Raw genomic sequence first — 57,671 nt, forward strand, 5'->3', positions numbered from 1 at the left:
AGCTGGGTACTTGGCCCACCGTTCCGGCATGCTGGCGCCACGCGACATGGCGGTACCGTCGACCCCCGTGGTTGGAAAAGGAGTCTTCGCATGAAGCTCGATCCCTTCTACCTGATCGTTGATAGCGCCGATTGGATTGAGCGTCTGGTGCCATTGGGCGTCAAACTGGTGCAATTGCGGATGAAGGATGCCGATGCCGTGGCCCTTCGTCAGCATATTCGCCGTTCAATGCGCGTCTGCGCCGATCACGGCTGCCAGTTGGTCGTCAACGATCACTGGCAGATTGCGATCGACGAGGGCAGTGACTTCGTTCATCTCGGCCAGGAAGATCTGGCAGACGCCGATCTCACAGCGATCCGCAAGGCAGGACTGAAACTCGGCCTCTCGACCCATGACGACGCAGAACTGGAAACAGCGCTTGCCGCCGACCCGGACTATGTGGCGCTCGGGCCGGTCTACCCGACGATCCTGAAGAAGATGCCGTGGGCGCCGCAAGGCCTGGACAGGCTGGCGCTGTGGAAGCAGAAGATCGGCGCATGCCCGCTTGTGGCCATCGGCGGGCTGCGACCAGACCGACTGGCAGGCGTGTTCGCGGCTGGCGCCGACAGCGCCGCCGTAGTCACCGACATCACGCTGAACGCCGATCCGGAGGCGAGGACCCGCGAATGGCTCGCGGCAACCCAGATGAAGCGTTACCCCCCGGCCGGGTCGGCAAGCGCGCGCACTGGTAATTTGGCTCTCTTTCCGCCATATAGGCAGAGAAAGACAAGGAAGGACGACGATGGCTGATCGGGTTGAATTCGCGAAGATGAACGGGCTTGGCAACAAGATCCTGGTCGTCGACATGCGCGGACGGACCGATCGCGTGACGCCCGAAGCCGCTGTGGCGCTTGCCTCCGATGCCGAGACCGCCTTCGACCAGATCATGGCAATTCACGACCCCAAGCGTGACGGCACCGACGCCTATATCGACATCCTGAATTGCGACGGCTCGAAGGCGCAGGCCTGCGGCAACGGCACACGGTGCGTGGTACAGGCGTTGGCGAGCGAAACCGGCCGCAAGACCTTCACCTTCCAGACCATCGCCGGCATCCTCAATGCGGTCGAACATGAGGACGGCACGATCTCCGTCGACATGGGCCGCCCGGTTTTTGAGTGGGACAGGATCCCGCTCTCGGAAGAGTTTCACGACACAAGCCGCATCGAGCTGCAGATCGGGCCAATCGATGCACCGATCCTGCATTCGCCCTCTGCCATGTCGATGGGCAATCCGCATGCCGTCTTCTGGGTGGACCGCGATCCGATGACCTTCGACCTGGAGCGCTTCGGACCCCTGCTCGAGAATCATCCGATCTTCCCCGAGAAGGCGAATATCACGCTTGCCCAGGTGACCTCGAAGGCCACCATGGTGACCCGCACCTGGGAACGCGGCGCCGGCCTGACGCTGGCCTGCGGCTCTGCCGCTTGTGCTGCTGGCGTATCGGGCGCCCGCACCGGCCGCACGGACCGCAAGGTCACGATCACTGTTGCCTCAAGCCCTAACCGCGGCGCGTTGACGATCGACTGGCGCGAGGGCGACGACAAGGTCGTCATGACCGGGCCTGCCGAATGGGAATGGTCGGGCACACTTGACCCGGTCACCGGAAGCTGGAACCGCGACCCAGGCAGCAATGCAGAGGCTGCCACCTCGTGAGCCCTGATCGACAGGGGGCAATCGAGGTCATCACCTTTGGCTGCCGGCTAAACACTTACGAGTCAGAGGTGATGAAGGCCGAGGCGGCAAAGGCCGGCCTAACCGACGCCATTCTCGTCAACACCTGCGCGGTAACGTCAGAAGCGGTGCGCCAGGCACGCCAGGCGATCCGCCGGGCACGCCGGGAGAACCCGGAAGCCCGCATCATCGTCACCGGCTGCGCCGCCCAGACCGAGGCGCAAAACTTCGCTGATATGCCCGAGGTCGATGCCGTCCTCGGCAACGAGGAAAAGCTGAAGGCCGAGCACTATCGCCGCCTGCCGGATTTCGGCGTCTCGGCCGAGGAAAAGGTCGCCGTCAACGACATCATGAGTGTGACCGAGACGGCGCCGCAGCTGGTGGCGCATATCGACGGTCATGTTCGCGGCTTTCTCCAGGTCCAGAATGGCTGCGACCATCGCTGCACCTTCTGCATCATCCCCTATGGTCGCGGAAATTCCCGTTCGGTGCCCATGGGCGCCGTCGTGGAGCAGGCCCGCAAGCTGGTTGAGAACGGCTACCGCGAGGTGGTGCTGACCGGGGTGGATGCGACGAGCTATGGCGCAGACCTCCCCGGCACGCCGACCCTCGGCCTTCTCGCCAAGACACTGCTGAAACAGGTGCCGGAGATCCTGCGTCTGCGCCTCTCCTCGATCGACAGCATCGAGGCGGACAGCCATCTCTTCGACCTGATTGCCGACGAGCCCCGCTTCATGCCGCATCTGCACCTCTCATTGCAGCATGGCGACGACATGATCCTGAAGCGCATGAAACGCCGGCATTCCCGCGCCGACGCCTTGGCCTTTGCCGAACAGGTTCGAAGCCTGAGGCCCGGCTTTGCTTTCGGCGCCGACATGATCGCAGGCTTTCCAACCGAGACCGCGGAAATGGCTGCCAATTCCGCGCGCCTAGCCGAGGATATCGGCATCGCACATCTGCACGTCTTTCCCTACAGCCCGCGACCTGGAACGCCTGCGGCACGCATGCCGCAACTCGATAGGGCGCTGGTGAAGACACGCGCAGCCGAGCTTCGCGAAACGGCAGAGCGACTGCGGGCACAGCATCTGGTGTCACGTGTCGGCACACGACAGAAGCTGCTGGTCGAGCGCAACGAAATGGCGCATACGGAAGACTTCACCCTCGTCGCGACGCCCGGCATGAAACCCGGGACTTTTGCCGAGGTTTTGATCGGTGGTCAGAATGGCCGCCATCTGACGATTGCATCAGCAGCGGACAGCGCTGCGGCCTGACAGACGGAACAGAGTGACCATGGCCCTCGGCTTCATCAAGAAAGTCTTCACCTTCGGCAAGGAGAAGCCAGCAGACCCCGCGTCAGACACGAGCGAGACGCGGCTGACCGATGCCGAGAAGGCCGTGATTGCAACGGAGACCGAGCCAACCGACAGGATCGAAGACTTGCCACTGGCCGCAGACCCTGTGCTGCCGGAAGAAATGGAGACCGCAGGCGGACCTGCGGGCGATCTGGAGACAGTTCCGCTGGACCTGCTCCGCGCTGAAGTCGAAGCCGAAAGCGAAAACGCTTCTGATGACCTGGATGCACTCCCGACCATCGAGGAGGCCGCAAGGGCGGACGCGGACGTGAAGCCCGCTCTTCTCGATGAAGCCCATGACGTCGACGAAGAAGAAACCGTAACACCAAGCCTGCCGAAGGGCTTTGCCGCCTATGCTCCAAGCGCCTCCGAACCGAAAGCGTCAGAACCGGAGGAGAAGCTCAGCTGGTTTCAACGTCTGAAGGCTGGCCTTTTCCGTACGTCATCGCAGCTGACTGGCCAGATCACCGCCCTTTTTACCAAGCGCAAGCTGGATGACGAGACGCTGGAAGAACTGGAAGATCTTCTGATCCAGGCCGATCTCGGCGTCGAAACGGCGCTGCGCATCACCGACACGCTGGCCTCCGAGCGATATGGCAAGGACGTGACCGGCGAAGACGTGACCAAGATCATGGCAGCCGAAATCGTCAAGGCGCTGACGCCGGTTGCCAAGCCTCTGGCGCTCGATCTCAATCACAAGCCGCATGTTATCCTCGTCGTCGGGGTCAACGGCACCGGCAAGACAACCACGATCGGCAAGCTGGCGGCAAAACTGTCCGGCTCCGGCCTGAAGGTTATGCTGGCAGCCGGCGACACGTTCCGCGCAGCGGCCATCGAGCAGCTGAAGATCTGGGCCGATCGCACAGGTTCCAGCTTCATCGGCACAAAACTTGGCGCAGACGCCGCCGGCTTGGCTTACGAGGCCTTCGAGAAAGCCAAGGCAGAGAAGGCCGACGTCCTGATCATCGACACGGCTGGCCGCCTGCAGAACAAGACCGAGCTGATGGCCGAACTGGAAAAGATCGTCCGCGTGCTCGGCAAGCTTGATCCGGAAGCGCCACACACGGTCTTGCAAACGCTCGACGCGACCACCGGCCAGAACGCGCTGCAGCAGGTTGAGATCTTCCGCAATGTGGCCGGCGTCAACGGCCTGATCATGACCAAGCTCGATGGCACGGCCCGTGGCGGCATTCTTGTCGCCATCGCCGCCAAGCACAAACTGCCCGTCTATTTCATCGGCGTCGGCGAAGGCATCGACGACCTCGAACCCTTCGAGGCAGAAGACTTCGCCAGCGCCATTGCCGGCATCGCGCGCTGAGCGCCGTAAACACCAGGAATCGACACCATGTCGGATACATCCACCGATACCCACGCCTCCAAGGCGGACAAGCAGCACCCATTTCTCAAGATCGCGCTTGAACTCGGGCCGCTCCTAGTATTTCTGTTTGCAAACCTGCGTGCTGAGTGGCTTGCGAGCACATTCCCAATATTGGCGGTCATCGGTGAACCGCTGTTGATTGCGGCCGCCGTGTTTATGATCGCAACGGTGATCTCGCTAGCTATTTCGAAGATTGTCTTCAAGCATCTGCCAGTGATGCCACTTGTGTCGGGAATATTTGTCCTCATTTTCGGCGGGTTGTCGATCTGGCTGCAGGACGGCACATTTTTCAAGATGAAGCCGACAATCGTCAACACCCTGTTCGGGTTGGTTCTGCTCGGCGGTCTTGTATTCAGGACATCATTGCTTGGTTACGTTTTCAATACCGCCTTTCAGCTCGATGCCGAAGGTTGGAGAAAGCTGACGATCCGTTGGGGCATCTTTTTCCTGTTTCTTGCGGTAGTCAACGAAGTGGTCTGGCGAAACTTTTCTGCCACCTTCTGGGCCTATTTCAAAGTCGTAGGTGTAATGCCCATCACCATCCTGTTCACGCTGGCGCAGATGCCGCTGATCATGAAACACTCGCTGGAAGACAAGGAAGAGAAATGACCGACACGATGAGCCGGGCGGGCGACACCTCCACGACGCGTTTCTGGCTGGTGGTGACGGCGGTCATCATCCTGGTTCAGGTCATTTCGCAGTATCTGATGGGCCGTATCTGGATCTGCGAATGCGGCTACGTGAAACTCTTTGAGGCCGGTGTGAACACGCCCGGAAACTCCCAGCACCTGTTCGACTGGTATACGCCGTCGCACATCATCCATGGCTTCCTGTTTTACGGGCTCGGCTGGCTGATCATGCGCCGTAAACCCGTCGCGGCCCGGCTTGCGCTTTCGGCGCTGATCGAAGCGGCCTGGGAGCTCCTTGAGAATTCACCCATCATCATCAACCGCTATCGCAGCGCCACCATGGCCGTCGGCTATACCGGCGACAGCATCCTCAATTCAGGGATGGACATGGTGTCGATGATCGCAGGCTTCCTATTTGCTGCACGCGCGCCGGTCTGGCTGACCGTCACCATCGCCCTCGTCTTCGAGGTGCTGACCGCATTCGTCATTCGCGACAACCTGACCTTGAACGTGTTGATGCTGGTCTGGCCGGTGGAAGCCGTCAAGATCTGGCAGGGTGGGCTCTGAGGCTCAGGAGCCAGACAGAGCCTTCTCGATTGCCGGCATGAGCTGCGTCTGAAACGTCTCCGGATCGAAGGGGCCGACCTTCTTGTAAAGGATCGTGCCATCAGCGCCGACGAGATAACTTTCGGGGATGCCATAGACGCCCCAGTCGATCGCCGCCTTGCCATTGGGATCGACGCCGATGGCCTTGTAGGGATTGCCGAGTTCGCCCAGGAACCGGAGAGCGTTGTCGTTGCGGTCCTTGTAGTTGATGCCGACCACCGTGACGCGCGGATCCTTCGAAAGCTCGAGCAGCATCGGGTGCTCCTGCCGGCAGGGCACGCACCAGGAGGCAAAGACATTGACCAGCGTCAGCTTGCCTTGGATGGCAGCTGTCGTCAGGGCTGGACGATCAGCCCCTTCAAGCGCCGGCAGGTTGAGCGCCGGCGCCTTGGTACCCAGAAGTGCCGACGGGATTTCATTGACGTCCCGGCCAGACTGGAGCTGGGTCAGGAAAACGGCGGCAAGACCGGCGAAAACCACCAGAGGCAAAGCCGCCACAAGATAGCGGCCACGGCTCTTCGGCAGGGTTTGTTGTTCATCTTCTGGAGCGCTCATGGAGAGGATGTCTCACCAGCTGCAATCGCGGAACGACGCCGGATGCCTTGCTCTTCCAGAGATTTCAATTCAGCCTGCCGGGCACGGCCATCGAGCCAGGTCCAGGCGATGAGCCCGAGGCAAATGCCGCCTGCGGCAAGATAGGATCCGATGACGTAAAAAGCGTGGCTCATGCGGCATGCTCCCGTCCGGCCTGGCGCGCGGCCAGACGACGTTGGGCAGCCACACGTCGCCGCCAGATCTCGTTCCGCATCGCCATCAGATGCAGCGTGAAGAACAGACAGGTAAAGGCAAGCGCCATGACCAGGAGCGGCCAGAGAAACGCGGGATCGATCGTCGGTCCGTCGAGCCGCATGACGCTGGCTGGCTGGTGCAGCGTATTCCACCAGTCGACGGAGAACTTGATGATTGGAATATTGACGAATCCGACCAGGATCAACACGGCGCTAAGCCGGGCTGCCCGAGATGCGTCGTCCATGGCGCGGTTGAGCGCAATCAGACCGAGATACATGATGAAGAGAATGAAGACCGAGGTCAGTCGCGCATCCCAGACCCACCACGTGCCCCACATTGGCTTGCCCCAGAGCGATCCGGTGATGAGCGCAATCAACGTAAAGGCAGCACCAAGCGGTGCGGCAGCCCGGTGACTGACATCCGCAAGCGGATGACGCCAGACCAGTGTACCGATCGCGGACAGCGCCATCACGGAATAACACATCATCGAGAGCCAGGCGGCCGGCACATGCACATACATGATCCGGACCGTATCGCCCTGCTGATAATCGACCTCGGAGCCGAAACTCATATAGAGGCCGGCGATGAAGAGGAGCAGCGTCAGCCCCGAAAGCCACGGCAGGATGGCTGCCGCAAGCGCGAGAAAACGCGTGGGATTGGCGAGATCGCCGATCTTGGAAATGGCAAAACTGCTGTTCGTCATGTCTTGCTTCTACCCCTATTCAAACCTGCTCGCAATTGATCCTGGTCAACGGCAGGTGCCTCAGTCTGCGGCATTGCGCAGCGCCAGCGCCGCGGACAGCGGCCCGATCACGGCGAATAACAATGTGAGCGCCACGAGAAACAGGAAGGGCGGCAGGAAGGGTGCCGGATCCTGGACCGCTGCATAGGAAGCGCCCACCCCGAAGATCAGCACCGGGACCGCCAGTGGCAACACAAGGATCGACACCAGGAGACCACCGCGCGGCAAGGCCACTGCCACGGCGGCACCCGCTGCACCGATAAAGGTAATGGCCGGCGACCCGACAAGCAGCGTCAGCATCACTGCACCGATCGCCTTTTCGTCCATGTTCATGAACAGGCCGAGAAGCGGCGACGCAACGACCAAGGGCAAGCCTGTGGCAAGCCAATGGGCAAGGCATTTCACCAGCACGGTCAACACCAGCGGCGTTTCCTGCATGAGAAGCACATCAAGCGCTCCGTCCTCGCGCTCGGCCTGAAACAGACGATCAAGGCCAAGCAGGGAGGAGAGCAGGGCGCCAATCCACACGATCGCCGGCCCGATGCGCGAGAGGAGATTGAGATCCGGGCCAACGGCGAAGGGCACGACCGCAACCACCGTCATGAAGAAGAGAACGCCGATCAGCGCCCCACCGCCAGAGCGCACCGAGAGTTTAAGGTCACGGAGAAGAAGGGCCATCATGCGGCGGCCTCTTCGTCGGCAACACTGAAGCCGGTGAGTTCAAGGCCCTGCGCACCCTCCAGCCCAAGCGGATGATGCGTCGCCGCAATCACGATGCCGCCGGCCGCCCGATGGCGCCGCACAAGATCTTCGAACATGGCGTCGGCGCGCCGGTCCAGCGCTGCCGTCGGCTCATCAAGAATCCAGACGGGTCGATGCGCCACCAGAAGGCGGGCCATCGCGAATCGCCGCTGCTGGCCAGCCGACAAATAGCCATAAGGCAGATGGGTGATGCCAGCGAGATCGACAGCCTCGGCAGCCGCTTCTACGCTCATGCCCCGTCCCTCGCCGACATCGCCAAGATAAGTCTTCCAGAAGGTCAGGTTTTCGAAAACGGTGAGTTCGCGCTTCATGCCGTTGCGATGGCCGAGGTAATGGCTGAACTCCCGCGCCGGCCGATCTTCGCCTTCGTCCGCTGCAAGACAAACGGCGCGCCCGCTTTCCGGTGCCAGGAGGCCTGCGACGACCCGCAGCAAGGTCGACTTTCCGGTGCCGTTGCGGCCCGTCAAAATCATCGCTTCGCCGGCAGCCAAGGCAAAGGATATATTAAGGAAAATCAGATCGTCACCGCGTCTGGCGGACAGATTTTCGCAGACCAGCCTGATCATGTGCGCTTTCCGGCAGGATGAGCCCTGCCTCATAAAAATTGTCGCGTTTCGCCCTTCGTCGGTCTGGCACCTTTCTTAGAAATTATCTATAAGACCTGCAACCACGCCAGCGGCCGGCGTGAAGTTCATCCTTGTGCCGAACTTGAGGATCGCAAAGCGCGTTTTTCACGGGCGGACAGCGGAAATGGTCGTACCCGCATCCTGATGTGCATGAAGTGCATAGGCGTCCGCACGATTGTGTTGGCTATCAGAATATGCGGGGTTTCTATCCGTGGCTAAATCTCTCGACAGCTTCAATTGCCGGTCGGTCCTGACCGTCGACGGCAAAGACTATGTCTACTACAGCATCCCGAAGGCCGAAGCGAATGGCCTCGCGGGTGTATCGAAACTCCCCTACTCGATGAAGGTCCTGCTGGAGAACCTGCTCCGCAACGAGGATGGCCGTTCGGTCACCAAGAAGGACATCCAGGCCGTCGCTGAATGGCTGGTCAATAAGGGTCTGACGGAAGCCGAAATCGCCTACCGCCCGGCCCGCGTGCTGATGCAGGACTTCACCGGCGTTCCCGCCGTCGTTGACCTTGCCGCCATGCGTGATGGCATCAAGAACCTCGGCGGCGATCCGGAAAAGATCAACCCGCTGGTTCCCGTCGACCTGGTCATCGACCACTCCGTCATCGTCGACGAGTTCGGCACGCCCCAGGCATTCGCCCGCAACGTCGAGCTGGAATACCAGCGTAACGGCGAGCGCTACCGCTTCCTCAAGTGGGGCCAGCAGGCGTTCAAGAACTTCCGCGTCGTCCCCCCGGGCACCGGCATCTGTCACCAGGTGAACTTCGAATATCTTGGCCAGACCGTCTGGACCAAGGACGAAGACGGCGAAACCATCGCCTATCCCGACACCTGCGTCGGCACGGACAGCCACACGACGATGATCAACGGCCTTGGCGTTCTCGGCTGGGGTGTTGGCGGCATCGAAGCCGAAGCGGCCATGCTCGGTCAGCCGGTTTCCATGCTTCTGCCTGAAGTCATCGGCTTCAAGCTGACGGGCACGTTGAAGGAAGGCGTCACCGCGACCGACCTCGTGCTGACCGTCGTACAGATGCTGCGCAAGAAGGGCGTTGTCTCGAAGTTCGTCGAATTCTTTGGTCCCGGCCTCGACACGCTGCCCGTCGCAGACCGTGCAACCATCGGCAATATGGGCCCGGAATACGGCGCGACCTGCGGCTTCTTCCCGGTCGATTCGGCCACTGTCGGCTATCTCGACATGTCCGGCCGCGCCAAGGACCGCATCGCACTGGTTGAAGCCTATTCCAAGGCTCAGGGCATGTGGCGCGACAATGACGGTTCGCAGCTCGTCTTCACCGACACGCTGGAACTGGACCTCAACGACGTCGTGCCCTCCATGGCCGGCCCGAAGCGTCCGGAAGGCCGCCTGGCACTCGAGACCATCGCACCGAACTTCGCGACCGCGCTCGAAGGTGACTACAAGAAGCCCGGCCAGCTGACCAACCGCTATCCGGTTGAAGGCACCGACTACGATCTTGGCCATGGAGACGTGGCAATCGCCGCGATCACCTCCTGCACCAACACCTCCAACCCGAGCGTTCTGATCGCAGCCGGTCTTCTGGCCCGCAACGCCGTTGCCAAGGGTCTGAAGTCCAAGCCGTGGGTCAAGACCTCTCTGGCGCCTGGATCGCAGGTTGTTGGCGAATATCTGGAAAAGTCCGGCCTGCAGAAGGAGCTCGACGCACTCGGCTTCAACCTCGTCGGTTTCGGCTGCACGACCTGCATCGGCAATTCCGGTCCGCTGCCGGCGCCGATCTCGAAGACGATCAACGACAAGGGCCTGATCACCGCGGGCGTCCTGTCGGGCAACCGCAACTTCGAAGGCCGTATCTCACCGGACGTTCAGGCAAACTACCTCGCCTCGCCGCCGCTCGTCGTTGCCTATGCGCTCGCTGGCACCGTCCAGAAGGATCTGACCACCGAGCCGCTCGGCGAAGACCAGAACGGCAACCCGGTCTTCCTTAAGGACATCTGGCCCACCTCTGCCGAAGTGCAGGAGTTCATCCAGAAATACGTCACCCGCGAACTCTTCGAATCGCGCTATGCCGACGTCTTCAAGGGCGATGAAAACTGGCAGGCCGTTCAGGTTCCGGAAGGCCAGACCTATGCCTGGGACGACAAGTCGACCTATGTCCAGAACCCGCCCTACTTCGTGGGCATGGGCAAGACCGGCTCGGGCCTGAAGAACATCCAGGGCGCCCGCGTTCTCGGTCTCTTCGGCGACAAGATCACCACCGACCACATTTCTCCGGCCGGTTCGATCAAGGCAGCTTCGCCTGCTGGCGCCTACCTGACGGAAAACGGCGTTGCCGTTGCTGACTTCAACCAGTACGGCACGCGCCGCGGCAACCACGAAGTCATGATGCGCGGCACCTTCGCCAACATCCGCATCCGCAACCACATGCTCGGACCGAACGGCAAGGAAGGTGGCTACACCATCCACTACCCGTCCAAGGAAGAGCTGTCGATCTACGACGCGGCCATGAAGTACAAGGAAGAGGGCACACCGCTCGTCATCTTCGCTGGTGTCGAATACGGCAACGGATCCTCGCGTGACTGGGCTGCCAAGGGCACCAACCTGCTTGGCGTCAAGGCCGTCATCGCCCAGTCGTTCGAGCGTATCCACCGCTCGAACCTCGTCGGCATGGGCGTTGTGCCCTTCACCTTCGAGGACGGCACCACCTGGGCTTCGCTGAACCTGAAGGGCGACGAGATCGTCACGATCGAAGGTCTGGAAGGCGAGATCAAGCCGCGCGAGAAGAAGATCGCCAAGATCACCTACTCGGACGGCACCGTGAAGGACGTACCGCTGCTTTGCCGCATCGATACGCTGGATGAGGTTACCTACATGAACAACGGCGGCATTCTGCAGACCGTTCTTCGCGACCTGGCCGCCTGATAGGGCCACGCATCAACGCAAGAGCCGCCGGATACGTCCGGCGGCTTTTGCATGTGCAGACGCAACATGAACGTGCGAGCGATGCCGGAAGTCTCACCCCATCGTGACTTTTCCGGATCAGATTATGCCGGTATCAGTTCGTCCAGAATGATAGGCTTGGACCAAATCAAGAAAAGGCGTGACAGAGTTTACATGGCAATCCTGAAGGTCAAGAACAGCCCCCTGGCTCAGGCTTTCCTGATGGGTGTCGCACTCTGTCTGCCTCTCCCAGCCGCAGCAGAGGAGTTCGTTACGCCCAAGGGCGTTGTTGAACTCTTCACCTCGCAAGGCTGCCGGTCTTGCCCGCCAGCCGATCGTGCATTCGAGACGATGGTGCGTCAGGGTGACGTGGTCGCCTTGTCCTACCATGTCGACTACTGGAATTACCTTGGCTGGGCCGACACGCTGGCGAAGTCGGAAAACACCAAGCGCCAATATGCCTATGCCAAGGCGTTCGGGCGCAGTGGGGTCTACACGCCCCAGGCCGTCGTTAACGGTATCGACCATCTCAAGGGAACGGATGCGGGCGAAATCAATAGCAGGATGGAGAAGCTGAGCGCTGGTGGTCGGGGTCTGGTGGTGCCGGTGAAAGCCAACCGGCAGAACGACCAGCTTTCCATCTCGATTGGCAAGGGAACGGGCAAGGCGGAAGTCGTGGTCGTCTACTTCCGCCAACGCCAGACAGTGGAGATGATGAAGGGCGAGAATGTCGGCCAGAAGCTCGACTACTGGCACAGCGTGACGGATCTGCAGACCGTGGGCATGTGGGACGGATCGCCTTTGGACATTACCTTGCCGGCGAAAGTCATGGGGTCTGACGACAGCGATGGCTGCGCAATTCTGCTTCAGTCCGTCGACGAAGAAGGCAACCCGGCCGCCATCATGGGCGCGGCCATGCTTGTCCCAAAATCTGCTGAACTCTAGGAAATCTGAGAGAGAACTTGGAGCGGTCCGGCCCGGAAGCATTGGGGGGCTGGGGGTAAGGGGTCAATGCGCCAGACCGGACCTTTTGGCGCATCGCGCCAACCAAGTTGGTTATAACTCATCGCGAATATCACCCCTGATTTGTCCAAATTGGGGCAAGCCGGAGCTTCCCACAATCACAGCGTGACGGGCGTCACCTCCTTCTCGCCTAAGCCATTGTCGTTTCACGTGAAAAAAAGAGCCGCGGACAGAAGCCCGCGGCCCTCGTTCCGACCGTGTTACGGTCTTACCAAGTCTTGGATAGCTTGAAGGTGATCGTCCGACCTTCGCCATAGCCGCAGACGAGGGTGCCCTGGCAACCAGCCACATATTGTTTGTCGAACAGATTATTGACGTTCAGAGAGAGGCCCCAATCGTTTTTCTCATAGCGCAGGGCAGCATCCGCAAGCACAACGTCAGGCACCGTCTTGGTGTTGGGCATGTCGGCCCAGCTTTCACCCTGGTAGCGAAGACCTGCGCCGAGGCTCAACCCTTCGAAATACCCAGTCGGCACCTCGTAGTCGACCCAGACCGATGCCTGCATATCCGGCGTGAGATAAGGCGTGCTGCCCAGCAGCGAACCATTCTCATCCGCCGTCACCTCAAGATCCTGGTAGGTAAAGGAGCCGAGCAGCTTCCAGCTTTCGGACAGGTCCACCTTGCCTTCGAGTTCGAAGCCTCTCGCTTCCACTTCACCCACCTGTGTTGAGATGCCGAGCGTCGTATTCGTCCAGTTTTGTTTGGTGATGTGGAACACGGATGCGGTGATCAGGCCGGAAAAGGAAGTCGGCTCATACTTGATCCCGGCTTCATACTGATACCCTTCTTCAGGAACGAGCGCTTCGCCAAGCGTTGTCCCGACCACCGGATTGAAGAACGTGCCCGCGCTGAGATAGGGGGTTACGCCATTGGCGAATTCGTAGGCCAGACCTACGCGCCCCGAAATGGCTGAGTCATTGGAATCATAGTCTCCGGCATATAGATGGTCTTCGAGTTGGGTATCGATAACATCGTAGCGCCCGTTCAGGGTCGCAATCCAGCCATCTCCGAAGCGGATCTGATCTTGGGCATACAGACCAACCTGCTGAAGGTTCAGTGTCTGGTTAAGATAGACGCCGTTGGTGGGCTGGGGAACTCCATAGACCGGATCCGTTGCATTGATCGGCGTGGCGACCGCAAAAGCCTGAACACTCTGCAACTCATAGTTTTTGTAATCCAGGCCAGCCATCATCTCGTGGTCAAGCGCACCGGTTTCAAACTCGCCACTTACCCTATTGTCGACGGCATAACTGTCGACAGAAGTTTCATGCTCGAAGCCGAAACGGTTGAGCAACCCTGTCGCCAGATCAACATATCCATAGCTATAGGGGCTGTTCTCATGCCGGTTCACATGACCGTAACGCGCATTCTGCGCAAAGGTCACCCCATTTTCGAATTCATGCTCGAATTCGTAACCGAGCATGGTCTGACGGATCTTGCTGAAGTCCGTTGACGGTTCACCATAGTCAGCGTCCGGATCAATCTTGCCGAAAGGCGCATCGACCACCGTGCCTACATAGGGGAAGAAGCCGTTGGTGCCAGTCTGCTGATCCAGACTGGAGTAGTAGCCATACACATTAAGCTTGGTCGCATCGTCAGGGCTCCAGGTCACCTCCGGAGCGACGACACCACGGAACTCGTCGCCCGCCGCCGTATCGCCGCCGTCAATCTTGCCGATGAGACGCGAGGATACGCCTTGTTGCTCAAAGACGTGGTTGACGTCAAAATTGAAGAAGGCGGTCCCGTGGTTGTTGATGCCCGTTTCGGTATAGATCCGGTTTTCATCGAGCGGACGCTTGCCAACGAGATTGACGATGCCGCCCGGGTTGGCGCCGCCATAGAGGACCGATGCTGGCCCCTTCAGAACCTCAACGCGCTCCAGAAAGAAGGGATCGACCTGAAAGCCGCCGAAGCCATAGCTCCAGAGGTTGAGGCCATCGAGGAACACGCCTGTCTGTGTCGCGTCAAATCCGCGGATATAGATCCAGTCGGTATCGCCATCTGCACCGAAGGGTTGGGCCATCACGCCCGGCGTATAACGCAGGATTTCGTCGACCTTGTTGGTTACGCCCCGATCCTCGATCTCCTCCCGGCCAACGACATTGACCGATTGCGGAATTTCGGTGATCGGCGTGCCCGTCTTTGAACCTGTCGTGCTTTCACCAGCCACATAGCCTTCGACCGGCCCTGTCGCATTGTTGCCGTGTCCCTCGACCACAATCGTCTGCAGTTCCGTACTCGTGTCTTGGCTTTGCCCGAGCGCGGGCGCCGATACGAGCGTCAGCGCGGCGCCTGCAAGCAAAATCCGCTTTAAAGATCGATGACGTGTGAATTCGTTCATGCGCAGTCCCCATACGGCCTTGAATGACCGTCTCTGATCCCGAGATAACGTGACTGGTTATCTCAAGTATTGAGAGACTGCTTGCCGAATCCTGCTGCGATTGGATTGTTCTTGGACAAATTTCATATTTGAGGCGCACCACCCGCATTGGCGGGGAGCGCGCCTCAATGCCGGAATGACTTCAAGCGAGGAGGGAATCGTATGCCGCTACGGATTTTACCGCGCGGTTGCCGATCGTCGCGGCATCGTCACCTGGCTTGTAGAGGCTTGAGCCCAGACCGAATGCACGTACGCCGACCTTCCAGTAGTCGGCAAAATTGGCATCCGAGACACCGCCGACGGCGCCGATCGGCAGGTTTGGCGGAAGAATGGCCTTGATCGCAGAAATGCCCGAAGGACCAAGTACGCTTGCAGGGAAGAACTTCAGCGCAGCTGCACCTGATTTGGCCGCCAGCAGCGCCTCTGTCGGCGTAAACACACCCGGCATGGTCACCATGCCGTGCGACACGGCGCGACGGATCACGTCGGGCTCGACATTCGGCGTTACAAGGAGGTTGCCGCCGGCGTCGTGAAGGCGGTCGACCTGAGACACATCCAGAACCGTACCGGCACCGATCAGGACATTGGCGGGCGCGAGCTTGCGGGCCTTCTCGATGGAAACGAACGGATCCGGCGAATTGAGCGGCACCTCGATCGCTTCGAAACCGGCCTCCACCAAGGCATCGACCGCCGCCTCGATTTCCTCCGGCTTGATGCCGCGCAGGATGGCGACGAGATTGCGGCGAAGAGCCGGCCAGGCGACGGATGCGGTCATACGTTCAGTCCTTGAATTCGTGGTCAAACAGGGAGATGGCTGAGGCCAGAAGACCGCGGCGCACAAGCAGACCGCCGTCGAGCATGATCGCCTCGCCGCCCGCCTTCTGGATGGCGCGGGCATAGAGACGGGTCAGCTTGCCGGTACCGATCAGATAGGCTTTGCCATGACGCAGAAGATCCTGGCGGATTGCGGCAATTTCGGCACCGATCAGCATGCCTGAAAGCCGAGCAGCAGGGTTGGTTTTCGTCCCTGATGTCAAAAGGCTTTCGGCACGGATGGAGAAGAGCGTCGATGTCAGGGCAAAGCCGGGTTCGAGCGCTTGTTCCACTGCGGCATCAAAAATCTCGACATCCGCTTCCGCATCGCCATCTTCCGGAACGGAGAGGCGAAGGATCGATTGCCGGCTTATAAGGTTGAAGAGCTCACCGGTCATCACGGTTGAAAAGCGGCGGACAAGCCCCCCTTCGACCAGAGCCCACTTCGAATGCGTACCGGGTAAACAAAAGAGGGCGTTATCGAGCCCCTGCTCCAGGGCACCTGCGAGCTGGGTTTCTTCGCCGCGCATCACGTCGAAGGCACCGCCTTCGCGCTGGCAGACACCCGGCAGAATGTAGACTGTGCGGCTGACCCCTTCGGGGCGAACTGCATGTTGAAAAAGCCCGACAAGCGGTGCCGCCGTTTCCACATAAGGCGCCTCCTTCCAACCCGTGCGGGCGCCGGCCATACCGGCGACCACGACAGGAAGGTCAGGTGAGGCGCCGAGGGCCGATAGATGGCCCTCAAGCACGGCAGGATAGGCAGCCTTGTCGAGGCTGCCCATGCCTTCGGCGGACTGCCGCTCACCAATGATCTCACCCTGGCTATCAACGAGCCAGATGCGCAGATTGCTTGTGCCCCAATCAACCAGAGCGGCGAACGGCTGTCCGGTCACTGCACTCTCCTTAGGCGAGATCAACCGGCAGCAGGGCCGCCGGAATATCCTGGAAGCAGACAGGCCGCAGGAAGCGACGGATCGACAGGGTACCAACGGAAGTCGCACCAAAATTGGTGGACGCCGGATAAGGACCACCGTGAACCATCGAATCGGCCACCTCAACCCCGGTCGGGAAGCTATTGGCCAGCACGCGGCCAGCCTTGCGCTCCAGGATCGGCATCAGGCGCTTGCCCATTGCTTCGTCGGCAGCGTCGACATGCAAGGAGACCGTCAGCTGACCCTGCAGGCTGCGGGCCATCGAGACCATTTCGTCTTCGCTGTCAGCGATGACGATGAGGCCGAGCGGTCCGAAAACTTCCTCGCCGAGCACGTGATTGTCGAGCCAGTCCTTCGCGGTGGTCTGGAAGAGATACGGCGTTGCATTGCGCAGGTCACAGGTCGAGGTCAGGACCGAACGGACACCTTCAGTGCCGGCAATCCGGGTCGCGCCATCGCGGTAAGCCTTGGCAATGCCGTCCGTCAGCATGGTCTGCGGACCAATGCCGGACAGTGCCTCGGTCGCCGTTTCGACGAACTTGTCGGCATCAGCACCCTTGAGGAGAACGACGATGCCTGGATTGGTGCAGAACTGGCCAGCGCCCATGGTAAGCGAACCGACCCAGCCCTTGGCGATGGCTTCGCCACGTGCTGCAACGGCTGCGGGCAGCATGAACATCGGGTTGACCGAACCGAGTTCGCCGAAGAACGGGATTGGCTCGGGACGCTGGGCGCACATGTCGAACAGAGCACGACCACCACCGAGCGATCCGGTAAAGCCAACAGCCTTGATCAGAGGATGCTGCACCAGCGCACCACCGACGTCTCGGCTACCGCCGTGAACGAGCGAGAATACGCCGGCGTGAATGCCGCAGCGCTTGATCGCGGCATCGATGGCGGAGGCGACAATTTCGCCGGTACCAGGATGGGCGTCATGCGCCTTGACAACAACCGGGCAGCCGGCAGCCAGCGCTGCTGCCGTATCGCCACCGGCCGTCGAGAAGGCGAGCGGGAAGTTCGAGGCACCAAAAACGGCAACCGGTCCAATCGGACGCTGAACCATCTTGAGGTCCGGACGCGGAAGCGGCTTGCGATCCGGCAGGGCTTCATCATGACGACGGTCGAGGTAATCACCCTTGCGGATGTGCGCAGCAAACAGACGCAACTGACCTACGGTGCGGCCACGCTCACCGATCAGGCGGGCTTCGGGCAGACCGGTTTCCTGGGAGCCGATCTCGGTGATGGCATCACCACGCGCGTCGATTTCCTCAGCGATCGCATCAAGGAAGGCGGCACGCTCTTCGCGTGTCGAATAGCCATAAGTCTCAAAAGCTTCTTCGGCGGCCTTTACGGCTTGATCAACCAGGGCTGGCGTGCCCTTCGAGAAGGTGTGCGAAGGGCCAGTGGCCGGCGACGAGGCAAAGGTTTCAGTGGTCGCAATCCAATTGCCGGCAATCAGGTGTTTTCCAGTCGGTGTATAAGCCATGGAGTGGGCCTCCTTAATTTCTTAATCTTCAAAGGGAGCGACAACCTTGTGCTCGCCGCAGAGGAACGAATCCGCCACGATGCGTAAAGGCTGATAGTCCGTGTCGCTCTGGCGAGCGTGGATGAGCTTGGCGAAGCGTTCGTAGATCGCCGCATATTCGCGATCCGGGCCGGATGCCTGCTCCTCACCCCCGATATAGAGTTCCGAACCGCCCTTTGAAAGGCGCAGCTCGCCGGCATTTGTCTGAACCGTGATGTCCCAGGTCTGCGGACCTTCCTGGCGCCAGTCGAACTCAGCCGTAACAGGCGCGCCTTCGACGGTGCGCATCACAAGCGATGCAGCGATCGGCTGCTTCTTGTTCTCGGGGAATTCGATGACGGATTTTTCGACCATGATATGGCCAGGAACAATCTCGGTCAGAATGGAGAGCGCATTGATGCCGGGGTCGAAGACGCCGAAGCCGCCCGGCTCCCAGATCCAGGCCTGACCGGGATGCCAGCGGCGCACGTCTTCCTTCCAGACGATCGAGATCGACTGGATGACCTTGTCGGAGAGCCATTGGCGCGCCGGCTCGACGCCGAGCGCAAAGCGCGAATGCCAGGTAGCAAACAAAGTGACGCCAGCGTCTTCCGCAAGTTTGGTCAAGGCTTCAGCTTCGCCGAGCGTTGTCGCCGGGGGCTTTTCCATCAGCACATGACGACCGGCGGCAATAGCCGCCTTTGCCATGTTGAAGCGCACTTCGGGCGGCGTGCAGAGCGACACGACCTTGATATCCGGGCGCGCGGCCAGGAATGCATCAAAATCCGTATGGTGCTCCGCACCCTCGACTTTGCCATGACGGCTGACGCTGACGGCAACGACAAAGTCGTTACCGCCTTCGATGGACGGGATGTGCTGGTCGCGGGCGATCTTGCCGATGCCGACGAGTGCGAGCGGAATACGATCTGCCATCGTTCGGATCCTCAGTGTGCGTCCTTGCCGACCGGCGAACCGCGGCAACCCTTCAGGAAGTCGAAGTCAGCACCGGTATCGGCACCCTCGACATGATCGTGGAAGAGCTTGGCATAACCGCTTGCTGGCGGCTCGACCGAAGGACGCCAGGCGGCGAGGCGGCGCTGCATCTCTTCTTCCGAAATATCGAGATGGATACGGCGTGAATCAACGTCGAGTTCGATAAAGTCACCGTTCTGGACGATGGCAAGCGGACCGCCACGGGCAGCTTCCGGCGAGGTGTGCAGAAGCACGGTGCCGTAAGCCGTACCCGACATGCGGGCGTCGGAAATGCGGACCATATCGGTGATGCCCTTGCGCAGCACCTTGGGCGGCAGGCCCATATTGCCGACTTCAGCCATACCGGGATAACCGCGCGGACCACAGTTTTTCAGAACCATGACGCAGGTCTCATCGATATCGAGCGCCTCGTCGTTGATCTTTGCCTTGTAGTCGTCGATGTCTTCGAAGACCACGGCGCGACCGCGATGCTTCATCAAATGGGCCGAGGCGGCCGACGGCTTCAGTACGCAGCCCTTCGGCGCGAGATTGCCGCGCAGAACGACGATACCGCCCTGCTGGGTCAGTGCCTTTTCAACCGGCAGGATGACGTCTTCGTTCCAGTTGCGAACGTCTTTGACCTCGTCCCAGATGCTTTCGCCCGAAACGGTCAGCGCGTCCTTATGCAACTTGCCGGCTTCACCAAGGCGCTTGATGACGACGGGGAGACCGCCGGCATAGAAGAACTCTTCCATCAGATACTTGCCCGATGGCATCAGGTTGACGATGGTCGGGATGTCACGACCGAGGCGATCCCAGTCATCGAGTGTCAGGTCGATCCCAACACGGCCGGCCATGGCGAGCAGGTGAACGACGGCATTGGTCGAGCCGCCGATGGCGCCATTGACGCGAATGGCGTTTTCAAAGGCTTCCTTGGTCATGATGTCGGAAGGCTTCAGGTCGTCCTTGACCATCTGCACGATGCGACGGCCCGAAAGCTGCGCCATCACCTTGCGGCGGCTGTCGACGGCCGGGATCGCGGCATTGCCGGAGAGCGCCATACCGAGGGCTTCAACCATGGAAGCCATTGTGGAGGCAGTGCCCATGGTGTTGCAAGTGCCGCTGGAGCGCGACATCGACGCTTCCGCTTCAACGAACTCTTCCTGCGTCATCTCACCGGCCTTTACGGCTTCGGAGAACTTCCACAGATGTGTGCCGGAACCGACGCGCTCACCGCGGAAATAACCGTTGAGCATCGGACCGCCGGTGACGACGATGGACGGCAGGTCGGTCGAGGCGGCAGCCATGACCAGGGACGGCGTGGTCTTGTCGCAACCGACGAGCAGAACGGCGCCATCGATGGGCTGACCGCGCATCGCTTCTTCCACGGCAAGGGCCGCGAGGTTGCGGTACATCATCGCGGTCGGGCGGAAAGTGTTCTCCGACGCCGAGAAGACCGGGATTTCAACGGGGAAACCGCCGGCTTCCCAAACGCCTGCCTTCACCTTTTCAGCAAGTTCGCGCAGGTGACCGTTGCAGGGCGTGAGGTCGGACCAGGTGTTCAGGATACCGATAACCGGACGACCATCGAACAGGTCGTGCGGGTGGCCCTGGTTCTTCATCCAGCCGCGGTGGTAGATGGTGTCGCGGGAGGTACCGCCATACCAGTGCTGCGATCTCAATTGGCGCGGCCATTCGGCCGGTTTGAACTTGCTCATGGCTAATCGTCCTGTCTCTGTTGGGATGGGCGGGTCGGAGACCGATCCGCTCAGAGCATCTTGACCGTTACGGGTTCTGCTGCGGCACGGGCGAGCCGGTTGCGCAGCGGGAGACCGAATTGCGGCGATTGGATCTCGAAGACATCGCCTTCCTGCGTGACGAATCCGTCCGCGACGGAGAGCGTCGCTGTGCCATACATGTGCACATGCAGGTCGCCTGGCTGGCAGAACAGCGCATACTTGAAATGGTGATATTCAAGATTGGCGATCGTGTGGGACATGTTCGCTTCGCCGGAGACAAAGGCCTTTTCCCAGGCCGTCTTGCCATCGCGGAGAATGCGCGAAACGCCTTCGACATGATCCGGAAGCGGACCAACCAGGATTTCCGGGCCGAAGGAGGCCGGACGCAGCTTCGAATGCGCCAGATAGAGATAGTTGATCTTTTCGGTCACGTGGTCGGAGAATTCATTGGCGACCGAGAAGCCGAGGCGGTGCGCCGTGCCGTCTTCACCGATGATGTAGTAGCCGGCCATCTCCGGCTCTTCACCGCCGTCAAGCGCGAAGGACGGCGAGACGAGGTCTTCGCCTGGCGCAATCGCGTTGAAGCCATTGCCCTTGTAGAACCATTCCGGCTGCACGCCGAATTCGCCCGGCTTCGGCTTGCCGCCTTCGATGCCCATCCGGAACATCTTCATGGAATCGCTCATACCGGCCGTATCGGCATGCATGCTGTCGCGTGCGGATGCTGATCCCGTATGGGTCAAGCCCGTACCGGTCAGATACATATGTGCCGGATCGGGATGGCGGATCGGGCAGTCGAGTTTGCCGGCATCGAAAAGTGCCAGGAGATCGACGCTTTCGCCCTGCCCCTGCTTTTCGATGATGGCGGCGACGGATGCCTTGGCAGCGATAGCTGCCTTGGCGAGATCGTAGGTGGAGTTAAACCCTGGGACAAGGCGCGCGGCCTCGCCCTGGCGGCAGATAATGCCGCCAGACTTCAATTGCGAGAGAAACATAAGCCTATCCTCAGACTGCTTTGTTCTTGTTGTAAACGTCGAAGAAGACAGCAGCCAGAAGCACAAGGCCCTTGATCAGCTGCTGATAGTCGATGCCGATACCCATGATCGACATGCCATTGTTCATGACGCCCATGATGAAGGCGCCAATGACTGCACCGGTGATCTTGCCAACGCCGCCGGAAGCCGAAGCACCGCCGATGAAGCAGGCCGCGATGACGTCGAGTTCGAAGCCAACACCCGCCTTCGGCGTGGCCGAGTTCAGACGTGCTGCGATGATCATGCCGGCAAGGGCGGCAAGAACACCCATATTAACGAAGGTCAGGAAGATTAGCTTTTCGGTGTTGATGCCGGAAAGCTTTGCGGCCTTCTCGTTGCCGCCGAGCGCATAGATGCGACGACCGATTGTCGTGCGGGTCGTAACGAAAGCATAAAGGGCGATCAGCACACCCATCACCACCAGAACGTTCGGCAGTCCGCGATAGGTGGCCAGCTGGTAGCCGAGGAAGATGGCGACGGCGCTGATGATACCCATCTGCAGGACGAAGAAGACGAAGGGCTCATTCTCCGTGCCATGCTCATCGTTCAGGCGGCGGTTTTTCATGCCCGAATAGATCGCGAGTGCGACCAATACGATGATGCCGATCAGAGCAACATAGTTCTTGATCAGGCTGGTCGCAGGATCGGTGAAGGACAAGAAATCCGGAATGAAACCAGTCGACAGCAGCGTGAATTCCTTCGGAAACGGACCGATCGGGCGCCCCTCAAGCACGACATAGGTCATGCCGCGGAAAACAAGCATGCCGGCCAGCGTCACGATGAAGGACGGGATCTTCTGATAGGCAACCCAATATCCCTGGGCTGCTCCCATAAGACCGCCGAGCACGAGACACAGCGGAACAACCAGCGAGAAATGCCAGCCCCACTTGACGAGCATGATCGCCGCGATGCCGCCGATAAAGGCGACGATCGAGCCGACCGAAAGATCGATATGCCCGGCCACGATGATCAGCAACATGCCGAGCGCCATGATGACGATGAAGGAGTTCTGCAGCACCAGATTGGTGATGTTGACCGGACGGAACAGAACGCCGCCAGTCAGAACCTGGAACAGAACCATGATAACGACGAGAGCAAGCAGAAGCCCGTATTCACGGATATTCTTGCGGAGGTACTCGCCCACGGAGACCTTGGGGGTTTCGGTTCTTGTGTCGATGGCCATTAGTGTTTCTCCCCAGAGCGCATGATGGCACGCATGATGGACTCTTGGCTTGCTTCTTCCTTGGACAGTTCCGCGACAATGCGTCCTTCGTTCATGACGTAGATGCGATCGCAGGTGCCGAGCAGTTCGGGCATTTCCGATGAGATCATCAGGATGCCCTTACCTTCGGCGGCAAGCTGGTTGATGATGGTGTAAATTTCAAACTTCGCGCCCACGTCGATGCCGCGTGTCGGTTCGTCGAGGATGAGCACTTCAGGATTGGTGAACAGCCACTTCGACAGAACCACCTTCTGCTGGTTGCCGCCGGAGAGGTTGACTGTTTCCTGATAGATCGAGTGCGAACGGATGCGGAGCATCTGACGATAGTCGGAGGCCACCTTGGCTTCCTTGCGATCGTCGATGATTCCGCTGTTGGACACACCACCGAGATTGGACAGGGTGGTATTTTCCTTGATGTTGTTCTGCAAAACCAGACCGAGATGTTTGCGGTCTTCAGTTACATAGGCAAGTCCGGCGTCGATGGCCTTCGGGATCGTCGAGACGTCGACCGGCTTGCCATGCATGCTGACATCACCGGTGATCTTGTGTCCCCAGGATTTACCGAAAATACTCATCGCCGTTTCGGTACGCCCAGCGCCCATGAGGCCAGCGATACCGACGACTTCACCTGCGCGCACATTGAACGAGATGTCATGCAGGAACTGACGGTCGCGATGGTTCTGGTGAAAGACGTTCCAGTTCTTCACGTCCAGAAGCACGTCACCGATTTTCGGCTCGCGCTTCGGATAGCGGTCTTCCATGTCGCGACCGACCATGCCCTTGATGATCCGGTCTTCGCTGATGTCCTGCGTATGACAGTCCAGCGTTTCCACCGTGCCACCATCGCGCAGGATGGTGATCTGGTCAGCAACCTTGCGGATTTCGTTCAGCTTGTGCGAAATGATGATCGAGGTCATGCCCTGCTTGCGAAATTCCATCAGCAGGGTGAGCAGCGCATCCGAATCCGTTTCGTTGAGCGACGCGGTCGGCTCGTCAAGGATCAGGAGACGCACCTTCTTCGACAGCGCCTTGGCGATTTCGACGAGCTGTTGCTTGCCGACGCCGATGTCTGTGATGCGGGTCGAGGGCGAGTCCTTCAAGCCCACCTTTGCCAGCAGCTCTTTCGTCCGCGCAAAGGTCTGGGGCCAGTGGATGACGCCCTTGTCGGCAATCTCATTGCCAAGGAAAATGTTTTCGGCGATCGAGAGAAGCGGTACCAGCGCAAGCTCTTGATGGATGATGATGATACCAAGCTCTTCACTATCAGAAATCGTGCTGAAGCGACGGGCTTCACCGTCATAGACGATGTCGCCGCTGTAGGTGCCGGCGGGATAGACACCGCTCAATACCTTCATCAGCGTCGACTTGCCGGCTCCGTTTTCGCCGACGAGTGCGTGGATTTCACCCTCGCGCACCTTGAAGCTGACATTGTCGAGCGCCTTCACACCCGGGAATGTCTTCGTGATGCCGCGCATCTCGAGAATGATGTTGTCCATGTGCAGAATTCCAGCGCCCATCCAGCGACCTTCACGGTCGAGCCGGGGCGCAAGCTCCCTCAATGCGTATAGGAAATGGGCCCGCGATAAATCGCGGACCCGATTGCGTTGCTGAGGATCAGTTGTCGATCTGCTCGGCTGTATAGTAGCCGGCGCCGACCAGAATGTCCTTTGCGTTGGACTTGTCGACGGCAACTGGCTTGAGCAGGTAAGACGGAACGACCTTCACACCGTTGTTATAGGTCTTCTCGTCGTTCACTTCGGGGGTCTTGCCACCCATGATCGCGTCGACCATGGCAACAGTGACCTTGGCCAGTTCGCGGGTGTCCTTGAAGACCGTCGAAGACTGCTCGTCTGCGAGGATCGACTTGACCGACGGAAGCTCGGCGTCCTGACCGGTGACGACAGGCATTGCCATGTCGCCAGAGCCGTAGCCAACGCCCTTCAGAGCCGACAGGATGCCGATCGACAGGCCGTCATACGGGGAAAGCGCGCCATGCAGCTTGTCTTCGGTGTAGGTCGAGGAAAGCAGGTTTTCCATGCGTGCCTGGGCGACAGTGCCGTCCCAACGCAGGGTACCAACCTGGTCCATACCCATCTGACCGGACTTCACGACGATTTCGCCGCTGTCGATCATCGGCTGCAGAACAGACATCGCGCCATCGTAGAAGAAGAAGGCGTTGTTGTCGTCCGGCGAACCGCCGAAGAGTTCGACGTTCCATGGCTTGGTATCCGGGAACTTGGCCTTGAGGCCGTTCACAAGGCTGGTCGCCTGAAGAACACCGACCTGGAAGTTGTCGAAGGTGGCGTAGTAGTCGACATTGCCCGAGTCACGGATCAGGCGGTCATAGGCGATGACCTTGACGCCGGCGTCTGCAGCCTTCTGCAGGATGTCGGAGAGGGTCGTGCCGTCGATGGCGCCAATCACGAGAACCTTGGCACCCTTGGTGACCATGTTTTCGATCTGGGCCAGCTGGTTCGGGATATCGTCGTCAGCAAACTGCAGGTCCGGTGTATAGCCGGCTTCCTTGAACAGCTTTTCCATGGTCTCGCCATCGGAGATCCAGCGAGTCGACGTCTTTGTGGGCATCGAGATGCCGACCACACCCTTGTCCTGTGCAAAGGCCATAGGTGCGAATGATGCGATGCCGATTGCGAACGACGCAATCAGGGCGCCAAGTTTCTTCATGGTAACCTCCCTGGTCATACCGTGCGGCGCCAAGCTCCTCCTGACGACCGCTGAAACAAAGAACGAAAGGCCGACACGGCAGCCCCCAGCTCCATGCCGAGTCTTATCGTGCTCGATATACCGATCAAATGATTATTTTGACTTTCTGCATACCGTAGTTGATATATTATTTATGGCAGAAGCTCAGATAAATCGTTTGCAACCAAAACATTTCGGCCTGATCGCGTCCATTGCGGAACTCGGTCAGCTGAGTCTCGCAGCCCAGGCAATGGCGCTGACGCAACCTGCGGCCTCCAGAATGCTGGGCGAAATCGAACGCTATGTGGGCTCTCCAATCTTCATTCGCACGCCGAAGGGAATGGAACCGACCGTCGTTGGTGGCGCACTGGCGCGGCGCGCTCAGAACGTTCTGGAAGAAATGCGCGAAGCAGCCCGGGAAATCGAGGCCATCCGCCGGGGTTTTACTGGAAAGGTGAGGGTTGGTGCCGTGACCGGCGGTGCGGTCGGCTATGTGGTGCCGGCGATTAAAGTCTTGAAGGCCGACTCCACTGCTGTCGATATCCATTTGGACGTTGCGGCCAGTGGCGAACTGATCCGCGATCTCCTGTCCGGGCATTATGATTTTGTTCTGGGGCGCGTACCGCCTGGTATCGATGCACGCCAGTTCAACGTCGAGGGTGCTGCGATGGAGGAGATGGAGATTGTGGTCCACCGCACTCATCCCCTAGTCAACATGGACCGGCTGAGCTTGTCCGATATGGCCCATTTCCCATGGGTGATGCAGGAACCCGGTACGCCGCTCAGGCAGGCTGTCGAAGCGAATTTTATCGAAGAAGGCTCCGCCCTTCCCAGAAACATCGTCAATACAACGTCGTTGCTGGTCATGATCGCAATGCTGGCTTCTTCGAACGCAATCGCGCCGATGTCGCGCGAGGTTTCGGACCTTCTCTGTCGTCAGACGCCGGTCGGTGATCTGTGCACGCTGAAGGTTGAGACTTCCATTGTTGTTGCGCCCTATCACCTGATCACCGTCCACGGTAAACGCCTGTCGCCTATTGCCGCCCGACTGCGCGATCTTCTGCTCGCCGCCTTTGAAGAGCGAGGGCGCGGATAGCCCATGGGCGAGCTGCCACGAAACCCGCACCTCGACTTGCTTTTTGGGAAGCCTCAGGCACACTGTTATTCATCCGTCATGAAAAAGAGCTCGAGGAGCATTGATGACAGAGCTGCCTGAAGGACAGCGCCACGAAAGCGACGGCATCGACAAGGCCGCTGCGAGTGTCGTGGATCTGGGCATTTACCGCCAGGCGGCAGATCCGCTTCCCGTTACATTTCACCGCAGGGAGCTGGACGCCATCCTCTGGATCTATGGACGCATGGTTGGTGACGGCGAATGGCGTGACTATGCGATCGATCACCTGAAGGACAAGGCGGTCTTTTCCGTGTTCAAGCGGGCAGGCGAGTATCCGCTCTATCGGATTGAGAAGAACCCAAAGCTCGCTGCGAAGCAGGGTGCCTTTGCGGTTATCGCAACCGACGGCCGGATCCTCAAGCGTGGCCATGAGCTTAAGCAGGTCCTGAAGGTGTTTGACAAAGGCCTCAAGGCACTGGACTGACCATTAGCCAAGCGTTCCCGGATAGACCGTCAGGTCAGGCTTGGTAGTGTTACCTTCGCCGAGAGGTCTCTGCATGAAAATTGTATCCAGCCAGAGACCATGTTTGAAGCCCGTACCATCGAGCCGACCAGCGAGGGTGAAACCGCAGGACCGGTGGACCGCCACTGAAGCATCGCTCGCACCTCCGACCACACCGACCATCTGACGGAAGCCCAATCCCTCGCATCGTTGGACGAGCGCCTGGAGAAGTGCCTTACCGACACCGAGGCCTCGCGCCTGCTCTGCGACATAAATCGAGTCCTCGACGAGCCAGCGATAGGCGGGCCTCGTGCGAAATGCGGAAGCGTAGGCGTAACCCAGCAGATTGTTGTCCCCATCCAAAGCTGCGAGATAGGGATAACCTTTTCCGGTGATCGCCGCAAAACGAGCCGTCATTTCGTCCACCCCGGGCGGCACGAGTTCGTAGCTTGCCGTACCTTCGAGTACAGCTTGCGAGTAAATGGCTGTAACAGAGGGCATATCCTCTGCTGTCAAATTCCTGATGGCCGCGACCATGAAAGGCTCCGATAAGAAATGACTTCTTGTTCCATGTGACCGAAGCAGGGGCAAGTCCGGCAAATGTCATGGGGACAGGCTAAGCAAGTGGCTTGTACCACCAATCGTGTTTTCACCTCCGAGACCCCGCCAGCGGCTTGACTCGGTGCAAAAACCTTGTAATGCCTCGCCGTGAAGAGGATTTCGGACCATGCACGCTCTCGGGCATCCCATTGCGGTCTACCTTGACCTGCAGCGTCGCGCTGCCGGCGGCGCATGCCATTCTCTTGCATCCACGACCAAGGCCAAAACGACGACGAAAACCGTCTGACGTCTTCGGCCACCGCTCTCTCCCCGGCACGGCCGGGGACCAGGTAGGTTGCACCCTGTCGCAATCTTCCTCCTCACCATCCGCGGAGAGACAGAAAGAGAGCATAGACATGGGTTTCAAGATTGCAGTCGCAGGCGCCACCGGCAATGTCGGTCGCGAAATGCTGAACATCCTCTCGGAGCGCGGCTTCCCGGCGTCTGAGGTTATCGCCCTGGCATCAGCCCGGTCGCAGGGAACGGAAGTATCCTTCGGCGACAAGGTTCTGAAGGTCCAGAATCTGGAGAACTACGATTTCTCCGACACCGACATTTGCCTGATGTCTGCCGGCGGCACGATTTCACAGAAGTGGTCGCCGAAGATCGGCGCACAGGGTTGCGTCGTCATCGACAACTCGTCGGCCTGGCGCTACGACGCTGACGTTCCGCTGGTTGTTCCGGAAGTGAACCCCGATGCCGTTGCCGACTTCAAGAAGCGCAACATCATCGCCAATCCGAATTGCTCGACAGCCCAGCTCGTCGTCGCCCTCAAGCCGCTGCATGATTTTGCTAAGATCAAGCGCGTCGTCGTTTCGACCTACCAGTCCGTCTCGGGCGCCGGCAAGGAAGGCATGGACGAACTCTTCACCCAGACCCGCGCCGTCTTCGTGGCAGATCCGGTTGAGACGAAGAAGTTCACCAAGCGCATCGCCTTCAACGTGATCCCGCATATCGATAGCTTCATGGAAGATGGCTACACCAAGGAAGAGTGGAAGGTCCTGGCCGAGACAAAGAAGATGCTCGACCCCAAGATCAAGGTCACCTGCACTGCGGTGCGTGTCCCCGTCTTCATCGGCCATTCCGAATCCGTCAACATCGAATTCGAGAACGAGATCACCGCAGACCAGGCACGCGACATCCTGCGCGATGCCCCTGGTTGCCTCGTCATCGACAAGCACGAGAACGGCGGATACATCACGCCGGTGGAATGCGCTGGCGAAGACGCAACCTTCATCTCGCGCATCCGTGAAGATGCGACCGTTGAGAACGGTCTCAACATGTGGATCGTTTCGGACAACCTTCGCAAGGGTGCAGCACTGAATGCAGTTCAGATCGCTGAGCTGCTGGTCAATCGCGGCCTGATCAAGCCCCGGGCAGCTGCTGCTTGAGGCAACCAAGCGCGCCCGCCCGCCCTCTGGCGGACGGGCGCCCTTGATGCTCCGAGAGGCTGATTGTCATACAAAAGTGATGCAATGTGACACCAGTCCCTTGAAAAGCCCATTTCTTCGCGGATGACATGATGCGAAATCGCTGTCATGGTGCAGCAAATCCTAACATTTTGACGAGGCTTGAATGCGACTGACACATCTCTTGTCGGCAGCTGTGATTTCAGCGACCGCCCTCTTTTACACGATCGGTTCGGCAGAAGCCGCAGCATGCAGCAATACGTCAGCGGGGTTTGAGGAATGGAAGGAAGCCTTTAAGCAGCAAGCGACCGGTTCCGGCATCAATGCGCGTACGCTCGATCGCGCCTTTGCGGCAGTGAACTACAGCCGAAGCACAATCAGCGCCGACCGGGGACAGAAAAGCTTCAAGCTCTCGTTCGACCAGTTCATGCAGAAGCGCGGCGGCCAGACCATCATCACCCGCGGCAAGACTATGAAGAAGAACAATGCCGCGTTGTTTGCCAAGCTGGAGCAGCGCTACGGCGTTCCGGCCGGTCCGCTGATTGCGATCTGGGGTATGGAAACCGGCTTTGGCTCCTTCCTCGGCAAGGAACACACGCTTTCGGCCGTGGCGACCCTCGCCTTCGACTGCCGCCGCAGCGAATTCTTCACCGACCAGCTCTACGCAGCACTGGAACTGGTTGAAGCCGGCAATCTCGACGTCAACGCCAAGGGCGCTGCGCATGGTGAGATCGGTCAGACCCAGTTCCTGCCGCGCAACGTCGTTCGCTTCGGCGCCGATGGCGACGGCGACGGCCATATCGACATGGTGCGCTCGCGCTCGGATGCATTAGCCTCGACTGCAAACTTCCTGCGTGGTCATGGTTGGCAGCCCGGCGCCGGCTACCAGGAAGGCGAGCCGAACTTCGCGGCGATCCAGGGCTGGAATGCTGCAACCGTCTACCAGCAGGCTATCGCCTACATCGGCGCGCGCATCGACAGCGAATAACAAAGTCTCGACACAACATGAAAACGGCGGCTCTCTGGCCGCCGTTTTCATATGCGCTTCAAAAATTCAAACGGCTCAGATCGCGTGTTCGATCCGCGAAAAATCCTGGGTTTTCGGATCCATGAGCCACAGTTCGCCATTGCTGATGTCGAACCATGCCCCGTGAATCTTCAGCTTCTGGCGCTCCTCCAGGATCTTAACGCAAGGGAAAGTCCTGAGATTGGCGATGGAATTGCGAATGGAGATGCGCTCAAGGGCAGTCTGCCGCTCCCCAGCAGTCATTTCGGAATTTCCCTGGATCTGCTCTGCCGCTGGTGCGACGAGGTTCATCCACTTCCCGATAAAATCACCGGGCGAGAGCGGTTCTGAATTGGGATCGAGGGCCGCGCTGATGCCACCGCATCGTCCATGACCCATGACGATGATATCCTTGACCCGCAATGCCTGCACGGCAAATTCAAGTGCCGCAGAGGTGGAATGATATTGTCCATCGGGCTCGTAGGGCGGCACCATGTTTGCCACGTTGCGAACGACGAAGAGTTCGCCAGGCCCGGAATCAAAGATCATCTCCGGTGCGGCACGTGAATCGCAGCACGCGACGACGAGCGTATGCGGCTTCTGACCCTGGTCCGCCAATTGTCGATAGCGATCGCGTTGGTCGACATAACGACCACTCATGAATTCACGATAGCCGTTCAGAAGGGCTTCTGGAAAAGTGCTCATGCGTTTCGATTAACGCGCCGGGCGCCGCATGGCAACAGCTGAGGATCACGAGCCTCAACTGGTGCGACGCGGCTTTTGCGAAGGATGGAGCAATTGCCGCATCTGGACCATCGCCATGGGCGTAGCAAGGCTCGATGCGTCACTTTCGAGGGCGAGCTCGTCTGCTCCGCGACGGGTGGTCCTCGAAAGGATCTCAAAGACGCTGGAAATCGCCAGTTGCAGTGCCTTCTCCTCTCCTGCGCCGGACAAGAGTCGCGCCAGGAAAAGTGCGGCCAGGAGATCACCGAGACCATTGGGGGGATTGTCGATCAAACGGTGCTCCGCCAGCAGTGACCGGCGCTCCGTCACCAGAAGATTACCAACGCCATTCGCCATCATCGCAACGGCAGACGTGACCAGAACACGTTTTGGACCGAGTGTCAGTGCGGCCTCGGTCAGGGCATGATTATCGGCAAGACTGCGATCCGAAAGCCACTGAAGTTCATAGCGATTGGGCGTCGCGACATCCGCAAGCGGCAGCAGATGATCGCGGATGGCCTCCGCCGTCTGCTGCGGCACGTAGAGGCCACCAAGATCCCCCATGACCGGGTCGCAAACATAGAGCAAGTCCGGATTGACCTTCCGCAAGGCAGTGATCAGCCGCGCTACGCTGGCTGGCTGCGCTGCCGAGCCGAAGTAACCTGTCAAGACAGCTTTGACCTCTCCAAGCCAGGGGGATCGGATCAGATCGTCAATGGCGTGATCGAACTCATCATCATTGAACTTCAGCCGTGTTGAAGGACCATGGCCGGGATGCCAGGGAAGCACAACCGTCGGAACGGCCCAGACCGGGTGTCCTAGCGTCTCAAGCGCGAACACCGCAGCACGATTGCCGACAGAACCCCGCATGACGTGGCTTGATAGGACGATGACGGCACCACCGGATTTGTCTTGCATGCATGCCTTCCGAACCAAAAGCGTCCGTTTTCGGTGATTTCTCATCCCGTATCGGACAGATTTTCATTTTTTCGGGCAATCAGCTCCGTTTTTCGTCGGATTTGGCCCTAGATTGTTTCCATACACACTTCAGCAAAACATTATCATGAAGATGTGCAAAAGCCGCATCAAGGAGACGAGCATGGATATGACGGGCACCGGTGATCGGGTCGAGCTTTTTCGCTCGGCGGCGGAACACGCCAAGACGCTTAGTGCGGGCTTTATCGCCCCATCGGCAATTTTCGGCCGGGCGAGCAATGACGACCTTGCGCGCTATACGCCCGAGATGCTGGCCAAGGCCTCCGTGCATGCGGCAACGCACCTTGCCGCCTGGGATCGTCAATCACCGAGGATCGTGATCGAAACCCTCGCTGGCGTAGCGCCCGATGGCATTCCGGTTAGCGTCGTCTCGATCGTCGATCACAACAAGTCATTCCTCTATGACAGCATCATGGGCGAAGTGACGAGCCTTTACCGTGACATCTACATGGCGATCCATCCGATCCTTGCTGTGACACAGCAGGGGGAAGTGTCTCTGTCCAATCCGGACGCTGACCCGGAGGGCGCAATCAAGGTTAGCTACATTCAGCTGCATCTCACCCCATTGACGGAAGAGCAGGCAGCCGACCTCATTCAGAAGCTCGAACATGTGCTGCGCCAGGTGAAGGTCACCTCGCGGGACTGGAAACCGATGCTGGCATTGATGGAAACTGCGGTATCCGAAATGCGCCAGCTGTCCCCAGGTCGCTTGGAGGCTGAGCGCGACGAGGCGATTGCCTTCCTCGAATGGCTTCGCAACAACAATTTCACTTTCCTTGGCATGCGCGAATACAACTATTCGGGCGATGGCGAGAGCGCAACGGTCGAGCGCGACAAAGGCAGTGGCCTCGGCATCCTTTCCGATCCGAACGTGCTTGTCCTTCGGCAGGGTCAGAACCAGGTGACGACGACGCCTGAAATCCTCACCTTCCTGCAAGGGCCGGATTTCCTCATCGTCACCAAGGCCAACGTGAAATCCGTCGTGCACCGGCGCGCCTATATGGATTATGTCGGCGTAAAGCGCTTCGGGCCAGACGGCAAGGTTGTCGGAGAGCTGCGGATCGTCGGCCTCTTCACTTCGACTGCCTATACTCGCTCCGTCAACCAGATCCCGCTTCTGCGGGCAAAGGTGGAGAAGGTAGTCTCCCATTTCGACTTCGATCCACGCAGCCATTCCGGGCGCACGCTGCAGAACACGCTGGAAAACTATCCACGCGACGATCTTTTCCAGATCACACCAGAACTTCTTGCGAGGTTTGCCGAGCAAATCAATGACCTCGCCGAGCGGCCACGCGTCCGCGTGCTGCCGCGCATTGATCGCTTTGACCGCTTCGTTTCGCTGATCGTCTACGTTCCGCGCGAGGACTACAACTCGGCCGTCCGCGAACGCATCGGCACCTACTTCAAAACGGTCTACAACGGCCATGTCTCGGCCTACTACCCAGCCTTTCCCGAGGGGGGGGTGGCACGGGTCCACATCATCATCGGCCGCCGCAGCGGCACAACGCCGGAGATTTCACAGTCGACGCTGGAAGACGCTGTCCGCGAGATCACCGCGCGCTGGAGTGACCGCTTCGCCTCGCTGGCCGGACCGGGAAGCCCGCAGCTTGAGGTCGGCCAGGCGTTTCAGGAAGCCTTTACGGCTGACGAAGCCGTCGCCGATCTGAAGCATATCGAAGCCTGCCTCGCGGGCGCTCCTTTGTCTATCGCATTTCGCCAGGGCGACGAAGGGAAGGGGCCAACTCTCTTCCTCAAGATTTTCCACTCCGCGGAACACTTGCCGCTGTCCCGCCGCGTGCCGCTTTTGGAAAACCTTGGCTTCAGCGTGATCAGCGAACGCACATTCGACATTGATGTGAAAAGTCCGACCGGAGCAGATCGTGGGACAGTCGTGCTGCATGACATGGAGCTCGAAATTGCCGGCGGCGCCGCTTTCGATCTCGCAAGCCATGCCAGCGCGATCGAGGACACGTTTGTTGCTGCCTTCACCGGTACGGTGGACAATGACAGCTTCAATCGACTGGTATTGAAGGCCGGTCTCTCTGCACGCGAGGTCTCCGTCTTGCGGGCCTATGCTGCCTATCTGCGCCAGGCAGGATCGGTCTACTCCCCGGAATATATCGCCGAGACGCTCGCAAAGCACCCGGCGATCGCGGCCGACCTCGTCGCCCTGTTCAAGAGCCGCTTCGATCCTGCTCAATCTGAAAAAGCAAGGAACAAGCGGGATCAGGAACTGCGCGGCGTCCTCGAAACCGAACTCGGCCGGGTGCCGAGCCTTGATGAAGACCGCATTTTACGCCGCCTCATCAATGCTATCGAAGCTACGCTACGCACCAATTTCTTCCAGAAGGCCTATCTGGAAAGCGAACGCCCGATGCTCGCCTTCAAGTTTGATCCGCATCGCCTGGACGGACTGCCGGAACCGCGTCCGTTCCGCGAGATCTTCGTCTATGGCGTCGAGGTCGAAGGCGTACACCTGCGCTTCGGCAAGGTCGCCCGTGGTGGTCTGCGTTGGTCGGACCGCGCTCAGGACTACCGGACAGAAGTGCTCGGTCTTGTGAAGGCCCAGCAGGTCAAGAATGCGGTCATCGTTCCCGTCGGCGCCAAGGGTGGTTTCTTCCCGAAGCTTCTGCCGCCACCGGGCAATCGCGAGGCTTGGCTTGCAGCCGGCACCGAAGCCTACAAGACCTACATCCGCACACTCCTCTCGATCACCGACAACATCGTCGGTGGCGCGATCGTGCCGCCTGCGGACACCTTGAGACCTGATGGCGACGACCCCTACTTCGTTGTTGCCGCCGACAAGGGCACCGCAACATTCTCCGATACGGCCAACGGCCTTGCACAGGCTGCCGGCTTCTGGCTCGACGATGCTTTCGCCTCGGGCGGATCGGCCGGATACGACCACAAGAAAATGGGCATCACGGCTCGCGGTGCCTGGGAAACCGTAAAGCGCCATTTCCGCGAGATCGACATCGACATTCAGACAACACCCTTCACCGTCGCCGGTGTCGGTGACATGTCCGGCGACGTTTTCGGCAACGGCATGTTGCTGTCGGAGCAGATCCGGCTTGTCGCGGCCTTCGACCACCGCGACATCTTCATCGATCCGGACCCGGTCCCGGCAACTTCGTTTGCAGAGCGCAAGCGCATGTTCGCCCTGCCACGCTCGAGCTGGCAGGACTACGACCGCTCGACCATGTCCGCCGGTGGCATGATCATATCGCGCCAGGAAAAGTCCGTGACGCTGACTCCAGAAGCGGCAGCGGCCATCGGGCTTGAGACCCTGGTGGCAACCCCATTCGACATCATGACGGCTATCCTGAAGGCCCCTGTCGACCTGCTCTGGTTCGGCGGTATCGGCACCTATATCAAGGCCCCTGCCGAGACCGATGCCGAGGTCGGTGACAGGGCAAACGATCCGATCCGCATCAACGGCATGGACGTTCGCGCAAAGGTCATCGGCGAGGGCGCCAATCTCGGCGCGACGCAGAAGGGCCGTATCGCCTATGCCCTGAACGGCGGGCGCTGCAATTCCGATGCGATCGACAATTCGGCCGGGGTCAATTCCTCCGACCTGGAGGTCAACATCAAGATCGCACTGACGCCCGCCATGCAGGAAGGCCGCCTTCCGCGTGAGAAGCGCAACATTCTGCTTGCAGAGATGACAGACGAGGTCGCGGGCCTCGTGCTGCGCAATAACTACCTGCAGTCTCTGTCGATCTCGTTGACGGAAGCCAAAGGCGCCGGCAATCGGGAAGAACTGAGCCGGCTCATGGATTATCTCGAGGGCATGGGGCGCTTGAACCGAAAGGTCGAAATGCTGCCCGATACCACGGCAGTGGCCGAGCGCTATGTCTCCGGCAAGGCGCTCACCCGCCCCGAGATCGGCGTGTTGCTTTCCTATGCCAAGATCGTCCTGTTCGATCAGCTGGTGGAATCGAAACTGCCGGACGATCCTTACTGCAAGACGACACTTTCCACCTATTTCCCTGCCGGCATGCGGGACCGTTTTGCAGACGATATCGGTGCGCACCGGCTCCGTCGCGAAATCATCGCGACCGTGCTGGCCAATCATGCCATCAACCGTGGCGGCCCGGCCTTTATCGTTTCGGTTTGCGATGCGACTGGCGCGACACCAGACGAAGCGGTCAAATCAGCACTGGTCACCCGTGATGCCTTGAGCCTGACCGAGCTTTGGGGCCGCATTGACGCTCTCGACGCAAAGATCTCCGGACAGACGCAGAACCGCCTCTACGCCATTGTATCCACCGTATACGCCGCAATGACGCGGCTCCTCATCGATACCGGCTTGATTGCCGGACCGATTGCCGCCGCCGTCGACCAGCTCCGTTCGGCCTCGAACCGGGCACGCAGCGAGTTTCAGTCAGCGCTCCCGGATGCCGTCAGGCAGCATTTCGACGAGCAAATCGCCGAACTCGTTGCAGCCGAAGTCCCGGAAGAGGTCGCTCGCGATGTGGTCCAGCTGCAGGCGATGCAGCTACTGCCGGAAGTCCTGCAGATTGCAGAGCGGACGGGGGCGAGCTTCCCTGTGGCAATGAACGGCTTCTTTGCCGTGACGGAAACCTTCCGCATTGGCCGCCTGATCGAAAATGCGAACCGACTGCAACCATCCGATCACTATGACAGCCTCGCTCTATCACGCAGCCTGGACCGGATCGGCCAGGCCCGGCGCCAGATCGCCTGCTCGGTCTTGGTGGCCTCACAGAATGAAGAGGCACAGATGGAAAACTGGCTGTCGCGAGATCGCACCCGGATCGATCGTATCGGCCGAGAACTGACCGCGATTGTCGATAGTGGCGAGCCGAGCATTTCGAAACTGGCGGTTGCCGCCGGCCTGCTCGGCGATCTTGCACAAGACCACGCGAGGTGACAGTGTCCAACGCAGTCAGCCTTAGGGGACCTGCGTGAACACGAACACAATTGTCAAACCCGTAGCCGGACGCCTCGACCGAGGCGTCCTTGGCTGGATGTTCTTCGACTGGGCAGCGCAACCCTATTTTACCGTTGTGACGACCTTCATATTCGGGCCCTATTTCGTGGCGCGCATGACGGATCACCCGGTCTCGGCACAAACTGCCTGGAGCAACGCGGCGACCATTGCCGGCGTCTTGATTGCCATCCTGTCGCCAATCCTGGGCTCGATTGCCGATCAGTCCGGCGCGCGCAAGCCCTGGATCGCCTTCTTCGCGCTCATCAAGATCATCTGCCTGTCTCTGCTTTGGACGGCAGCACCGGGTTCTTCCGTGGCCATGATCATGCTGCTGATCATCGTTTCGAGCATTGCTGCGGAATTCTCGATCGTTTTCAACGATTCCATGATGCCACGCCTGGTCTCACAGGCGGATGTCGGTCGGGTCTCGAACGCCGCCTGGGGACTTGGCTATCTGGGCGGGATGATCGTCCTCATCGCCGTGGTTCTGCTGCTGGCCGGCAGTCCCGAAACCGGCCTCACCCTGCTTGGCATCCCCCCGCTCTTCGGGCTCGATCCAGCCACTGGCGAAGACGCCCGTGTCACCGGTCCACTATCGGCGGCATGGTATTTCCTCTTCATTCTGCCAATGTTCCTGTTCACCCCGGACGCACCCAAGGGCAAGAAACTCGGAGCAGCGGTTCGCTCTGGCCTGACCGAGATCGGCCACACGCTTTCTGAACTCAAACAGCGATCCGGTCTCGTGCGCTTTCTCATTGCTCGCATGATCTATCAGGACGGGGTCAATGGGCTGCTGGTCCTGGGGGGCGTCTTTGCTGCGGCCATGTTCGGTTGGTCGACCATGGAGATCGGGATATACGGGATCATCCTGAACGTGGTTGCCATCCTCGGCTGTGTCGTGGCAGGACGGATCGACCGGTTGATGGGCTCCAAAGTTGTCGTCCTGATTGGCCTTTGCCTGCTGGTGCTCGCGACCTTCGGCATTGTTTCAACGGGGATCGACTTCACGCTCTTCGGCCTGATCAACCTTCCGGTCACCGGCACAGAGGGGATCTTCGCGACCCCTGCAGAGAAGGCCTATATCCTCTACGGCCTCTTGATCGGCCTGTCTTTCGGACCGGTTCAGGCTTCATCGCGTTCCTATATGGCGCGCAGTGTGGCGGTTCACGAAGCCGGACGTTATTTCGGCATCTACGCTCTCTCCGGAAGAGCAACGAGCTTCCTTGCCACGCTGTCTTTCTCGCTGATGACCGCCGCCACAGGATCGGCGCGCCTCGGCATGGCCACGCTCCTGATCTTCCTCATGCTCGGCCTTCTGCTGCTCTGGTCAACGCCCTATCCCGCGAGCCCGGATAGGGCGGCAGCAACAGAGCTACGACAATAGCAAAAGGGCCGGTAAAACCGGCCCTTTCTCAATTTGTCCAAGACTGGTTGACCAAGCGTCGCTCAATGGCGGAAATGACGGATGCCAGTGAAGACCATGGTCACGCCATGCGCATCTGCAGCTGCTATCACTTCTTCGTCGCGCATCGATCCGCCTGGCTGAATGACGGCCGTCGCACCGGCCGCAATCGCAGCAAGCAAACCGTCTGCAAAGGGGTAGAAGGCCTCCGAAGCGACGGCAGACCCTTGCGTTAGTGGTGCGGCAAGCCCGAGAGCCTTGGCCGCATCTTCAGCCTTCAACGCGGCGATACGAGCGGAATCGACACGGCTCATCTGGCCCGCGCCAATACCGGCCGTCTGACCATCCTTGGCATAGATGACAGCATTTGACTTCACATGCTTGGCGATCTTGAAGGCGAACTTCATATCCTCAAGTTCGGTGGCAGTGGGCGCACGCTTGGTCACAACCTTGAGGTCGAGATCCTCGACCATGACGTTGTCGCGCGACTGGACCAGCAGACCACCAGATACCGTCTTCGCCATCAGACCACGGCCACGCGGATCGGGCAGGGCACCTGAGGTCAGCAAGCGCAGGTTCGGCTTGGCAGCGATGATGGCCTTGGCTTCGTCAGACACAGAGGGGGCAATGATAACCTCGGTGAAGAGCTTGACGATTTCCTGCGCCGTCTCCGCATCGAGATGCTGGTTGAGGGCAATGATGCCGCCAAAAGCCGAGGTGGAATCGCAAGCCAGTGCACGCCGATAGGCATCGGCAAGCGTCGCTCCGGTGGCAACGCCACAGGGGTTGGCGTGCTTGATCATCGCACAGGCCGGCCCATTCGCCGGATCGAACTCAGCCACCAGTTCAAAGGCGGCATCGGTATCGTTGATGTTGTTGTAGGAGAGCTGCTTACCCTGCAGGAGCGTGGCAGTGGCAACGCCAGGCCGGTTGTCGCCCGTGACATAGAAGCCAGCGCTCTGGTGTGGATTTTCGCCGTAACGCATAGCTTCCTTCAGCGCACCACCGATCACGCGATAGGCCGGCATATCGATATCCAGCGCTTCCGCGAACCAATTGGAAATGGCCGTGTCGTAAGCCGCGGTGCGGGCATAGGCCTTCGCGGCCAGACGCTGGCGCAGCGCGTAGGTGGTCTGGCCATCATGGTCGCCAAGCGCCGCGATGACGGCGGGATAGTCAGCGGCATCCGTGACGATGGTGACATAGGCATGGTTCTTGGCGGAGGCGCGGATCATCGCCGGGCCGCCGATATCAATGTTCTCGACTGTCGTCGGGTAGTCGCCGCCTGCAGCACGAACCTGCTCGAAGGGATAGAGATTGATCACCGCGAGATCGATCGCCTCGATCCCATGTTCCTTCATGGCCTCGGCATGATCGGCATCGTCACGGATCGACAGGAGACCACCATGAACCCGCGGATGAAGCGTCTTGACGCGACCGTCCATGATCTCCGGAAATTCGGTGATTTCCGAAACGTCGGTGACTGGCAAACCAGCGGCACTCAGGGCCTTGTGCGTGCCACCGGTGGACAGCAGCCGCACGCCGCGCTCATGCAGCGCCCGTGCAAAGTCTTCGATCCCCGTCTTGTCGGAAACCGAGATGAGTGCCGTCCGGATACGGACGAGGTCGGGGGCAGGGATCTTCTTGGAAACAACGGCCATGGTTCAGCTCCGGTCTGGCGACGGGCGCCCGCTGCCTCACACGGCGGACGCGGCTGCCGCCGCCTAGCACAGGTTCACGGACGATGAAACCTTTCAAGGCGATTTGTCACGCCCGATGCGCCAGAAACCAACGTATTTCAGGAGCCTCGAAGGTAACTTCCAGCTGCTGCGAGGGGCGAATACCGGAGACGTCGGCAAAAAATACATCTTCTGCAATGACGAGCTTTCCAACGGGAAGCGTAAAGGTCCAGCTTTCACCATCAGGCGCGATCATGCGGACACTGCGCTGATCTATCCGTTCAAGCGTGATCGACGGATGAATGTGGAAGCGGGCAACGGCTCCGGCCGAAGGCAGGGCGGGGGCCGGGAGGCCATCAGGAAGCAGTAATCGATCTCGGCCGGCAATCTTTGTGCCCGGCTCGTTAATGCGCAGTTCCCGTTCGTGAAGCACTCCAAAACGTCCGAGATAGCCATCATGGCGCGCTGAGAGCCTGTCGCTGCCATCCGGGCCCGTCTGGCGATCGATATCGATCGCCGATGGGGCGGATACCATGATTGACCCGAGAAACTTCGACGCAGTAATGCGCGCCGACGACACATCGCCGATGCAGACGGTAGAATGGGCTGCCGTCGTGCGGGCCAACTGCCGCAGGCGTTCGCCGGCAAAGAGCGGTGACCCGCTGTTGACGATGAACCTGTTCTTGCCCGAGGAAAGTTCGAAGGACAGGCATCCCGCATGGGCCGTATCGGAAAGGCGTGCGGATGGGGGCTTACCCGCATCGACGAGGAGCACTGTCTCGCCCGCTGCCAGCCTATGATAGCCAGCATGCGGCAATGCCTTGAACGGCTGTCCGGCAGTCTCATCATAGCGCAGAACGCTCAGCAGATCCGTCGCAAGCGCGGAACTTGCACCATTGAACAGCGCCAGGTCGCCGCCGCTGTGGCGGAAGAACCGAACGGCGGGATAGATCCGGTCAATCACCGAAATCAGACGCTGCGGGATGTCGTGGCCGAGATTGATATAGGTCTGGCGGAGCGGCAATAGATCGAACAGCAGGTCGACAGATGCCTGCGGGTTGCGCGAAGCGTGACTGCCATCTGGCAGGATCTGACGCTCGAGTTCCCGGTCGAGTTGGCGACCCGCACGTCGAACAGCTTTGCGCGGCGCCTCCGTCGCAATCGACGCCATGGCAAGCGCGATACGGGCTTTCAGGCGAGGCAGGCCTTCCGGGAGTGTGTGGACCTCTCTGTGCAGATGACTGATCTGCAGGTTCAGAGAACCAATAAAACGGCGGTAGAAGCCGGCTTCTGCATCTCTGAGGACCACCGGAGAATGCGACAACCAACTGATGATCCGTCGCGCTGTGACTTCCGGCTCCCATGCGACACCGGTCATGCGGCTTCCATGCAACCCAATCCACTGATCTACGACACTGCGCGTATTCTGACAGGCAACCTGGGTTTTGTAGGCGCGAACATGACGAAGCCAGCCGAATCCGTGCAACCGCATCGCAAATTGCCGTGATGGCAATTCAAGCGAGAAAGGCGATTGGCCGCCAGTTTCCAGCACTCGACCGGCCAGAGGGAAGCGGCCGGCCAGGATCTCTTCGGCGACAAAGGGATCGATCGCCCGCAGATCTGTCGGAGCCACGACAAGACGGCTTACACGAAAGCCACCGGCAAAAAACACTGACGGCATCGCGCGGCTGATCGCCCGTACGACACGGTGTTTGCCTTCGTCGATGTACAGAGAAGCGATTCTCCGGCGATCGCTGATTCGCATTCTTGGTCTCGTACCGATCTTATTGATCTGACAGCAAATTTCGTCGGATTTAAGGTATGTTGAAAATGGGCTGTCGGTCACACAACACAAGCTATGTGACTCGAATCACAGGACATAGCGTCAACGACGGGCGCTGCCGAGTGATCGGCCGACCGCTGGCGACTTGCTAACAGATTATTGCAGCATTCGTTAAATTTTAGCGAGTACGCAAGCGTAGAAGCCATCCAACCCGCCAGCGTCACGCAACATCGCGGGCGTCGTGCGGAATTCGCCGCGCGCTGTGACCGCAGCCTCAAGGCCGGGCCAGTTGTCAGCCTGCACAGGATCGAGCACGAGGTCCGGGTGATCTGCCAGGACACGGTCTACGAGCTCTTCCCCCTCGCGTGGGTCAAGGGAGCAATTGGAGAAGACCAGCTTGCCGCCGGGCTTCAATTGCGTGACCGCATGACGCAAAAGCCGTTCCTGGACGCCTGCGAGCTTGGAAATGTCAGCATCATCCTTCGTCCACAAAACGTCCGGATGACGACGCGTTGTACCGGTAGAAGAGCAGGGCGCATCGAGCAGGATTGCATCGAAGCCCTCTGCGTCCCGCAGTTCCAACAAATTCGTGTAAAGCGTCTTCGCTTCAAAGCCGAGGCGGGCGAGATTGGATTGCAGTCGCTCCAGGCGTGACTTCGATTGCTCGACAGCTGTCACATCGGCGCCAGCCAGGATCATCTGAGCCGTCTTGCCGCCAGGGGCTGCACAGAGGTCGGCGGCCCGTTTGCCCGTCAGATCACCGAAGAGCTTGACCGGAATGGCAGCCGCCATGTCCTGCACCCACCAGGCGCCTTCTTCGAAGCCTTGAAGCGTCGTCACCGAGCCTTTGAAACGGTCGAGCCGGACCGTTCCGCCCGGAAGCACAGTTCCGCCGAGTCTCTCAGCCCAAACTTCCGGTTCCGCCTTGACGGTGAGATCAATGGAGGGCGGCTCAAGCTGCGCGTCTGCAATCAACCGCGCCTGCTCGGCACCGTAGATTTCAGTCAACCGCGCCATGAACCAGTCTGGAATACAAGGGAGATCGGATACGGCCGCCAGAAGTTCATCCTTCTCGCGCCCGATCCGGCGCAGGAGCGCATTCACAAGCTTGGCGAAGCGACGGCTGCGGGGATCGCGATTGGCCTGCTCGACAGCAAGATCGACGGCGGAGTGATCGGGAATGTCGAGATAAAGCATCTGCGCCGCCGCGATGATCAGCAGATGATGCAGAGCGCGCGCACCATCCGGCAGCGGCGATGCGAGCAGGCTCGCCAGGATGGACTCGATGCGGGGCAGATGGCGAAGCGCACTTTGCAGGATCGCCTTAACCAGCGCCCTGTCCGCTTCATTGAGCGCGAGAAACGCCGGATTACCATGTTCTGAATCGAGCAAGCCATCGAGAGAAGTCTTGCGATCGATAACTGCGGCCATCATCCGGCTTGCCGCGATGCGGGCGTCGAGACCTGGCTTATGCTCTCGTTCGACGGGCCGTCCCCGGTACGCGTTGGTCTTAGGCTTGTTCTTATGATTATCGGTCAAGACCATGGTCCTTGGGGCGGTGAGGAATTTCCGCGGCCCCAACCTGTTTTGGGAACGGACTGCGCTCGGCGCGTCGCCTTAGCAGTGGGTTCCGCCGGCGTCGAGCCCTTTGGGCCAATGTCGTTCATCGCAAGCAGGGCTTCGACACGATTGCGCGTATCCGGATGCGTGGAAAACAGATTGTCCATGCGCTGCCCGTTGAGCGGATTGATGATGAACATATGGGCAGTCGCCGGATTGCGCTCCGCATCCACATTTTCGATCCGCGACGCATCGCCGGCAATTTTCTGCAAGGCGGAGGCCAGCCACCTCGGTTGACCGCAGATCTCGGCACCGCGTCGATCGGCAGCATATTCCCGCGTCCGGCTGATTGCCATTTGTACGAGCGTCGCTGCCAGAGGCGCTACGATCATCGCGACAATAACACCAATCACTCCAAGCGGATTGTTGCGGTTGTCGCGGCCACCAGAGAACAGGAAGGCAATATTCGACAGCATGGAAATCGCACCGGCCAGCGTTGCCGTAATCGTCATGGTCAGCGTGTCACCATTTTCAATATGGGCGAGCTCATGTGCCATGACGCCTGCCACCTCTTCCGGCGTCAGACGCTGGAGAAGACCCGTCGATGCGGCGACGGCGGCATTTTCCGGATTACGCCCTGTTGCAAAAGCATTCGGCTGGGGGCTGTCGAATACATAGACCTTCGGCATCGGCAAACCCGCATTGCGGGCAAGGTCGCGAACCATGACATAGAACTCCGGCGCCGTCCGTTCGTCGACCTCCTGCGCATGGTATGACCGCAGCACCATCTTGTCGGAATTCCAGTAGGAAAAGAAATTCATTGCCGCCGCAGCGACAAAGGCGATCATCATGCCGCCGCGGCCACCGATCAGGAAACCAACCCCCATGAAAAGGGCGGTCATGAAGGCAAGCAACATCGCTGTACGCATGGTGTTCATGTCTTGCTCCTCAGTCGCGGCGCTACAATGTGTCTGTTGCCGTTTTCGACTGTTGATTTAAAAAGCGAGCCACCCAATTTCAATGGATACACCTCAAAACTCGCCGCGAGGACCGTAGCATGTCAGACGATCATGAAGAAGCAGCAGCACCGCACGAGGAACCGCGCGAACTGACTCCGGCGGCAAAACGTGCCCTGGCCGAGGCCGAAGAGAGACGGAAACATGCGCCAGTCAATCAACCTCCCACCGAATTGGGTGGTCGAGGCGGCGCGGACCCCGCACGATTTGGTGATTGGGAAATCAAAGGTCGTGCTATCGACTTTTGAGAGGAATAAATCCCTATTGATAAGGCGGCCAATGCGGAATATGTTCCTCTTATGTTCCGCAAGACAACAAGTGCTGCGATAATCTTCCTCATGCTGTCCAATGGCACAGCAAACGCCGCGACGCGCGCAATCAAAGGACCTGTTCAGGCAGAGGTCGTCAGGGTTGTCGACGGAGATACAGTCTTGGTCCAGGCCATGCCTTGGCCCGATCACCGCATTGATACCTATGTGCGACTACGCGGCATCGACGCCCCAGAGCTGAAATCTGAATGTCCAAGCTTTCGCCTGGCCGCAGAAAGAGCGAAGGATAAGCTGGCAACCTTGATGGAAGGGCAACGCAGCGTGACACTCACGTCCATCACAGGCGACAAATACTTCGGACGTGTCGTTGCTGATCTGACCCTCGAAGATGGCACCCAACCAGCAGATCTCTTGCTGCAGATCGGTCTGGTTGAGCCGTATCAAGGGCGAGTCAAGCGGAAGCGGCTATGCCCGGATGATTAGGGCGCGAACAAGAGAGGGGCTCCCATTGGGAGCCCCTCTCTTGTTTCCTGGCAGGACGAGAAGGCCGCCATCAGCTGCCCTTGTTCTGGCGATTGGCGATCAGGTCATCGACAACGGCAGGATCGGCAAGCGTCGAGGTGTCGCCGAGTGCGCCGAAGTCGTTTTCGGCAATCTTGCGGAGAATGCGCCGCATGATCTTGCCCGAGCGAGTCTTCGGCAAGCCCGGCGCAAACTGGATTTTGTCAGGCGTGGCGATCGGGCCGATTTCGGTGCGAACATGCTTCAGCAAGTCGGTTCGCAGAGCATCATTACCCTCATGTCCCGACATCAAGGTGACATAGCAATAGATTCCCTGGCCCTTGATATTGTGCGGATAGCCCACCACGGCCGCTTCAGACACAAGATGGTGAGAGACAAGTGCCGACTCGACTTCCGCAGTTCCGAGACGATGCCCGGAGACGTTGAGGACGTCGTCCACGCGTCCGGTAATCCAGTAGTAGCCGTCCTCGTCCCGACGGCAGCCGTCGCCGGTGAAGTACTTGCCCTTGTAGGTGGAGAAATAGGTCTGCACATAGCGATCATGATCGCCATAGACGGACCGGGCCTGGCCGGGCCAGCTTTCGGTAATGCACAGATTGCCGTCCGTAGCGCCCTCAAGGACATTCCCCTCGTTGTCGACCAGTTCCGGCTTGACGCCAAAAAACGGCCGCGTGGCAGAACCTGGCTTCAGCGGCGTGGCCCCCGGCAGCGGTGTGATCATGATGCCGCCCGTCTCCGTCTGCCACCACGTGTCGACGACTGGCGACTGCTGTTCGCCAACGACGTTGTAGTACCACTCCCAGGCTTCCGGATTGATCGGCTCGCCAACAGAGCCAAGCAGCCGGAGCGATGACCGGTCTGAACGTTTGACGAACTCGTCGCCAGCGCCCATCAGCGAGCGGATCGCCGTGGGAGCTGTGTAGAAGATGTTGACCTTGTGCTTCTCGATCACTTCCCAGAAACGACCCTGGTCAGGGAAGGTCGGAATGCCTTCGAACATCAGCGTGGTCGCGCAGTTCGCGAGCGGACCATAGACGATGTAGGAGTGCCCGGTAACCCAACCGACATCCGCCGTGCACCAGTAGATATCTCCGTCGTGATAATCGAAGACATATTCATGCGTCATCGAGGCATAGACGAGATATCCCCCGGTCGTGTGCATCACGCCTTTCGGCTTGCCGGTTGAACCCGACGTATAGAGGATGAACAACGGATCTTCCGCTTTCATCTTCACCGGTGGGCAATCCGCCTTGACGGTGTGAACTTCCTGGTGGTGCCAGATATCACGGCCCGGTGCCCAGCCGATCTTGCCGCCGGTGCGGCGAACCACGAGAACCTTGTTGACGATGACATACTGCTTGGCAGCGATGTCGATCGCAATGTCGGTGTTTTCCTTCAGTGGCACCGGCTTGCCACCACGAACACCCTCGTCACAGGTGATCACAAAGGTCGATTCACAGTCGACGATCCGGCCTGCCAGCGCTTCGGGAGAGAAGCCGCCGAAAACGACGGAATGCACGGCGCCGATACGCGCGCAGGCCAGCATCGCATAAGCGGCCTCCGGGATCATCGGCATGTAGATCGTGACGCGGTCACCCTTCTTCACGCCATGCTTCTTCAGAACATTCGCCATCCGGCAGACATGGTCATAAAGCTCGTTGTAGGTGATCTTCTTGTCGATGTAGGGGTTGTCGCCTTCCCAGATGATCGCCGTGCGTTCGCCATGGGTCTTGAGGTGGCGGTCAATGCAATTGTAGGAGACATTTGTCAGGCCGTCCTCGAACCACTTGATCGGGACCTTTCCCTTGAACGACGTGTTCTTCACCTTGGTATAGGGCTTGAACCAGTCGATGCGCTTACCGTGCTTGCCCCAGAACTTGTCGGGATCGTCGATGCTCTCCTGATACCACTTCTGGTATTTGTCATCGTCGATCAGCGCGCGAACTTTTGCCGATTTCAGCACCGGATAGGTTTTGGCTGACATGAACTCCTCCTCATGTTGACGGGCCATCACTGGCGACCAGGACCGTCCTCCCCGGCCAATCGCCGACATACATAGCAGGTGAAACTTCGCCAGCAATTAGACAAAGGTCATTCGCGACTTCGCGAATTGCAATTTCGTTACATTATGGCTATAAGGACGCCGAATTCCCGGAAATAGTGGTTTAAACCCACGGCTCGCGACAACCGGCGCGGACCTCAGAAGGATTGTATCCATGGCCCAGACTCTGCTCATGCCGAAGGCGACTGCCGTTTGGCTCGTAGACAACACCGCGCTGTCATTCGACCAGATCGCGCAGTTCTGCAAATTGCACCCGCTTGAAGTCAAGGCGATTGCCGATGGTGAAGCGGCGCAGGGCATCAAGGGCCTGGACCCGATCGCGACCGGTCAGCTTTCGCGCGACGAAATCGTCCGCGGCGAAAAGGACATCCACTACAAGCTCAAGATTTCCGAGCCGAAGGTGCGCGTTCCCGACTCCAAGCGTCGCGGCCCGCGCTACACGCCGGTTTCCAAGCGCCAGGATCGTCCGAACGCGATCCTCTGGCTGGTTCGAAACCATCCGGAACTGAAGGACGCGCAGATTTCGCGCCTTGTCGGCACGACCAAGTCGACCATTGAACAGATCCGCGAGCGCACGCACTGGAACTCCGCCAACCTCGCGCCCATGGATCCGGTAACACTCGGCCTCTGCAGCCAGATCGACCTCGACCTGGAAGTGGAAAAGGCATCGAAGGGCCGTCCGCTTCCGACAGCAGCCGAACTTGGCGCCACCTTGCAGTCCGCAGCTGACACAGAGAACCTCCGCTACGGTTACGATCGCGAGGAAGAGAAGGAAAAGGAAATCGACGCCAACGCCGTTTTCGCCAAGCTCCAGTCGCTCAAGTCGACCCGCAACACGGACGAAGATGAAGACGACGGTCGCTACTGATCTTTATCACGCTGATTGAACAAGCCCCGGCTCCCCGCGCGCCGGGGCTTTTTCATGTCAGGCGACTTTCTCGCCCGACACGATCTGACCATGCACCCGCAAGACAGCTGTTATCTCGTCGAGAATAGCCGGGTCGTCGATCGTCGCTGGCATTTTCCATGGCATGCCATCAGCGATCTTTTGCATCGTGCCTCTCAGGATCTTGCCTGAACGCGTCTTCGGCAGCCTGTCGACGATCATGACCATCTTGAACGCAGCGACGGGGCCAATTTCGTCTCTCACAAGCTGTACGATCTCGCGGCTGATCTGCGCGTGATCGCGATGCACATTCTTCTTCAAGACAAGAAAGCCACAAGGCACCTGCCCCTTCAGTTCGTCGGCGATACCGATGACGGCACATTCCGCGACATCAGGATGCATGGCGCAGACCTCCTCCATCGCGCCGGTGGAAAGACGGTGCCCGGCACAATTGATGATGTCATCTGTTCGCGCCATGACGAAGACATAGCCATCCTCGTCGATGATCCCGGCATCCGCGGTCTTGTAGTAGCCCGGGAACTCGTCGAGGCATGAGTGCCGGAACCGTTCGTCGGCGTTCCAGAAGGTCACGAGGCAACCGGGGGGCAGGGGGAGTTTGGCAACGATATTACCAAGCGTTCCACGTGGAACGGGATGGCCGGCATCATCGAGCACATCCAGAGCATAACCCGGCATGGGCTTGGTGGGGGAGCCGTGTTTCACTGGGAGCAGGCCGAGGCCAGCAGGATTTGCCGCGATCGCCCATCCGGTTTCAGTTTGCCACCAGTGATCGATGACTGGAATCTTGAGCATCCGTTCAGCCCATTTCAGCGTCTCGGGATCGGCGCGCTCACCGGCCAGAAAAAGTGCCCGGAGGCCTGAGAGATCGTAGCGCGCGATATGTTCGCCTTCTGCATCGTCACGACGGATGGCCCGGAAGGCGGTCGGTGCGGTGAACAGAACCTTGACGTCGTGATCATTGACTACGCGCCAGAACGTGCCGGCATCGGGCGTGCCGACAGGCTTGCCCTCGAAGATAACGGTGGCATTTCCAGCCAGAAGTGGCCCGTAGACGATATAGGAGTGGCCAACGACCCAGCCGATATCGGAAGCAGCCCAGAAGACTTCACCGGGCTTCATTCCGTAGATGTTCTGCATGGTCCAGTTCAAGGCGACCATATGACCGCCATTGTCCCGGACGACCCCCTTGGGCTCTCCCGTCGTGCCAGAGGTGTAAAGGATGTAGAGCGGATCGGTCGCCTCGACCGAAACTGGGGGAATGGTGAGACCCTTCACCTTCTCGACTTCGATGGCCTGCGCCAGATCGACGTCGCCGTGTTCGTAACGCAGAGGCGCGTGGTACTGCTCCCGCTGCAGCACGAGGCAGTAGTCCGGTTTGACCCTTGCCATGTCGATGGCCTGATCCAGCAACGGCTTATAGGGAACGATCCGGCCAGGTTCGAGGCCGCAACTGGCACCAATCACCACCTTGGCACCCGAATCATTGATGCGTGTCGCAAGCTCATGGGCTGCAAACCCGCCAAACACAACGGAATGAACCGCTCCGAGGCGAGCGCAGGCGAGCATCGAGAAAACCGCTTCTGGAATCATCGGCATATAGATGATGACCCGATCCCCGCGACCCACACCGTGATTGCGTAAGACCGCAGCAATGGCCGACACTTCGACCAGGACATCGTCATAGGTGAAGCGAGCGGTCTGCCCGGTCATGGGGCTGTCATAGATGACAGCAGTTTCGCCGCCGCGACCCGCGGCGATATGGCGATCAACGCAGTTGTGGCAGGTATTGGTTCGCCCCCCTGCAAACCAACGGCCATAGGGTCCTTCATCAGGATCGAAGGTCACCTGTGGTGGCTCGAACCATTCGATCCCCTCCGCCGCCCGTGCCCAGAATGCCTCCGGATCCTGTTTCCACGCAGAATATACGTCTTCATATGCGCCGCCCATGCCATCCTCCCGACCTTGCCTGGTTCAGCCCTGTAAGGGCTATTCTAGGATTTGCCGGGAAGGGGTGGAAGCCAGACCAAAGCGCTATGCCGAAGGTCGAATGCCTCTAGCGTGTTCCAAAGAGGGCGGAGCCGACACGAACACTCGTTGCACCGAAACCGATCGCGGTTTCGAAGTCGGCCGACATGCCCATCGAAAGCTGGTTAAGACCGTTTTCAACCGCCAATTTTTGCAAGAGCGCAAAATGCGGTCCGGGATTTTCCTCGGCCGGCGGAATGCACATCAAGCCCAAGACCTGAAGTCCCAGTTTATCACGGCATAGCATCACAAAACTCGCCACATCATCAGGCGCGATGCCGGCTTTTTGCGGCTCAAGCCCGGTATTGACCTGGATATAGACCGGCAAGGGTCGATGCTGGCGCTTCATTTCGTCGGCGAGGACCCGCGCAATCTTTTCGCGGTCGACACTTTCGATCACGTCGAAAACGCCCACGGCGTCAGCAGCCTTGTTAGACTGAAGGGGCCCGATCAGATGCAATTCGATATCCGGCGTCTTTTCCCGAAGTGCCGGCCATTTGGATTGCGCCTCCTGAACGCGGTTCTCACCGAAAACGCGCTGACCAGCCTCGATCACGGGGCGGATATGCTCTGCTTCGAATGTTTTTGAGACAGCGACCAGGGTGACCGAACTCGGGTCTCTCTCGGCTTCATCCGCAGCTTTGGCTATCTTCGCCCGAATCTCGAGCAAGTTGTCTTCAACCGACATCGCGATCTCTTTCTTTTCGACACCTTAAATCTGGATCGCCCAGATCGTGCGACAAGGGGTTAAGTCGCTTGGGTGGGACAGGCAAGCCATGAATGCAGAAAGCATGCTGCGAGCCTCAAAAACTTGACGCTTGGACGGTTTCGTGATGAAGGTCAGCCTCACTTTTTGCAGCAATTCCCGGAAATTTGACTGATGGCTACCGAACGTTACAATCCGCGCGACGCCGAACCCCGCTGGCAGGCGAACTGGGCCGAGAACAAGGTCTTTGAGACTGATAATTCGGATCCGCGTGAGAAATACTACGTGCTGGAAATGTTCCCTTATCCTTCGGGGCGCATCCACATGGGTCACGTTCGAAACTATGCCATGGGTGACGTTGTTGCGCGCTACAAACGCGCTCGGGGTTACAACGTCCTGCATCCGATGGGATGGGACGCGTTCGGGATGCCGGCTGAAAACGCCGCGATGAAAAACAAGGTTCATCCCAAGGGCTGGACTTATGAAAACATCGCCACGATGCGCGGCCAGTTGAAATCCATGGGCCTGTCGATTGACTGGTCGCGCGAGTTCGCGACCTGCGACGTTGAATATTACCATCGCCAGCAGCACCTCTTTCTCGATTTTCTCGAGAAGGGTCTCGTCTATCGCAAAAACTCCAAGGTCAACTGGGACCCGGAGGACATGACCGTTCTGGCCAACGAGCAGGTCATCGATGGCCGTGGCTGGCGCTCAGGTGCGTTGGTAGAACAGCGTGAACTGACCCAGTGGTTCTTCAAGATCACCGATTTCAGCCAGGATCTGCTCGATGCGCTCGACACGCTCGACCAGTGGCCGGAAAAGGTTCGTCTGATGCAGAAGAACTGGATCGGTCGCTCGGAAGGCATGATTGTTCGCTGGGAAATCGTCTCGGGCAGTACAGAAGGCGAAGTCGCTGTCTACACCACGCGACCGGATACGCTGTTCGGCGCCTCCTTCCTGGCAATCTCCGCCGATCACCCCCTCGCCCGCGAAGCCTCCGCGCGCGATGCTGCAATCGATGCATTCTGCCAGGAATGCCGCCATGCCGGCACCTCTCTTGCTGCCCTTGAAACAGCGGAAAAAAAGGGCATCGACACCGGTATCCGCGTCAAGCACCCGCTTGATAGCAGCCTGGAATTGCCGGTCTATGTCGCCAACTTCGTTCTGATGGAATATGGCACGGGCGCGATTTTCGGCTGCCCGTCCGGTGACCAGCGCGACCTTGACTTCGCGCGCAAGTATGGTCTGCCAGTGACACCCGTCGTGATGCCGAAGGATGGCGACGCTGCGACCTTCGTTATTGGCGACACAGCCTTTTCCGATGACGGTGTGATGATCAATTCGCGCTTCCTTGACGGAATGACCACCGCGGAAGCGTTTGAGGAGGTGGCGAACCGCCTGTCCTCACAGACTTTGGGGAACATGCCTCAGGGCGAGCGCAAGGTAAATTTCCGTCTGCGCGACTGGGGCATTTCCCGTCAGCGCTACTGGGGTTGCCCGATCCCCGTTATCCATTGTGATGACTGTGGTGTGGTTCCAGTGCCGAAGCAGGATCTGCCGGTCAAGCTGCCTGACGATGTCAGTTTCGACAAACCGGGCAATCCACTCGATCGCCATCCGACATGGCGCCACGTCGCCTGCCCATGCTGCGGCAAGGACGCACGTCGCGAAACGGACACGATGGATACGTTCGTCGATTCGAGTTGGTATTTCGCGCGCTTCACCGCCCCGTGGGAAGACAAACCGACCGATCCGGCAGCTGCCAATACCTGGTTGCCGGTCGACCAGTACATTGGCGGCATTGAACACGCGATCCTGCATCTTCTCTATTCGCGCTTCTTCACCCGTGCGATGCGTGAGACAGGCCATCTGGACGTGAAGGAGCCGTTCAAGGGCCTCTTCACGCAGGGCATGGTGGTGCATGAGACCTACAGCATTGGCGAAGGCCTGACCCGCGAATGGGTCGCCCCCGCAGACCTGAGGATCGACGAGATCGACGGCGAACGTCGCGCCTATTTGCTGTCCAATGGGCAGGAAGCCAGGATCGGTTCGATCGAGAAAATGTCGAAGTCGAAAAAGAATGTTGTCGACCCGGACGATATTATCGGCTCCTACGGCGCAGACACCGCCCGCTTTTTTGTTCTGTCCGATTCGCCGCCGGATCGTGATGTGATCTGGTCAGAATCTGGTGTGGAAGGGGCACATCGTTTTGTTCAGCGCGTCTGGCGCCTCATATCAGAGGCAGCAGAAGAGCTGAGGACCGTAGAGAGCAAGCCGGCGCTTGAGGGCGAGGGCTTCGCTGTGTCTCAAGCGGCCCACAAGACGCTCAAGGCCGTTCAGGGTGACCTGGACAAGCTGGCCTTCAACAAGGCAATCGCTCGCATCTATGAACTCGTCAACACGCTTGCCGCGCCGCTGACGTCGGTCGCCGCTGGACAGGCGCAACCCGCGCTGAAATCCGCTCTGCGCAATGCAGCGGAGATCCTGGTTCAGCTGATTGCACCAATGACACCGCATCTGGCGGAAGAATGCTGGACGACGCTTGGAAATAAAGGCCTAGTTTCACAGGCTTCATGGCCGACTTACGAAGACGCTCTCGTTGCTGAAAATGAGGTCACACTTCCGATCCAAATCAATGGCAAGAAGCGAGCCGAATTGACAATCAGCCGCGACGCGGACCAAACTGCCGTGAGCGAAGCGGTACTGGCCCTTGATGCGGTGAAAGCAGCTCTCGCTGGTCAGGCACCTAAGAAAATCATCGTCGTCCCGCTAAGGATCGTGAATATTGTCCTCTAATTTTCAGAGTTCCAAGCTGCTGCGTCGCAGCCTTCTCCTCGGCGCAGCACTTTTGCTGGCCGGTTGCCAAGCAAGACCGCTGTATCTGGACAATGATGGCCAGATGCGCCAGACGCTCGCGTCCATCGCGTTCTCTGAGGCCAAGGACAGAGTTGGGCTCGAGACCCGTAACAGGCTGATCTTCCTCACCGGGGGCGGTGCCCAGCCAACCACGCCGCAATACCGCGTCGACCTCACCGTTTCGAGTTCTGTCGAGGGTGTGCTTCTGGATCGCGCGGCAGACCGCCCGAACTCCGGTCGTGCCCTTGCAATCGGGTCGTTTACGCTCACTCGGATTTCCGACGGTACGGTTCTCAAGACCGGTCGTCGTCAAAGTGTGGCGCTGTTCGACTATCCGCAGCAGGAATACGCACGCCTGCGCTCCGTTCGTGATGCGGAGACGCGTGCCGCTCGCGAGCTTGCGGAACTGGTCTACGCCGACCTGGCAACGGCCCTGGGCCGCTGATAGCGGCACCATGGTCGACGTCAAATCACACGAGTTCGAAGGCTTCCTCCAGAAGTCTGCACGACACTATAGGATCTTTCTGGTCTACGGACCGGATAGGGGTCTGGTCTCCGAGCGTGCAGATCAGATTGCCAAGGCAACTGGTGTCAGTCTGGATGACGGCTTCGCACTCGTGCGGCTTGACGCCTCGGATGTGCAGGGCCAACCGGGGCGTCTGCTGGATGAGGTCAATGCTCTCGGTCTGTTCGGTGGCGAGAAGCTTGTCTGGATCAAGGGCGCCGCCAATGAAAAGGCGCTTGTCGAAGGCTTCCAGATCCTGGCCAAAGACCCGCCGGACGGCAGCTACCTTCTGGTTGAGGCGGGTGATCTGAAGAAGACAGGAGCCCTCCGCAAGATCGCCGAATCCGAGAGGACGATTGCCGCGATTGCCTGCTACCAGGACGATGCCCGCGCCCTCAACGCATTGATCGACCACGAACTCTCCGCTGCCCAGTTGCGTATCACGCCGGCTGCACGTGAATTGCTGCTGAATTCAATCGGTGGCGACCGGATTGCATCGCGCAATGAACTGCAGAAACTGCTGCTCTACTGCATGCATGAAACCCTGATCGACGAACACCACGTCGCCGACATCATCGGCGACGCCAGCGCAATTTCGACCGATGAGGTTGTCGACCACGTTCTGGAAGGAGACCCAGACGGCTTTCTGCATGCCATTCAGAAGGTTATTGCGTCGAAGACGGCCGTGTTTCTTGTCTTGCAGTCTACCTTGAAACAATTTCAGCTCTTGGAGAGCATGCGTCTCGAAATGGACGAACGCCAACAGCAAGTGGCCCAGGTGATGCAAACACTCGGTCGGGGTATCCATTTTCGCAGGAAGCCCATCATCGAAAAAACGTTACGGAACTGGAATAGTGCAGATTTAAGCCGAGAAGCCTCCCGCCTCGGCGCGGCAATCCTCCAGAGCCGACAGAGATCCGCTCTGGAAGATAATCTTGCCATTCAAACTCTGCTTGCCACAACACTACAGGCAGGCAGACGAAATCGCCGGACTTAGCGGTCTTCAAGCAGCCTGCAAATTTCTTCGAGTTGATCCAAACTCTTGTAATTTATACGTAATTGGCCACCGTCACCCTTGTGGCTAATGTTGACGGCCAGGCCAAGACGATCCGAGAGACTGCGCTCCAAGGCAATCGTATCCGAATCTTTTTCCGGCCGGACACTGGCTGCGGCAGGGTTGTTTTGACCCTTGATATGGTTCTGTGCCATCCGTTCCGCATCGCGAACCGATAGTCCCTTATTCACAATCGTTTTGGCGAGTGTAACTGGATCCGGAGTCGAAACGAGTGCGCGGGCATGACCTGCGGAAAGCGATCCTTCAGCCAACATATCCCGAACAGGTTCAGGAAGTTTCAGCAGGCGAAGGCTATTCGCCACATGGCTGCGGCTCTTACCGATGATCTCACCGAGATCGTTCTGCGTATAGCCATGCTCAGCGATCAATTGATCATAGCCAAGCGCTTCTTCCAGCGGGTTGAGATCCGAACGTTGAACGTTTTCAACGATAGCCAGCTCAAGCGCCGTCCGGTCATCAACATCGCGCACGATGACGGGAATTTCGACCAGCCCTGCAAGCTGCGCAGCGCGCCACCGACGTTCGCCCGCGATAATCTCGTAACGACCATTGCCAACTGTTCGGACGACGACGGGCTGAACGATACCGTGTTGGCGGATGGAACCTGCAAGATCCTGCAGTTCGCTTTCATCAAAATAGCGGCGTGGATTTTTAGCGCTGCGCGCTACGAATTCGATCGGAATCGTCCGGTCTGGACTAACGCTCGGCGCAGTCGTTCCTGCAGCAACAGGCTGGTCCATCTCACCAATAAGAGCAGCAAGACCACGCCCAAGGCGCCGTTTCGAAATGTCTTCACTCATCCGATTTACCTCGTCGTCTTAGATGATCACGCAGCTTTACGCTGCCGCTCGCGCTGGATGACCTCCGAGGCCAATTGCAGATAAGCCTGGCTACCCGCGCATTTGAGGTCATATAGAATAGCGGGCTTACCATAGGAAGGCGCTTCTGAAACCCGAACATTGCGAGGAATGAGGGTTGCATAGACCTTCTCCCCCAAATGCTCACGAACATCATTGACGACCTGCTGCGCCAGATTGTTTCGGGAGTCGAACATCGTCAGGACGATACCCTGAATATCGAGGGTCGGATTAACGGTCTGACGAACCTGATTGATCGTCTCCAGGAGCTGGCTGAGACCTTCAAGCGCGAAAAATTCGCACTGCAGGGGCACGAGAATTGAGTGTGCCGCAGCCATGGCATTCATCGTCAATAGATTGAATGAGGGCGGACAATCCAGCAGAACATAGCTATAGCCTCGCGCATCGTCCAGATTTAGCGCCTGCCTGAGACGGAAGACGCGGTCAGCGTGCTGGGAGATTTCCATCTCGAATCCCAGCAAATCCATGGTTGAGGGCACGATGGATAAATTGGGAACAGCTGTTTCGAGTGCGGCCTCAGAGATCTTATGAGATCCGATCAGAACATCATAGGAAGAAAGCCGACGGTCTCGTCGGTCGATCCCCAGGCCAGTGCTGGCATTACCTTGCGGATCAAGGTCAACAATCAATACGCGCTCGCCAATCGCAGCAAGCGCAGTCGCCAAGTTGATGGCCGTCGTTGTTTTACCAACGCCACCCTTCTGGTTTGCAATAGTGATGATGCGGTTTTTCTCGAGATTCATATGGCACCCGAAGGTTGGCCTTTTACAGGCGCTGGAGCGAGGAAATTTCCAGTATGACGGAATCGGCTTCTACCACGCTCTGATGTACTACCAGATCGAATCGCCACCGGCCACGCGCTTTTTCGATTTCGGCGAGATAATCCCGCCCTTTGTGAAAAACCAGCTTCAAGTTTCGGTTTTTTTCGACCCAAGGAAAGACGTAATCGAAGAGCTTGTCCAATTCTGCAAGCGCACGCGCAGAAATGACATCTGGCGCTTCCAGTTTCAAAACTGCGTCCTCGATCCGTAGCGGATGAACAGCGCCGCGTGCCTGGCTTTCGAGCAAGGCCATACGCAGAAAGCTACACTTTTTCTTGTTGCTCTCGACGAGATCAACCCAGCCTTCGCCAGTCTCCGTCAAGGCAATTGCAATCACGATGCCAGGGAAGCCACCACCGCTTCCTATGTCAATCCACCGGGCTGGACCGGGTACGATGGTACGAAGTTGGAGTGAGTCCCGCACATGCCGATTCCATACCTCGCTCAGTGTGGAGGGA

49 protein-coding genes (2 of these 49 only partly in view) are annotated in these 57,671 nt (G+C 59.1%); 21 read left to right on the plus strand and 28 right to left on the minus strand.

The genetic code is table 11. From position 1 onward, the window contains the following. The 7 genes in view from IP76_RS15710 to IP76_RS15740 are tightly spaced (at most 27 nt apart) and all read left to right on the plus strand, a layout consistent with a single transcriptional unit that may run on beyond the window. On the plus strand, positions 1 to 94 hold the final stretch of the coding sequence (locus IP76_RS15710; protein ID WP_054159172.1) for a thiazole synthase. Its footprint begins 683 nt before the window's first position; the window shows 94 of its 777 coding nt (coding positions 684-777); the start codon falls outside the window, past its left edge; its stop codon occupies positions 92 to 94. Beyond that, positions 91 to 789, plus strand: a complete 699-nt coding sequence (locus IP76_RS15715; RefSeq protein WP_082352564.1) for a thiamine phosphate synthase — start codon at positions 91 to 93, stop codon at positions 787 to 789. Before IP76_RS15710 ends, IP76_RS15715 begins: the two co-directional genes overlap by 4 nt. Further along, entirely contained in the window at positions 782 to 1,693 is a 912-nt protein-coding gene (dapF, locus tag IP76_RS15720) for a diaminopimelate epimerase (RefSeq protein WP_054159173.1), read from the plus strand. Before IP76_RS15715 ends, dapF begins: the two co-directional genes overlap by 8 nt. Continuing rightward, on the plus strand, positions 1,690 to 2,982 hold the full coding sequence (gene mtaB, locus IP76_RS15725) for a tRNA (N(6)-L-threonylcarbamoyladenosine(37)-C(2))-methylthiotransferase MtaB (protein WP_197278359.1): 1,293 nt from the start codon (positions 1,690 to 1,692) through the stop codon (positions 2,980 to 2,982). Before dapF ends, mtaB begins: the two co-directional genes overlap by 4 nt. A 19-nt stretch (positions 2,983 to 3,001) precedes the next feature. Continuing rightward, positions 3,002 to 4,381, plus strand: a complete 1,380-nt coding sequence (gene ftsY / locus IP76_RS15730) for a signal recognition particle-docking protein FtsY (protein WP_054159175.1) — start codon at positions 3,002 to 3,004, stop codon at positions 4,379 to 4,381. Positions 4,382 to 4,408: 27 nt separating this feature from the next. After that, entirely contained in the window at positions 4,409 to 5,050 is a 642-nt protein-coding gene (locus tag IP76_RS15735) for a septation protein A (protein WP_054159176.1), read from the plus strand. Positions 5,051 to 5,058: 8 nt separating this feature from the next. Continuing rightward, positions 5,059 to 5,637 (plus strand): DUF2585 domain-containing protein, encoded by a 579-nt coding sequence (locus IP76_RS15740; RefSeq protein ID WP_054159275.1) that lies wholly within the window; start codon positions 5,059 to 5,061, stop codon positions 5,635 to 5,637. A 3-nt stretch (positions 5,638 to 5,640) separates the two neighbouring features. On the opposite strand, the gene IP76_RS15745 is transcribed toward IP76_RS15740, so the two are convergent. The 5 genes from IP76_RS15745 to ccmA are packed head-to-tail and all read right to left on the minus strand — an operon-like array spanning position 5,641 to position 8,532. After that, positions 5,641 to 6,231, minus strand: coding sequence for a DsbE family thiol:disulfide interchange protein (locus IP76_RS15745; RefSeq protein WP_054159177.1), 591 nt, complete (start codon positions 6,229 to 6,231; stop codon positions 5,641 to 5,643). Next, on the minus strand, positions 6,228 to 6,404 hold the full coding sequence (gene ccmD / locus IP76_RS15750) for a heme exporter protein CcmD (protein WP_054159178.1): 177 nt from the start codon (positions 6,402 to 6,404) through the stop codon (positions 6,228 to 6,230). The genes IP76_RS15745 and ccmD overlap by 4 nt, the downstream gene beginning before the upstream one ends. Continuing rightward, on the minus strand, positions 6,401 to 7,168 hold the full coding sequence (locus IP76_RS15755; RefSeq protein ID WP_054159179.1) for a heme ABC transporter permease: 768 nt from the start codon (positions 7,166 to 7,168) through the stop codon (positions 6,401 to 6,403). The genes ccmD and IP76_RS15755 overlap by 4 nt, the downstream gene beginning before the upstream one ends. A 60-nt stretch (positions 7,169 to 7,228) precedes the next feature. Then, positions 7,229 to 7,888 carry a heme exporter protein CcmB gene (gene ccmB, locus IP76_RS15760; RefSeq protein ID WP_054159180.1) on the minus strand — a complete coding sequence of 220 codons (660 nt, stop codon included), beginning with the start codon at positions 7,886 to 7,888 and terminating at the stop codon, positions 7,229 to 7,231. Further along, positions 7,885 to 8,532, minus strand: coding sequence for a heme ABC exporter ATP-binding protein CcmA (gene ccmA, locus IP76_RS15765; RefSeq protein WP_054159276.1), 648 nt, complete (start codon positions 8,530 to 8,532; stop codon positions 7,885 to 7,887). Before ccmA ends, ccmB begins: the two co-directional genes overlap by 4 nt. A 274-nt stretch (positions 8,533 to 8,806) precedes the next feature. On the opposite strand from ccmA, the gene acnA reads away from it, so the two are divergent. Both acnA and IP76_RS15775 read left to right on the plus strand, forming a co-directional pair. Next, positions 8,807 to 11,500 carry an aconitate hydratase AcnA gene (gene acnA / locus IP76_RS15770; protein WP_054159181.1) on the plus strand — a complete coding sequence of 898 codons (2,694 nt, stop codon included), beginning with the start codon at positions 8,807 to 8,809 and terminating at the stop codon, positions 11,498 to 11,500. 192 nt (positions 11,501 to 11,692) lie between these two features. Next, positions 11,693 to 12,463: a thioredoxin family protein gene (locus IP76_RS15775; RefSeq protein ID WP_156318604.1), complete on the plus strand. Its 771-nt coding sequence runs from the start codon at positions 11,693 to 11,695 to the stop codon at positions 12,461 to 12,463. 286 nt (positions 12,464 to 12,749) lie between these two features. Here IP76_RS15775 and IP76_RS15780 read toward each other — a convergent pair whose 3' ends face one another. From IP76_RS15780 to chvE, 10 genes are all read right to left on the minus strand, one after another. After that, positions 12,750 to 14,882, minus strand: coding sequence for a TonB-dependent siderophore receptor (locus tag IP76_RS15780; protein ID WP_054159182.1), 2,133 nt, complete (start codon positions 14,880 to 14,882; stop codon positions 12,750 to 12,752). A gap of 181 nt (positions 14,883 to 15,063) precedes the next feature. Further along, positions 15,064 to 15,696, minus strand: coding sequence for a 2-dehydro-3-deoxy-6-phosphogalactonate aldolase (locus IP76_RS15785; protein WP_054159183.1), 633 nt, complete (start codon positions 15,694 to 15,696; stop codon positions 15,064 to 15,066). Positions 15,697 to 15,700: 4 nt separating this feature from the next. Next, the gene (locus IP76_RS15790) at positions 15,701 to 16,630 is read right to left on the minus strand and encodes a 2-dehydro-3-deoxygalactonokinase (RefSeq protein ID WP_054159184.1); all 930 of its coding nucleotides are present in this window, start codon (positions 16,628 to 16,630) and stop codon (positions 15,701 to 15,703) included. Between the two features lie 10 nt (positions 16,631 to 16,640). Further along, positions 16,641 to 18,155, minus strand: a complete 1,515-nt coding sequence (locus IP76_RS15795; protein ID WP_054159185.1) for an aldehyde dehydrogenase (NADP(+)) — start codon at positions 18,153 to 18,155, stop codon at positions 16,641 to 16,643. Positions 18,156 to 18,176: 21 nt separating this feature from the next. Then, entirely contained in the window at positions 18,177 to 19,106 is a 930-nt protein-coding gene (locus IP76_RS15800) for a Gfo/Idh/MocA family protein (protein ID WP_054159186.1), read from the minus strand. Positions 19,107 to 19,117: 11 nt separating this feature from the next. Continuing rightward, entirely contained in the window at positions 19,118 to 20,863 is a 1,746-nt protein-coding gene (araD, locus tag IP76_RS15805) for an L-arabinonate dehydratase (protein WP_054159187.1), read from the minus strand. Positions 20,864 to 20,913: 50 nt separating this feature from the next. Beyond that, positions 20,914 to 21,879: an AraD1 family protein gene (araD1, locus tag IP76_RS15810; RefSeq protein WP_054159188.1), complete on the minus strand. Its 966-nt coding sequence runs from the start codon at positions 21,877 to 21,879 to the stop codon at positions 20,914 to 20,916. Positions 21,880 to 21,889: 10 nt separating this feature from the next. Further along, positions 21,890 to 23,101 (minus strand): multiple monosaccharide ABC transporter permease, encoded by a 1,212-nt coding sequence (gene mmsB / locus IP76_RS15815; RefSeq protein ID WP_054159189.1) that lies wholly within the window; start codon positions 23,099 to 23,101, stop codon positions 21,890 to 21,892. Further along, complete coding sequence (gene mmsA / locus IP76_RS15820) at positions 23,101 to 24,636, minus strand: multiple monosaccharide ABC transporter ATP-binding protein (RefSeq protein WP_054159278.1); 1,536 nt, start codon at positions 24,634 to 24,636, stop codon at positions 23,101 to 23,103. The genes mmsB and mmsA overlap by 1 nt, the downstream gene beginning before the upstream one ends. 118 nt (positions 24,637 to 24,754) lie before the next feature. Beyond that, positions 24,755 to 25,825, minus strand: coding sequence for a multiple monosaccharide ABC transporter substrate-binding protein (gene chvE / locus IP76_RS15825; protein WP_054159190.1), 1,071 nt, complete (start codon positions 25,823 to 25,825; stop codon positions 24,755 to 24,757). Between the two features lie 172 nt (positions 25,826 to 25,997). Between chvE and IP76_RS15830 the strand changes: the two genes are divergently transcribed. Both IP76_RS15830 and IP76_RS15835 read left to right on the plus strand, forming a co-directional pair. Further along, the gene (locus tag IP76_RS15830) at positions 25,998 to 26,939 is read left to right on the plus strand and encodes a LysR family transcriptional regulator (RefSeq protein ID WP_054159191.1); all 942 of its coding nucleotides are present in this window, start codon (positions 25,998 to 26,000) and stop codon (positions 26,937 to 26,939) included. Between the two features lie 103 nt (positions 26,940 to 27,042). Beyond that, complete coding sequence (locus IP76_RS15835) at positions 27,043 to 27,441, plus strand: DUF2794 domain-containing protein (RefSeq protein WP_054159192.1); 399 nt, start codon at positions 27,043 to 27,045, stop codon at positions 27,439 to 27,441. A 3-nt stretch (positions 27,442 to 27,444) separates the two neighbouring features. Here IP76_RS15835 and IP76_RS15840 read toward each other — a convergent pair whose 3' ends face one another. Next, positions 27,445 to 27,996 (minus strand): GNAT family N-acetyltransferase, encoded by a 552-nt coding sequence (locus IP76_RS15840; RefSeq protein WP_054159193.1) that lies wholly within the window; start codon positions 27,994 to 27,996, stop codon positions 27,445 to 27,447. A gap of 419 nt (positions 27,997 to 28,415) precedes the next feature. Between IP76_RS15840 and IP76_RS15845 the strand changes: the two genes are divergently transcribed. Together IP76_RS15845 and IP76_RS15850 are read left to right on the plus strand one after the other, a co-directional pair. Further along, positions 28,416 to 29,450, plus strand: a complete 1,035-nt coding sequence (locus IP76_RS15845) for an aspartate-semialdehyde dehydrogenase (RefSeq protein WP_054159194.1) — start codon at positions 28,416 to 28,418, stop codon at positions 29,448 to 29,450. A 184-nt stretch (positions 29,451 to 29,634) separates the two neighbouring features. Beyond that, positions 29,635 to 30,456, plus strand: coding sequence for a lytic transglycosylase domain-containing protein (locus IP76_RS15850; protein WP_054159195.1), 822 nt, complete (start codon positions 29,635 to 29,637; stop codon positions 30,454 to 30,456). Between the two features lie 75 nt (positions 30,457 to 30,531). Here the strand turns inward: IP76_RS15850 and IP76_RS15855 are convergent, their stop codons facing one another. Beyond that, positions 30,532 to 31,179 (minus strand): carbonic anhydrase, encoded by a 648-nt coding sequence (locus tag IP76_RS15855; protein WP_054159196.1) that lies wholly within the window; start codon positions 31,177 to 31,179, stop codon positions 30,532 to 30,534. A gap of 54 nt (positions 31,180 to 31,233) precedes the next feature. Beyond that, positions 31,234 to 32,115 carry a pyridoxal kinase PdxY gene (gene pdxY, locus IP76_RS15860; RefSeq protein WP_054159197.1) on the minus strand — a complete coding sequence of 294 codons (882 nt, stop codon included), beginning with the start codon at positions 32,113 to 32,115 and terminating at the stop codon, positions 31,234 to 31,236. Between the two features lie 181 nt (positions 32,116 to 32,296). Between pdxY and IP76_RS15865 the strand changes: the two genes are divergently transcribed. Next, positions 32,297 to 37,087: an NAD-glutamate dehydrogenase gene (locus tag IP76_RS15865; RefSeq protein WP_054159279.1), complete on the plus strand. Its 4,791-nt coding sequence runs from the start codon at positions 32,297 to 32,299 to the stop codon at positions 37,085 to 37,087. A 97-nt stretch (positions 37,088 to 37,184) separates the two neighbouring features. Beyond that, the gene (locus IP76_RS15870) at positions 37,185 to 38,531 is read left to right on the plus strand and encodes an MFS transporter (RefSeq protein WP_082352566.1); all 1,347 of its coding nucleotides are present in this window, start codon (positions 37,185 to 37,187) and stop codon (positions 38,529 to 38,531) included. Positions 38,532 to 38,593: 62 nt separating this feature from the next. On the opposite strand, the gene purH is transcribed toward IP76_RS15870, so the two are convergent. From purH to htpX, 4 genes are all read right to left on the minus strand, one after another. Beyond that, entirely contained in the window at positions 38,594 to 40,210 is a 1,617-nt protein-coding gene (gene purH, locus IP76_RS15875) for a bifunctional phosphoribosylaminoimidazolecarboxamide formyltransferase/IMP cyclohydrolase (RefSeq protein WP_054159199.1), read from the minus strand. Positions 40,211 to 40,316: 106 nt separating this feature from the next. Next, entirely contained in the window at positions 40,317 to 41,993 is a 1,677-nt protein-coding gene (locus tag IP76_RS15880) for a heparinase II/III family protein (RefSeq protein ID WP_054159200.1), read from the minus strand. A gap of 189 nt (positions 41,994 to 42,182) precedes the next feature. Further along, positions 42,183 to 43,556, minus strand: a complete 1,374-nt coding sequence (locus IP76_RS15885; protein ID WP_054159201.1) for an RsmB/NOP family class I SAM-dependent RNA methyltransferase — start codon at positions 43,554 to 43,556, stop codon at positions 42,183 to 42,185. Next, positions 43,547 to 44,509, minus strand: a complete 963-nt coding sequence (gene htpX, locus IP76_RS15890) for a zinc metalloprotease HtpX (protein ID WP_054159202.1) — start codon at positions 44,507 to 44,509, stop codon at positions 43,547 to 43,549. Before htpX ends, IP76_RS15885 begins: the two co-directional genes overlap by 10 nt. 119 nt (positions 44,510 to 44,628) lie before the next feature. Between htpX and IP76_RS15895 the strand changes: the two genes are divergently transcribed. Together IP76_RS15895 and IP76_RS15900 are read left to right on the plus strand one after the other, a co-directional pair. Further along, entirely contained in the window at positions 44,629 to 44,835 is a 207-nt protein-coding gene (locus IP76_RS15895; protein WP_054159203.1) for a DUF1674 domain-containing protein, read from the plus strand. A 51-nt stretch (positions 44,836 to 44,886) separates the two neighbouring features. Next, a complete protein-coding gene (locus IP76_RS15900) occupies positions 44,887 to 45,339 on the plus strand; it encodes a thermonuclease family protein (protein ID WP_054159204.1) in 453 nt (150 codons plus the stop codon). 70 nt (positions 45,340 to 45,409) lie between these two features. Here IP76_RS15900 and acs read toward each other — a convergent pair whose 3' ends face one another. Beyond that, on the minus strand, positions 45,410 to 47,362 hold the full coding sequence (acs, locus tag IP76_RS15905) for an acetate--CoA ligase (RefSeq protein ID WP_054159280.1): 1,953 nt from the start codon (positions 47,360 to 47,362) through the stop codon (positions 45,410 to 45,412). A gap of 232 nt (positions 47,363 to 47,594) precedes the next feature. Here acs and IP76_RS15910 point away from each other — a divergent pair, with 232 nt between their 5' ends. After that, on the plus strand, positions 47,595 to 48,308 hold the full coding sequence (locus tag IP76_RS15910) for a DUF1013 domain-containing protein (RefSeq protein WP_054159205.1): 714 nt from the start codon (positions 47,595 to 47,597) through the stop codon (positions 48,306 to 48,308). Positions 48,309 to 48,365: 57 nt separating this feature from the next. Here IP76_RS15910 and IP76_RS15915 read toward each other — a convergent pair whose 3' ends face one another. Both IP76_RS15915 and IP76_RS15920 read right to left on the minus strand, forming a co-directional pair. Further along, positions 48,366 to 50,294, minus strand: coding sequence for a propionyl-CoA synthetase (locus tag IP76_RS15915; RefSeq protein ID WP_054159206.1), 1,929 nt, complete (start codon positions 50,292 to 50,294; stop codon positions 48,366 to 48,368). A 106-nt stretch (positions 50,295 to 50,400) separates the two neighbouring features. After that, a complete protein-coding gene (locus IP76_RS15920) occupies positions 50,401 to 51,060 on the minus strand; it encodes a YggS family pyridoxal phosphate-dependent enzyme (protein ID WP_054159207.1) in 660 nt (219 codons plus the stop codon). 192 nt (positions 51,061 to 51,252) lie between these two features. Between IP76_RS15920 and leuS the strand changes: the two genes are divergently transcribed. The 3 genes from leuS to holA are packed head-to-tail and all read left to right on the plus strand — an operon-like array spanning position 51,253 to position 55,436. Then, positions 51,253 to 53,874 (plus strand): leucine--tRNA ligase, encoded by a 2,622-nt coding sequence (gene leuS / locus IP76_RS15925; RefSeq protein ID WP_054159208.1) that lies wholly within the window; start codon positions 51,253 to 51,255, stop codon positions 53,872 to 53,874. Continuing rightward, the gene (locus IP76_RS15930) at positions 53,864 to 54,379 is read left to right on the plus strand and encodes a hypothetical protein (protein ID WP_054159209.1); all 516 of its coding nucleotides are present in this window, start codon (positions 53,864 to 53,866) and stop codon (positions 54,377 to 54,379) included. Before leuS ends, IP76_RS15930 begins: the two co-directional genes overlap by 11 nt. A gap of 10 nt (positions 54,380 to 54,389) precedes the next feature. Next, positions 54,390 to 55,436, plus strand: coding sequence for a DNA polymerase III subunit delta (holA, locus tag IP76_RS15935; protein WP_054159210.1), 1,047 nt, complete (start codon positions 54,390 to 54,392; stop codon positions 55,434 to 55,436). Here holA and IP76_RS15940 read toward each other — a convergent pair. The 3 genes in view from IP76_RS15940 to rsmG are tightly spaced (at most 26 nt apart) and all read right to left on the minus strand, a layout consistent with a single transcriptional unit that may run on beyond the window. After that, a complete protein-coding gene (locus IP76_RS15940) occupies positions 55,433 to 56,314 on the minus strand; it encodes a ParB/RepB/Spo0J family partition protein (RefSeq protein ID WP_054159211.1) in 882 nt (293 codons plus the stop codon). The two genes, holA and IP76_RS15940, sit on opposite strands and share 4 nt — an antisense overlap. A gap of 26 nt (positions 56,315 to 56,340) precedes the next feature. Beyond that, on the minus strand, positions 56,341 to 57,135 hold the full coding sequence (locus tag IP76_RS15945) for a ParA family protein (protein ID WP_054159212.1): 795 nt from the start codon (positions 57,133 to 57,135) through the stop codon (positions 56,341 to 56,343). Positions 57,136 to 57,157: 22 nt separating this feature from the next. After that, positions 57,158 to 57,671, minus strand: partial view of a 16S rRNA (guanine(527)-N(7))-methyltransferase RsmG gene (gene rsmG, locus IP76_RS15950; protein WP_054159213.1) — the 3' portion only. 98 nt of this gene lie beyond the right edge of the window; only the last 514 of its 612 coding nucleotides appear in the window; its start codon lies beyond the right edge, outside the window; its stop codon occupies positions 57,158 to 57,160.

The sequence above is a fragment of the Rhizobium sp. AAP43 genome, assembly GCF_001296045.1.
Lineage (GTDB): Bacteria > Pseudomonadota > Alphaproteobacteria > Rhizobiales > Rhizobiaceae > Allorhizobium.

Coding starts and splice junctions, on each gene's coding strand:
- htpX (WP_054159202.1), bottom strand. CDS start 44,509: ATGAACACCATGCGTACAGCGATGTTGCTTGCCTTCATGACCGCCCTT.
- IP76_RS15755 (WP_054159179.1), bottom strand. CDS start 7,168: ATGACGAACAGCAGTTTTGCCATTTCCAAGATCGGCGATCTCGCCAAT.
- chvE (WP_054159190.1), bottom strand. CDS start 25,825: ATGAAGAAACTTGGCGCCCTGATTGCGTCGTTCGCAATCGGCATCGCA.
- IP76_RS15865 (WP_054159279.1), top strand. CDS start 32,297: ATGGATATGACGGGCACCGGTGATCGGGTCGAGCTTTTTCGCTCGGCG.
- IP76_RS15840 (WP_054159193.1), bottom strand. CDS start 27,996: ATGGTCGCGGCCATCAGGAATTTGACAGCAGAGGATATGCCCTCTGTT.
- IP76_RS15800 (WP_054159186.1), bottom strand. CDS start 19,106: ATGGCAGATCGTATTCCGCTCGCACTCGTCGGCATCGGCAAGATCGCC.
- IP76_RS15870 (WP_082352566.1), top strand. CDS start 37,185: ATGTTCTTCGACTGGGCAGCGCAACCCTATTTTACCGTTGTGACGACC.
- IP76_RS15780 (WP_054159182.1), bottom strand. CDS start 14,882: ATGAACGAATTCACACGTCATCGATCTTTAAAGCGGATTTTGCTTGCA.
- leuS (WP_054159208.1), top strand. CDS start 51,253: ATGGCTACCGAACGTTACAATCCGCGCGACGCCGAACCCCGCTGGCAG.
- IP76_RS15945 (WP_054159212.1), bottom strand. CDS start 57,135: ATGAATCTCGAGAAAAACCGCATCATCACTATTGCAAACCAGAAGGGT.
- IP76_RS15795 (WP_054159185.1), bottom strand. CDS start 18,155: ATGGCTTATACACCGACTGGAAAACACCTGATTGCCGGCAATTGGATT.
- acs (WP_054159280.1), bottom strand. CDS start 47,362: ATGTCAGCCAAAACCTATCCGGTGCTGAAATCGGCAAAAGTTCGCGCG.
- IP76_RS15855 (WP_054159196.1), bottom strand. CDS start 31,179: ATGAGCACTTTTCCAGAAGCCCTTCTGAACGGCTATCGTGAATTCATG.
- ftsY (WP_054159175.1), top strand. CDS start 3,002: ATGGCCCTCGGCTTCATCAAGAAAGTCTTCACCTTCGGCAAGGAGAAG.
- IP76_RS15735 (WP_054159176.1), top strand. CDS start 4,409: ATGTCGGATACATCCACCGATACCCACGCCTCCAAGGCGGACAAGCAG.
- araD1 (WP_054159188.1), bottom strand. CDS start 21,879: ATGTTTCTCTCGCAATTGAAGTCTGGCGGCATTATCTGCCGCCAGGGC.
- IP76_RS15830 (WP_054159191.1), top strand. CDS start 25,998: ATGGCAGAAGCTCAGATAAATCGTTTGCAACCAAAACATTTCGGCCTG.
- dapF (WP_054159173.1), top strand. CDS start 782: ATGGCTGATCGGGTTGAATTCGCGAAGATGAACGGGCTTGGCAACAAG.
- pdxY (WP_054159197.1), bottom strand. CDS start 32,115: ATGCAAGACAAATCCGGTGGTGCCGTCATCGTCCTATCAAGCCACGTC.
- IP76_RS15775 (WP_156318604.1), top strand. CDS start 11,693: ATGGCAATCCTGAAGGTCAAGAACAGCCCCCTGGCTCAGGCTTTCCTG.
- IP76_RS15835 (WP_054159192.1), top strand. CDS start 27,043: ATGACAGAGCTGCCTGAAGGACAGCGCCACGAAAGCGACGGCATCGAC.
- mmsB (WP_054159189.1), bottom strand. CDS start 23,101: ATGGCCATCGACACAAGAACCGAAACCCCCAAGGTCTCCGTGGGCGAG.
- ccmB (WP_054159180.1), bottom strand. CDS start 7,888: ATGATGGCCCTTCTTCTCCGTGACCTTAAACTCTCGGTGCGCTCTGGC.
- IP76_RS15915 (WP_054159206.1), bottom strand. CDS start 50,294: ATGGGCGGCGCATATGAAGACGTATATTCTGCGTGGAAACAGGATCCG.
- IP76_RS15880 (WP_054159200.1), bottom strand. CDS start 41,993: ATGCGAATCAGCGATCGCCGGAGAATCGCTTCTCTGTACATCGACGAA.
- IP76_RS15900 (WP_054159204.1), top strand. CDS start 44,887: ATGTTCCGCAAGACAACAAGTGCTGCGATAATCTTCCTCATGCTGTCC.
- IP76_RS15785 (WP_054159183.1), bottom strand. CDS start 15,696: ATGACCGCATCCGTCGCCTGGCCGGCTCTTCGCCGCAATCTCGTCGCC.
- IP76_RS15745 (WP_054159177.1), bottom strand. CDS start 6,231: ATGAGCGCTCCAGAAGATGAACAACAAACCCTGCCGAAGAGCCGTGGC.
- IP76_RS15715 (WP_082352564.1), top strand. CDS start 91: ATGAAGCTCGATCCCTTCTACCTGATCGTTGATAGCGCCGATTGGATT.
- IP76_RS15920 (WP_054159207.1), bottom strand. CDS start 51,060: ATGTCGGTTGAAGACAACTTGCTCGAGATTCGGGCGAAGATAGCCAAA.
- IP76_RS15885 (WP_054159201.1), bottom strand. CDS start 43,556: ATGGTCTTGACCGATAATCATAAGAACAAGCCTAAGACCAACGCGTAC.
- IP76_RS15845 (WP_054159194.1), top strand. CDS start 28,416: ATGGGTTTCAAGATTGCAGTCGCAGGCGCCACCGGCAATGTCGGTCGC.
- IP76_RS15895 (WP_054159203.1), top strand. CDS start 44,629: ATGTCAGACGATCATGAAGAAGCAGCAGCACCGCACGAGGAACCGCGC.
- holA (WP_054159210.1), top strand. CDS start 54,390: ATGGTCGACGTCAAATCACACGAGTTCGAAGGCTTCCTCCAGAAGTCT.
- araD (WP_054159187.1), bottom strand. CDS start 20,863: ATGAGCAAGTTCAAACCGGCCGAATGGCCGCGCCAATTGAGATCGCAG.
- ccmD (WP_054159178.1), bottom strand. CDS start 6,404: ATGAGCCACGCTTTTTACGTCATCGGATCCTATCTTGCCGCAGGCGGC.
- mmsA (WP_054159278.1), bottom strand. CDS start 24,636: ATGGACAACATCATTCTCGAGATGCGCGGCATCACGAAGACATTCCCG.
- IP76_RS15740 (WP_054159275.1), top strand. CDS start 5,059: ATGAGCCGGGCGGGCGACACCTCCACGACGCGTTTCTGGCTGGTGGTG.
- IP76_RS15850 (WP_054159195.1), top strand. CDS start 29,635: ATGCGACTGACACATCTCTTGTCGGCAGCTGTGATTTCAGCGACCGCC.
- purH (WP_054159199.1), bottom strand. CDS start 40,210: ATGGCCGTTGTTTCCAAGAAGATCCCTGCCCCCGACCTCGTCCGTATC.
- IP76_RS15910 (WP_054159205.1), top strand. CDS start 47,595: ATGGCCCAGACTCTGCTCATGCCGAAGGCGACTGCCGTTTGGCTCGTA.
- IP76_RS15940 (WP_054159211.1), bottom strand. CDS start 56,314: ATGAGTGAAGACATTTCGAAACGGCGCCTTGGGCGTGGTCTTGCTGCT.